The sequence below is a fragment of the Stieleria tagensis genome (assembly GCF_024129865.1).
Taxonomy (GTDB): Bacteria; Planctomycetota; Planctomycetia; order Pirellulales; family Pirellulaceae; genus Stieleria; species Stieleria tagensis.
In genome coordinates, this window is the sequence record NZ_JAMYFE010000124.1 from 1 (window position 1) to 42,224 (window position 42,224).

General features: G+C 56.4%; 24 protein-coding genes and 1 tRNA gene. 10 read left to right on the forward strand and 15 right to left on the reverse strand.

What is annotated here, in order from left to right; all coding sequences use genetic code 11:
• The 10 genes from NHH03_RS25175 to NHH03_RS25220 form a co-directional block, all read right to left on the reverse strand.
• The coding region (locus NHH03_RS25175) for a phage major capsid protein (protein ID WP_253160986.1) at positions 1-717 on the reverse strand (717 nt) is incomplete at its 3' end.
• 36 nt (positions 718-753) lie between these two features.
• Positions 754-1,209: a hypothetical protein gene (locus NHH03_RS25180; protein ID WP_253160988.1), complete on the reverse strand. Its 456-nt coding sequence runs from the start codon at positions 1,207-1,209 to the stop codon at positions 754-756.
• Positions 1,210-1,225: 16 nt separating this feature from the next.
• Positions 1,226-1,444, reverse strand: a complete 219-nt coding sequence (locus NHH03_RS25185; protein WP_253160990.1) for a helix-turn-helix transcriptional regulator — start codon at positions 1,442-1,444, stop codon at positions 1,226-1,228.
• The gene (locus NHH03_RS25190) at positions 1,441-1,803 is read right to left on the reverse strand and encodes a hypothetical protein (RefSeq protein ID WP_253160992.1); all 363 of its coding nucleotides are present in this window, start codon (positions 1,801-1,803) and stop codon (positions 1,441-1,443) included. The genes NHH03_RS25185 and NHH03_RS25190 overlap by 4 nt, the downstream gene beginning before the upstream one ends.
• A 243-nt stretch (positions 1,804-2,046) precedes the next feature.
• Positions 2,047-2,274, reverse strand: coding sequence for a hypothetical protein (locus tag NHH03_RS25195; protein ID WP_253160994.1), 228 nt, complete (start codon positions 2,272-2,274; stop codon positions 2,047-2,049).
• 52 nt (positions 2,275-2,326) lie between these two features.
• Positions 2,327-5,176, reverse strand: coding sequence for a hypothetical protein (locus NHH03_RS25200; RefSeq protein WP_253160996.1), 2,850 nt, complete (start codon positions 5,174-5,176; stop codon positions 2,327-2,329).
• Between the two features lie 70 nt (positions 5,177-5,246).
• Complete coding sequence (locus NHH03_RS25205; protein ID WP_253160998.1) at positions 5,247-5,501, reverse strand: DUF1580 domain-containing protein; 255 nt, start codon at positions 5,499-5,501, stop codon at positions 5,247-5,249.
• Positions 5,502-5,636: 135 nt separating this feature from the next.
• Positions 5,637-6,284, reverse strand: a complete 648-nt coding sequence (locus tag NHH03_RS25210) for a hypothetical protein (RefSeq protein ID WP_253161000.1) — start codon at positions 6,282-6,284, stop codon at positions 5,637-5,639.
• A gap of 126 nt (positions 6,285-6,410) precedes the next feature.
• The gene (locus NHH03_RS25215) at positions 6,411-7,655 is read right to left on the reverse strand and encodes a tyrosine-type recombinase/integrase (RefSeq protein WP_253161001.1); all 1,245 of its coding nucleotides are present in this window, start codon (positions 7,653-7,655) and stop codon (positions 6,411-6,413) included.
• Between the two features lie 144 nt (positions 7,656-7,799).
• Positions 7,800-7,873, reverse strand: a tRNA-Arg gene (locus NHH03_RS25220).
• Positions 7,874-8,385: 512 nt separating this feature from the next.
• Between NHH03_RS25220 and NHH03_RS25225 the strand changes: the two genes are divergently transcribed.
• From NHH03_RS25225 to NHH03_RS25235, 3 genes are all read left to right on the forward strand, one after another.
• Positions 8,386-10,266: a sensor histidine kinase gene (locus NHH03_RS25225; RefSeq protein ID WP_253161003.1), complete on the forward strand. Its 1,881-nt coding sequence runs from the start codon at positions 8,386-8,388 to the stop codon at positions 10,264-10,266.
• Positions 10,267-10,276: 10 nt separating this feature from the next.
• Positions 10,277-11,620 carry a sigma-54-dependent transcriptional regulator gene (locus tag NHH03_RS25230; RefSeq protein WP_253161028.1) on the forward strand — a complete coding sequence of 448 codons (1,344 nt, stop codon included), beginning with the start codon at positions 10,277-10,279 and terminating at the stop codon, positions 11,618-11,620.
• Positions 11,621-11,949: 329 nt separating this feature from the next.
• On the forward strand, positions 11,950-12,276 hold the full coding sequence (locus NHH03_RS25235; protein ID WP_253161005.1) for a hypothetical protein: 327 nt from the start codon (positions 11,950-11,952) through the stop codon (positions 12,274-12,276).
• 410 nt (positions 12,277-12,686) lie between these two features.
• Here NHH03_RS25235 and NHH03_RS25240 read toward each other — a convergent pair whose 3' ends face one another.
• The gene (locus NHH03_RS25240) at positions 12,687-13,487 is read right to left on the reverse strand and encodes a HEAT repeat domain-containing protein (protein WP_253161007.1); all 801 of its coding nucleotides are present in this window, start codon (positions 13,485-13,487) and stop codon (positions 12,687-12,689) included.
• Between the two features lie 109 nt (positions 13,488-13,596).
• Complete coding sequence (locus tag NHH03_RS25245) at positions 13,597-14,211, reverse strand: hypothetical protein (RefSeq protein ID WP_253161009.1); 615 nt, start codon at positions 14,209-14,211, stop codon at positions 13,597-13,599.
• 253 nt (positions 14,212-14,464) lie between these two features.
• Here NHH03_RS25245 and NHH03_RS25250 point away from each other — a divergent pair, with 253 nt between their 5' ends.
• The 4 genes from NHH03_RS25250 to NHH03_RS25265 all read left to right on the forward strand — a co-directional run bounded on the left by NHH03_RS25250 (position 14,465) and on the right by NHH03_RS25265 (position 30,470).
• Positions 14,465-21,343, forward strand: coding sequence for a beta strand repeat-containing protein (locus tag NHH03_RS25250; RefSeq protein ID WP_253161011.1), 6,879 nt, complete (start codon positions 14,465-14,467; stop codon positions 21,341-21,343).
• The gene (locus tag NHH03_RS25255) at positions 21,340-26,817 is read left to right on the forward strand and encodes a protein kinase domain-containing protein (RefSeq protein ID WP_253161013.1); all 5,478 of its coding nucleotides are present in this window, start codon (positions 21,340-21,342) and stop codon (positions 26,815-26,817) included. The genes NHH03_RS25250 and NHH03_RS25255 overlap by 4 nt, the downstream gene beginning before the upstream one ends.
• A gap of 78 nt (positions 26,818-26,895) precedes the next feature.
• Complete coding sequence (locus tag NHH03_RS25260) at positions 26,896-29,439, forward strand: DUF3516 domain-containing protein (protein ID WP_253161015.1); 2,544 nt, start codon at positions 26,896-26,898, stop codon at positions 29,437-29,439.
• 200 nt (positions 29,440-29,639) lie between these two features.
• Entirely contained in the window at positions 29,640-30,470 is an 831-nt protein-coding gene (locus NHH03_RS25265; protein WP_253161017.1) for a PEP-CTERM sorting domain-containing protein, read from the forward strand.
• A gap of 1,342 nt (positions 30,471-31,812) precedes the next feature.
• Here NHH03_RS25265 and NHH03_RS25270 read toward each other — a convergent pair.
• Complete coding sequence (locus tag NHH03_RS25270) at positions 31,813-32,733, reverse strand: SMP-30/gluconolactonase/LRE family protein (protein ID WP_253161019.1); 921 nt, start codon at positions 32,731-32,733, stop codon at positions 31,813-31,815.
• A 523-nt stretch (positions 32,734-33,256) separates the two neighbouring features.
• On the opposite strand from NHH03_RS25270, the gene NHH03_RS25275 reads away from it, so the two are divergent.
• Positions 33,257-34,291, forward strand: coding sequence for an SPFH domain-containing protein (locus tag NHH03_RS25275; protein ID WP_253161021.1), 1,035 nt, complete (start codon positions 33,257-33,259; stop codon positions 34,289-34,291).
• Entirely contained in the window at positions 34,291-35,208 is a 918-nt protein-coding gene (locus NHH03_RS25280; protein ID WP_390895631.1) for an SPFH domain-containing protein, read from the forward strand. The genes NHH03_RS25275 and NHH03_RS25280 overlap by 1 nt, the downstream gene beginning before the upstream one ends.
• 160 nt (positions 35,209-35,368) lie before the next feature.
• Here NHH03_RS25280 and NHH03_RS25285 read toward each other — a convergent pair whose 3' ends face one another.
• Together NHH03_RS25285 and NHH03_RS25290 are read right to left on the reverse strand one after the other, a co-directional pair.
• A complete protein-coding gene (locus tag NHH03_RS25285) occupies positions 35,369-37,693 on the reverse strand; it encodes a PVC-type heme-binding CxxCH protein (protein ID WP_253161023.1) in 2,325 nt (774 codons plus the stop codon).
• On the reverse strand, positions 37,690-38,895 hold the full coding sequence (locus NHH03_RS25290) for a c-type cytochrome (RefSeq protein ID WP_253161025.1): 1,206 nt from the start codon (positions 38,893-38,895) through the stop codon (positions 37,690-37,692). Before NHH03_RS25290 ends, NHH03_RS25285 begins: the two co-directional genes overlap by 4 nt.
• A gap of 268 nt (positions 38,896-39,163) precedes the next feature.
• Between NHH03_RS25290 and NHH03_RS25295 the strand changes: the two genes are divergently transcribed.
• Positions 39,164-41,881: a tetratricopeptide repeat protein gene (locus tag NHH03_RS25295; RefSeq protein ID WP_253161027.1), complete on the forward strand. Its 2,718-nt coding sequence runs from the start codon at positions 39,164-39,166 to the stop codon at positions 41,879-41,881.
• The last annotated feature ends 343 nt before the right edge of the window (positions 41,882-42,224 follow it).

Sequence of the window (42,224 nt, forward strand, 5' to 3'; positions counted from 1 at the left end):
CCGTTGTCCGAACTTCATTTGACCGAAGGTGCCCAGTGCGTTTTCTGCTTTCAGGTCAACTTCAAGATCCTCTTCAAGCTTGGGAACCTTCAAAGTTTCGCTGGCCATCACTGCGACCGGCATGCCTGCCATCATCAAACCAGCTTTCGCCCGTTCCAAGTCGATGATCTCGCCCGCCATCTGGTCGGGAACCAAGAAACTACCGGTCATGCCGCTGGACTCGCCCAGCGCGTTACGCACCCGCTGCGGCGTTGCCGACGATGGTCCGAACAACTTAGCGCAGATGAAGTGTGCCGCTTCGTTTTCGGCTTCTGGCTTCAGCAGATCGGTTGCCCGGTCGCCTTTATTCAAGATTGCAAACTTGTTGCCGTTCGCGTCAGCCTTCCAGCCAAGTTGACGGGCGACATGCCTGACTTGTCCGCTATCAACCGACGCGCCAGTGTTGCCGCCGGTGCCGTGCCGACTGTTCATGATTCGGGCCTGTGCATTCTCGCGTTTCTGTGCTCGGTCCAGATCCCGGTTCAAGTTCGACAACTCGCCCGGCTTGTGCCCTGGCTGGCCTGGGCTACCGACACCCATGATGGCATCGAATCGCTTTTGCTCTGCGGTGCTCATCTCGCGTTCTTCGGCATCGGCCAAGTCGGCGATCGCCAACGCTTCGGCTTCCAGTTCCGCGATTTGCTCGTTCAAGTCTTTGGTGTTTGTGATTCGGATCATTTATTCATTCCGTCGTTTGTTGGATTGTCAGTTGGTTCAAACACGCAAGGCGGATTTGGCACCCATCTCGGTAGCCGTCAGCGGTGCCACTTCGCCGCGCGACAGAATCGCGGTGCACGAAAAGAATGTGCCGGTGCTGCCATCGCCAGCGGTTGCAACCAAGTCCCAATAGCGCGGCCGTGCTTTCAGGTCCACTTGAAAGACAAAAAGACCGTTGTCGTCATCGTCGGCCGGCAGTGCTGCGGTGCCGCCTTCGATGTCGGTGTCGCCGTCGAAGTCCAGACCGTCATAGTCGGTCAACGCTCCGCTGGTGTTGCCTGCTTGAAGCTTGAGGGCTGCCATCGCGATGTCGGTTGCGCCAACGCTGCAAACCATGGTCAGGTAATCCCAGCCAAGCGTATCAATTTCGGCGGTGGTGATGGCCGCATCATCGACGATGGCCGCCGGCGGTACGATTTGCAAAAACTTGGCGTTGTGAAGTTCATTTGCCATTTGAAAACCTTTCGGGTTAGGCGTCCTGGTGATTCTGTCGAAGCTCTCGAATCTGCTGGATGGCCTGCAAGTCAAAGTAGGCATCCAACACGTTTCGTGACCAAACTCGGCGATTGATTCCAACCCGTAGGGGCTTGGGGAATTTCCCGCTGGCAACCATTCGGCCAAGTTGTTTGTCGGTGACGTTCAACCGCTCGCAAAGTTCGGCGGCGGTGACCCATGGTGATCGGCTCATTCGTCGGCACCTCCGAAGTGTTGCAGGGCTGATACGGCGTCGGCGGTGATGTTCAGCGCCAAGTTGTCGATGAACTCATGGGCGGCGTCGGTCATCGGGACGCGGCTGAAAACAAAACTAGCCATCAGGACGCTACCGAGTTGGTCCAGCGTCCACACTGGCGGCTCGATCATTTCCGGTTCCGCACCTGGCGTCTGCCGGCGGTTGTATTCGCTGGCCAACAGTTTGATGACCCAACTGGTGAATAGTGGGTGGGCGTCTGCTTTGCGTTGCATCAACTTCGTCAGAGCGATCAGGTCGCCTTCGGAAAGCTTCGGTAGCTTGATGTCCAGTCGGGGCGGTGTAAGTGTGTCATTCATTCGGTGGCTCCTAATTCGTGGCGGTCGATGTGGTGATTGTCACGCCGCAACATGGGCACGCAAGCTTTCCGTTATCCGTTCGGATAACAACGTCACGACCTCGGTCATCAACAACTGTGATGGACTTTCCGCTCGCGCCGCATGAATCACATTTCAGATACCGGATGCGATGGTTGCCGGAGGTGCGAGTTGATACCCGTCGCATGATGCCGGCTGGGCATTCGGTGCAGTCGTCGCCGGTTCTCATTCGGCCGGCTCAATGCCGATGCGGTCATGGCAAGCCAAGTCATCCAGCTCGCCGCGCAAACCCAGCGCCGCATCGATCCGTTTGAGCACTGGTCGCGACAGTCGCTTCGGATAGTTGTCCGCCACGTCGGCCGCGAGCGACAGTAGCACCGCCTCGACGCGACGAAGTTCCTCGGCAATCTCGCGGTGGCGTTCGGCGGTCAGTCCCTTTTTCTGTTTTGCCATTTGTGTGATCCTGTTTTGAAATGTGGAAATGTGTTTTTGGCCAACCGGTCGGTCATGCCTGCTGTGCCGTCTTGATCTTCACGACCACCACGCCATCGCAGCCCGGCATCTGACAGTCGTAGTTGAGATAGCCGTTGATTGGCCCAGCGGGTGACGGTTCAGTCGGACCACCGCACCGACGGCATGGAATCTTGTGATCGGCTTGGGGGTGATGGGGTGATGGAGGCGATGGTGGGCATGGTGGGCATGATTCCGGCCCATCCCTATACGTAACGTGTTGTGTGTCGTGTGTGTGTCCGTGCGACACACAACACGTCTCATGTATAGGTGGGGGAGAACTATGTCCACCATGACCCCCATCGCCACCACTAGAAACCGGCTTAGCCGACCACCGATTTCGCTTTGCGTGGCCAGTGTCCTGGTCGATGCGATGGCCCTTGCAGACTCGCCCTCGATACTTCCGCATGGTGTAGCCCAGTCGCGACACGTCCGGCCGTCCACTTTTGGTCGCAATTTCCGCGACTACCTCTCGCATCGTCGGGAATGGGTCGGGTTTATTGTCGAGTATGGGATAATTCAGTCGGTCGATAATCTCTCGGCAAGTCAGCCCTTCGCTCGCAGTGTCAATTTCCAGCAATCCGTCAATCAATCCCGCGACAATCGCAGCAGAATCATCGTCAGCCCGGGCGGTTTCGATGGTCGCCATTGGGTCAGGACGACCGGCCCAGACCACTGCACCGCGGATCACGTCCGACCATGATTCAAAGGAACCAAACTGACCACCGTCTTGCTTCGGGCATCCAGCGACGAAGTAGCCCCGCAAGATCACCAGCGCGGCCGTTACCAGTTCGCCCCGGTGCTTGTGCGTCCAGCCAAGCAAGTCGGCGTGTCGGAAGTCGGTACGCTCCTCCGGTCGCTCCTCGGGTGAATCCAGTCGAATCGGAAGCACTCGCCGCGCGATGTCACTACGGAATCGCAAGTTGTTCCCCGTCGCCGTCCAGATCGCTCTGGCTGGTAGGTCGATTGTCCGCGACGATCCTAGCTCCCGGTCTTTCCATCGCTCCGCAGTCAACACCGCATCAAGTGACGCGCCGCCGATTGGTCGGTCGATGTTGTCGAGCAATACCGCCGGTGATGCCTCCATCACGATAGACGTGATGCGTTTTCGCATTTCGTCATCATCGGCCGCGTATGCCGTTCTTGCGGCTGCGTGACCGTAGGCAATGATCGATGCCGCATCGACCAACAGACTCTTGCCAGCGCCCCGTATGTTGGCTGTGACGGCGAACATCGGGACGTGACCGGTGACGCATGGTCGGCCAATCATCGATAGCGTCATCGCCAGCCATGCCGATCGGTCCGCCCCTTCGGTGAACGGAAAGTCGGCGACCACTTCGAAAAGCTTTTCGGCGGCGGTTGCCGCGTCGGCTTGCGTCGGCTGCTCGGGAATCGGCTGATACTTCATCGACGGCCGAAACAGTAGACCGGACGCATCCCAACCGGGCGTCTGCAGAATTGAGCCATCTGGTCGGATTGTGGGCGCGGTGACGATGGCAGATAGATGTCTCACCGATTCGCCATAGTCGCCGGCGGTGTGGATGCCCTCAATCAGCCACCTGGGCGGCGGCACCGCTTGTTTCTCAACTTCCCCCTCTTTCTCTTTCTCGATCACCAACTGACACGCATCGGCAATCCGCAGTGCGAGTTGTTGTTGTGGCAGTGTGCGTATCCTCGGTGTGCCCGCTGCGATTTGAACACGTCCACCCTTGGCGGTTGCGTCGGCCTTCGATTCGGTCACAACATCAACCAACACGCCACCGCGCTGATAGAGTTTTCTCGCTTCGTGCTTGGCCTCGGGAATCCAAGGCGTTCGCCAGCCCAGTCGGCCGATGTGATCGACAACGCGGTCAACATGCCAAGCGTAACGCAGTGTCAGAATTTCCTCGGGGCGGTCGTCCTTACCAACGATTTCGCTATCCCTGGGCTGCCAATCGGTAGCGGCGTCGATGGCATCACGCACTGCCTGGTCACCGCTCTGCCGTATCACGTCGCGAACGTCAGGCCCCTTAGTGGCGACAATCTCACCGAGCAGTCGTGCGGCCTTGACCGATGCCGCAATGCCCGCAAGGTGTCCGCCGGTGCGTTGTGCACCGCTCTGCCCTGGTTTATCCAAGTCGGCGACTGTGATGACGTTCACGCCACGAAACAGGTCGGCATACTTGGGAGCCATGAATGACGACGGCAGGCCGGCAGCATTGAATCCCAGACCAATCAGCGCCGACGCATCTTTGACGCCTTCGACCAGCAACCATGTTTCACCAGCGACGGGAAGCCGGCCGGGGAAGAACATGCCGCTATTGCCAGCGCCGCGTTTGAAGAATCCTTTGCCCTTCGGTGTCAGGTCGAAGTGAGAATGAATCTCGCCCGATTCGTCGTAGACGGGGACTCTGGCAACCGGTTTTTGGTCGCGGCCGCGCTTGGCTTCCACGGCTCCAAACTTTAGCAGCGCATCGGCCGGCATCCGCTTGGCCTTGGCAACTTGCTCGATGATGTCGATGACCGGTGCGGTTCCTGCTGCCTGGGTGATGGATAGCCCTAGGTGATCCGCTATCGCCTTTGCCGCTGAGCCTTGGGAATCGTAGCCGCCGAACGTCTTTACCGTATCGATGATGTCGCCGGTTCCACGGTCAACGCATCGATGGCACCGCACGCACCCGTGCTGATTTACCCCGCCATCGCGTCGGTCTGGATGCAGGCTTCCGTTGCCACATAATGGGCACTCGATGTCATCTCTCGGGCTGTCGATGTCGTCTGTGATCGGCGTCAGTGCGACGATGATGTCAACGCATCGGCCTTCGGCAGCCGATTTCAATTGGTCGTATCGATTAGATGGTGCTACCATGATGTTGTCCCTCCGTGATCTGTGGACATTTGGCCCGCCGGGTAGTAGCAGCTCGGCGGGCCGTTTTTGTTTACTGGCTGCGTGCTTCGATGAACCGGGTCAACGCTTGGCGGCTGGTCACGATGACTTGTCCAACTCGGCAATGCTCCAATCGCACACCGCCGATACCACGCAAGCACCAGCGGTATAGCGTCGTGCGGTCAGGCCGGCGGCCTAAGATGTGCCGCAACTCATTGCGGGCTTGCTTCAACGTCAGCACGTCCTCAGCGAGTACGTTGGTCGTCACTGCGTCGTTGGTCGGTCTGCGATGTGTGGTCGCTGGCATGGATAGCTCCGTGTGAGAGGTGGAGCGACGCAGCGCAAAAGAAACTCCCGCCGCGTCGCATGATGCAACGGACGGGAGTGTCGGTGGGGCTCGTGGTAGTCCAGATTAGGCTACCACAGAAATTCCTGAAAGTTTTTAGATGTAGTCCTTCTTCTTAATTCCGTGCTCCTGCATCAATGCCTTAACTCGGTCCTTTTTGACCGGCAGTTTTGCTGCAACGTGTTCAAATAGCTCACGCTGATTGCACTGATGCCTCTGGTATGCCGCTTTGCACAATGCCAAGAGTTCATCTCGGGTGACTGTCGATTTTCCGGCTGCATTTGCTTTAGCTTGTCTTAAACCTCGCTCCGATTGTTCAAGTCCTTCTACGGCATGTGCTTCCATTGACGCACGTGCGGCGGATTTTCCGATCAGGTAGCCGGCTCGAATCGCGTTGTTAGCCAGGAACGTTGCATCGACATTTGACACGTCAACGGGATTGCCGTTCTTGTCGTGCAGATACCTTTGCTGGATCAAGTCTAGAAACGCCATCGCTTCGGCCAATTCCGCCGTTCGGTCCTTGAATTGACGCATGTCGCTCTCATCTTCGACGAACTCCAATTCAGACTGAACGATTGCCGAGATACAATCCCGCCACTTGTTTAGATTCGGCTTTTGTGCCGAAACCACGATTTCCTCTTTCACCTGCGATTCAGTTCGCAGCGGCAACACCTTTCCCGTGTGCCTGTGCGGGTGCTTGCGTTTTTTCCTTCCCATAGAAATTCTCTTTTCGTTGGTCGGCACCGCCGCCGCTGATGGAGAAAAGAGAATCCACCAGCGGCGTGCGATGCCATCACGCCGGCCGTCACCAGCATGACTTGGTAAACCACCCTGGCCGTCGCCCGGGTGGTTGAATGGAATTGTTACCGATTACAGCTTTGGAGCAACCTTGGCGGCTCGGGTTGCCGCTTCCATGCTCTCCTGGGCGTAGTGTGCCGTCATCAAGGCGGTGCTGTGACCGAGCAACGCTTTTGCATCCTCGATGCCCAGCGCGGCGCGTACGGCTGTCGCGGTCAGGTGTCGGCATTGATACGGGTGCCACTTCTCAACCTTGGCTTTCTTGGCTGCCCGCTGAATCGCTTGCCGATAGGATGCCGCGTCGTATCGCTCACGGGGCAGCCGCTGGGGATCGGCTTTCCGATTGGTTCCTGGGCGGTTTCCCTGGTTCTTGGGTGTCTTGCGGTTCGCAGCTCCCACAGCGCGACGCCATGCCATCGCTTCGGCTGGGCTGAAACAGTAGCTATCGGGCGCTCGCTGCAAAAAGTCGGTGATCGCGTCACGGGCATCGCCGACCAGCGGAATCGCTTTGTCTTTGCCGATCCACTGCGTTTTGTGCTCGCTGGGGCGGTAAATCCAGACGTTGCCGCTGCGGTCGATGTCGCATGGTCGCATCATGCAGATTTCTTTTGGCCGCATCCCGGTGGCAATCTGAATCCGCAACATTGACTTGATGATCGGCGAAAGGTGCTCGGCCGTCTTGCGTACCACTTCGATCGGCACGGGTTTGACGGGTGCTTTCTCTGGTGCTGTCGTCTGGCCTTTGCGGAGCGTTTCCAGCGATTTCAACCGCTCAACCGTCAGAGCATCGACCAGTTCCCCGGCGACTGCATGCTTGAAAATTGCGATGACACAGTTGGTCAGGCGGTTTACGTATTTGCGGGCCAAGCCTTCATCGACCAAAACCTGTCGGAAATCCTTCAAACGAACCGGCCCGAAATTGGCAGCCGTGATGTCTGCGTAGCGCTCGTCAAGTTGGTCACACAGTTTTTCGTGACGGTGTTTTTCCTGGGGAGTGTTCTTGTATTTCACCGCGATGTGTTCACGGAACAATGCCGTGACGTGTCGCACTAGAACCGGGGCGTCGGCTTGCTGTGTCGGCTGAGCCGGTGCACCGCCTAGCAGCATGGCAACCTGGGGATCAAGCGACGCAAGCTCAAAGTCGCTGGGCAGATCGCAGCCGGCGGATTGGTAGACGTTCACCAGCGCGGCATAGCGGGCGATCGATTCGGGTGAATCGTGCCGGCCAAGGTAGAAGTCGCGGCCGGCGATGCGGACCACGGATTGGCCGCTGATGTGATAACGGCGTGCGGGTGCCTTTGCTTTTGGGCGTGGCATGGTGGGAACTCCCATTCAGGGAAGCCGTACCAGTCCGCTAGGACAGTTTTTCAGTACAACTTCGACATTGAAACGGGGTCGCACACCAAAAAGGTGGTATCGCTCGCGGCGATCCGACCGGCAAATTACGTGTTTTCTAACCAGCACGCCCAGGAGGATTCGAACCTCCGACCGTCGGATTAGAAGTCCGATGCTCTATCCAGCTGAGCTATGGGCGCATGGATAGTTTGCAATTGGTGCAAACCATGCAGCGGCATTCTATCGAGACGGTGCTGTGGCGTAAATGTCTCGCTGGGGCGGCGGTGGATGCCACGCCGTCAATTGGTTGGGTGAGCCGTCGGGGTATGAAAAAACCCGTCCGCCGAGACCAAGGTAAAATCTCGACGAACGGGCATGTTATCTCGTGATCAAAAGATGATCTCGAGTGGGGAAGCTGACCCATATGCGTCAGCCCGCCGACTTGGTCTACGGGTTGCTTCCCCGTTGGCTAGTACAGCAATAATCCACTTGATCACCTCCTTTTCAAAAACTTTTGTGAGACGCCGTCGGACTCAGGCGCCAACCAGAACGAGTCCTACGAACGTTCGGAAGTAGTCCGTCGCACCGCGTCAGTGCGACCCGACGTCAGAATTATCTTGCGGTGGCAAGTAAAAAGCAAGATAAATCTGACTGCCTTTTTAGACGCCCCCGCCGCGGACAGGTTCACCGCAATGCCCACTTTTTTCAGCAGATGCAATCTGATCTGGGAAAATGGTTGATCTTGCCGCCCACCGCCGCCGGCTCTATTGTCGAGTTTCACGGTGGAATTTTTAATCTGATTCGTGCTAGGGAAGGCACCATTGCAATGCGCAAATGGAAAATCCGCACCAAAATGATCGCGGGGCTGTCGGGTTTGGCACTCGTGATCGGGCTGTTGGTTTACAGCAGCTGGTCGCAACTGGCACGCGACCGCTACCTGGCCATCGAGATCAGTCAATTGGCCGAGGAAATCGACTACGCGCATGAATTGAATCGATTGGCCGAGCGATTGCGTCAGGCCCACACGCAGTATCGTCGCAGCAGCGAAGCCAATCACCAGATGATCGAATCGGATCGGATGATGGACATGCAGCGGTTTGAACAGTCCAACGTGGCGTTCGAGGCCGCGATCATCGAGTCCAGCCTACTGAAGTTGCGGTTCAAGCTGGGGGCCTACACAGGCGTGTTGAATCGGCAAAGCCAAATGGGGCCGTCCACGTTGTTGATCGATCGCGGACGCCAAGTCGATAGCTTGGCGAAAATCGACAAATGTCTTAGCAAAGCTCAGTCGGACTGGAGCAATGCCCACCAACTGGATGATCCGGTGCTTTCGGTCGGGGGCCGACTGAGTGGTTTGGGCACCCAATTTGACGATTTGGTCTTGCTCACCCACGAACACTTTGACGCCTTTCAAAGCGGAATGAAGAAGTTTCGCGACAATGTCTACTCGGAACAACACGCCAATCGCAGCCGTTTCTGGACCTACACCGGATTGTCCGCGTTCCTGATCGGTTTTTTGGCCTGGTTGTTCTGGACACTGATTGCAGTTCCCTTTCGAACGCTGTTCCGCGGATCGCAATTGATCGCCGCGGGGCACCACCAACACAAAATCTTGTTGGGCACGGACGATGAAATCGGTTCGATGGCGGACACGGTGAATGACATCACCGACCGTTTCAACTGCGCCGTTGCCGAAGTCACACGTGCCAAATTAGATGCCGAGCAGCAGGTGCGGGATCGCACCCGCGAGGTGATCCAAAACGAACAACTGGCCAGCGTCGGTTTCTTGGCCGCTGGCGTGGCACACGAAATCAACAACCCGCTCGGTGCGATCGCATGGGGTGCCGAGGCCCTGGAAGAAACGTTGGATGAATTGTCCGACGAGCAACGGCAGCACATCGACGAAGCCTTTTTGAGCGAGTTGCGGACCAATCTGGGATTGATCCAATCCGAAGCCTTTCGCTGCAAAGGGATCACCAAGCGGTTGTTGCATTTCAGCCGGCTGAGTGATTCGAGTCGTGATCAAGAAGACATCGGCGAACTCGTTCAGCGGGTCGTTTCGATGGTCAGCAAAGTCGGCGAGTACCGCTGCAAGACATTGCGAACCCACATCAGCCCCGATGCGGTGGCATATTGCAATTCGCAGGAAATCCAGCAAGTCGTTTTGAACCTGATCTCCAATGCATTGGAATCTGTTGACACCGACGGAGAGGTCGACGTTTATGTTCGGTCGGAACCGGATCCGCACAGTGGCATCAAACAAGCCGTCGTGTCGGTCGAAGACAACGGGTGTGGGATGGACCAAGAAGTCATGGACCATCTGTTCGAACCCTTTTTCACGCGCCGTCGTGACAACACCGGCACCGGTTTAGGGCTGAGTATCAGCTACCGCATCGTGTCCTTGCATCACGGTTCACTGACACCCTCTAGCGATGGAGAAGGATGCGGGTCCAAGATGACCCTGCGATTGCCAACGGAATCTGCCAGCCGACCGGCGGCCGAGCAAATGTCCTATGCCATGGATCCGGCATTGTCCCAAAAACACCCCACTGATTCTCTGACGGAATGGAATGATGTCGAAAAAGTCGCCTGAGTGCGAATCGATGCACGTGCTGTACGCCGATGACGAACCCTCGCTACAGACGTTGATGAAAGCACAACTGGAAAAGCTGGGCCACAGTGTGGTCGTCTGTCCCGATGGTGAAACGGCGGTCGCCGCACTGGAGCGAGAACCGTTTGATTGCTTGATCGTCGATTTGGATATGCCGGGAATCAAGGGTGCCGAAGTCATTGGGCGTGCTCGCAAGATCCGCCCACAGATCGAAGCGGTGGTGATCACCGGGAAACCCGATCTGCAAAGCGCGCTGACGGCGATCGAAAATCACGTCTTCGCGTTCCTCAGTAAACCCTGCAGCTTTAAACAGATCAAACAACTACTGAGCGAAGTCTATCAACGACTGTCGCATTCCCGCCGTTTAGCGGCGCTGGAACATCGTGTCCGCCAAGCCGAAGGTGATTCGGAATTGGTCGGCACCGGTGCGGCGATGGGCTTGGTCCACACGGTGATCGGTAAAGTCGGGCCGACCGATAGCACGGTCCTGATCCGCGGTGAAACCGGATGCGGCAAAGAGTTGGTCGCGCGTGCGGTTCACCAGGCCAGTTTGCGTGCCGCCGAGCCGATGGTGTCGATCAATTGTGGCGCACTGCCGGAGAACCTGATCGAGAGTGAATTGTTTGGCCACGTCAAAGGCGCCTTCACCGGCGCTGACAACGCTCGTTTGGGGTTGTTCGAAGTGGCTGATGGCGGCACCATCTTTTTGGACGAGATCGGTGAGTTGCCGACGACGATGCAAGCCAAATTGTTACGGGTGTTGGAGACCGGGGACATTCGACGGTTGGGCAGCAACCAATCCAAACGCGTCGACGTGCGGGTGATCTGCGCGACCCACCGCGATCTGGAGAAAATGGTTGAGGAAGAACATTTTCGCGAAGATTTGATGTTCCGTATCAACACCTTTGAAGTCCACGTGCCGCCGCTGCGAGAGCGTGCCGACGACATCATGCCACTCGCGGCACACCTATTGCGCCGGCATCGCAATGACGGAGGCGACGGACCGTTGTTCACGCCTGCGGCCGAAGCCGAGTTGTTGGCGCATAAGTGGCCAGGGAACGTACGCGAGTTGGCAAACGTGGTCGAGCATGCGGCGATCCTGTGTGACGTGTTGCCGATCGACGAAGAACATTTGCCTCGCCACTTCAGTCGCCGTCAATTGCGTGGCGAGATCCGTGAGAGCGAACCGATGTCGATGAAGCAGATCGAAATGCTGGCGATCGAACGCGCACTCGAACGGAACAGTGGTGACAAAAAGGCGGCCGCCGAAGAGCTCGGTGTCAGCGTGAAAACGCTGTACAACAAACTGAACGCCGCCGACGAAAAAGCCGCTTGATCGAGTCGCGGTGAGGGTTGAGGCATCATGCAAGCCAGCGTCCGACCGGGACGCGCGGATTTTGAAGCCAGCGCTTTGATGGTCACCCGAATCGTCAGCGAGGGATTTAGAGTGTTTACGGGATCCCTCGCTGACGCTTCGGGCTACCAAACACCAATGGCTGACGCGAAAATGCGACTTCAAAACGTGCGGTTTGCGCGGTGAAAAATGATCTTTCGGTGTTTGCCGGGACCTCTCTAGAATGCCGACGTCTGCCTATCCAGCACAGGGATGATGTAGAAGCAGGACCAGAGGCAGTGGTGTGGTTGGCAATTCCAAAGGAGTTTGTGATGTTTCGGACGATTTTGATCCTAGCAGTGATGGGTGGCGGCGCGTTCATGGCGGGTTGGTTCACGATCGACCGCAATGCCGATGAAACGACGATTCGTTTTAATCGCGAGGAGATCCGTGCCGACACGAACAAGGCGATTGCCAAAGGCCGAGAGTTGCTGAACGAAGTCGAGTCGAAAGATTCCACGGACGCCGAATCGCACCAGATGTTTCCCAATCTGCACCTGCCCGAATCGGGTGACGCAGCGCAGCAGGCACATCTTTCGCTGCCCCACTGGGAAAACCCAATCAATCAAACCCCCGCAGCGCCGTCGCAGCAGTACTAGCGCGGATGGTTCATCGCATTGGCAGCCGTCGATGCGAGTTCGTCGTTAGCAAGGTTTTGCAGAAACCATTCAGCGATGTTCGGCGCTAATCAGCCGGCACGCGCTAGCGTCCGGTTCCTCGGACTTGGCAATGTGAGGCAGACGGAACCGTGAGCTAGCGCTCATCGGCTGATAAATCATCAGATCCCACGGATGCCGAATCGGGGGACGCAGCAGTGCTCACGCGGATGATTCATCGCAGTGGCAGCGGTCGATGCGAATTCGTCGTTAGCAAGGTTTTGCAAGAACCATTCCGACGATGTTCGGTGCTAATCAGCCGGCACGCGTTAGCGTCCGGTTTCTTTGCACCCTGGGATTTCAGACCCCCGCAACCGTAAGCTAGCGCTCAATGGCTGATGAATCATCTGCGTCTAGCGGATGGTTCGTCCGTCGCCTTCTGCAAAACGAAGCGTTCCAGAATCTTCGGTCGGATCCGTTGGCGGTTTCGGGAGCGAATCGTCTGACGGGATACTTTGCTGGTCGATTGCGGCAATCCATTTTTGCGGATCGTTGCCATAATCTTTACCCATCACGCCGCGCAAACTGTTCATCGCCAAATCGATCGTCGCCGGATCTTGTTCGTCCAACACCAAACGCAGCGAGTCGACCGGGATTGTCCCTTTATGTTTTCCCAGCGCTGAAATCGCAGCATTCTTGACGTCCAGTTCGGTCGTGGTACCCAATGTCGACGCCAACATTTGTGCGGCTTCGGGTTCGCGACGTTTCCCCAACGCTCGACACGCTTCCATCTGGACCTTTAGATTCTCATCGTCCAGCCCTTGTTCGACCAACTCCATCGAACCCGGGGCCTTGCACTTTCCGGCCGCTACCACGGCCAGTCGCCTCATTTCAGCACTGGGATCATTGTCCATGATCCGCTGCAGATGGTTGGTCCAGAACAATTGCTGTTTCGCCGGCATCGAACCAATTTGGTCCGCCAATGACATCAATTCCTCACGCCGCTGATGGTCAGTGACTCCCAGCGCACGGTCATTCTTCCATTCCTTCATCACGAAGTACGGATTGACCTTTTTCATTGCATACAAAGGTCCATCGTGACAACCGCCGGCTGAAACGAACAGCGACAGAGCGACGATTCCCTTGGCAAACGCCGGGATTTGGCGGCGGCCAAAATGATTCGGTCGATGGTCGGTGGTGGATTCGTGGAACATTCAGCTTTATCGCGATGGTTTGAACGGAGCGCGCGTCGATTGGACTGCGGGACGTCTTACCAGGGGAGATAACAAAGTGAACGTGCGGCAGCCAAGACCATTTGCCGGTTCATTCAGCGTGCACGCGAACCAATTCCTTGGGTGACTGTCGCAGCATGCGATAGGGCCACAGGGTTGTGTCGACTAGAAATTTGGCCGCTGAACGGCCGTTGGTCCACCAACCGGTCGGCAAACAGCCATCGGATTGACCACACCGCTCCAACGCGGCATCTTCAAAATACAGCCGCTGGCGAGTGTATGTCGTGGATTCGCCAGGCGTGTGGATATCGTAGACGGGCCCGGCGGTGATCAATCGGGTGCCAACGTCGGTGGTCGCACGATCCCGTGCAATTCCGGTATGAATCGACAGGCTCGGCGGCTCGGTCTGTGAATACGCCACATCGGACAATTTGATCTCTGACATCGGTTTTCGCAGCAGCGAGAGCTGCTCCGACGTCGCGTCGCGTCGCGTTTGCTCCCCTGCCGCATCGGATTCCACCAATCCTGATTCCTCGACCGATTGTTGGATTTGCCCATCCAACTGGCTGGCAATCAGAAACGGCGCAATACCAGCACCGTTCGATCCAGCGCCGTTAGCTGGCCTTAACGGAACCCCAGAATCCTGAGCGACCGCCCACGGTGCAACACAGAAGCAGCTCAGCAGTGTTAAATGCAGGTATTTCATCGCCAAAATTGTGATGGGGTGTCGCGGCGCTCGGCTGAGCGAGATCGGCACGGTGTTCTGGGGAGGACAGCTGCCCGCGGCGCCGACCGAGCCAAACCACCCCTATGGCGAGGGCAATCTAGCCCTGGCGTCTGCGGCGATTCGCTGACGTCTCTTCCTATTTTTCGGCTATCAATGGTGGGGATGCCACTAAAATAGGCCTGATCCAAAACCTTTCCGTTTTTTGGCGCCTGATCGCTTCGAAGAATACCTGGTGAAATCGTCTCCCACCCCCACACAGAAATCGACTCAGCGCGATCCAGTCTCGCGTCATGCCGCTGCGCAGTTGCCTATGGCAGCCAGCGCGGCAACCCGCTGCGTCCAGAACTGGGTTTCCCAGCGATTGGGAAAATGGTTGGCGTCACTGCCGGCACAATCGGCACCGGCGCAGCCGCAGTTCTTTCGCCCACGGCTAAAGACACTCGAGCCCCGGATTGTGCTCAATGCCACCGCCGAACTGACAGCCGCCGGCGGCCTGCTGGTACTTGGTGATGCGGCGGACGATTTTGTCCAGTTCGACGTGGTCGACAGTGGAAATTCGATTCAGTTGCGTGATGCCCTAGGGAACATCATCCCGATCGCAGGTTACAGCGGGGGTGCTACCGGCAGTGAAACCGATCCGCTTGCCATCACTGACATCACCAACGGTGCCGTAGAAATCAATTTGGGCGGCGGCGACGATCTGTTGCAGATTGAAATCCCCGACGCGATTCAGTTGAGTGTGGTTGATGGTGCCGGTGATGATCGCACTGAAATCAGTGTCCTGCCCGCCAGCAATCCCTCGCCGGCAACCAGCCTGGACATTGCGTCAGACACCATCGATCTCACCCCTAGCGGACCAACGATCCAATTTGCCGACCGCAACGTTCGACTGGCCGGCGATGTCCTTGTCGGCGATAGCGGATTTGCGACGCGTATGGATGTTGGCATCGGTCAATTCCAAATCGACGGCACCCTGACGCTCGGCGGAACCGTACGTGTGACGGGCACCAGCGGCAGCATCGACTGGACCGCCGCCACGGTCAGTGCTGATGTAGACCAAGCCGATTTGATTCTCGATTTCGATGGCAGCCCTGGTTCATCGATCCAACTGGGAACCGTGGACGATTCCGCTGGCCACTTGCTAAATCAATTGCGAGTTTCCGCAGCGGCCGACGTGTCCCTGCTAGGGGATGTCGACTTGAATTCCCAATTGACAATCGATGCGCAACAATCGCTGTTGCTCTCGGGCGATCTTTCCGCTGGCTCCGCCCAATTGTCCGCCGACCAGATCGATCTGACTGGAACGCTGCAAACCACTTCCGGATCTGCGGTCCTGGTCGCCACCAGCCAACTTTCAATCGAAGCCGATATCGACACCACACTTGCCGGCACCACGGGCAACATTTCACTCGGTGGCGGATCGATTCAATTTGCCGATGTGTCGCTACATACCGACGATGGGAACGTCTTCATCAATGGCCCTTCGCAGATCGATGGCAACCTGCAAATCACCGCGTCAGATGTCACCTTTCAAGGCAACGTGGTGTCCGCTTCATCGGCGTCTGGCCAGTTGACGATTGATGCGACCGGCGGATCGGGTGGTGGCAGTGTGTTGCTAAATGGTGCTGTTGGCGGGTCGGCCGTGGGCGATGCCAACGATTTGCAATCGCTGCAGATCGCTGCGGATCAAATCACGGTCAACGACATTGGCACCAGCGGGGTCGTCGCCTTGACCGCGCCCGATACCCAACTGCTCGGTTCAACTGTTCGCGCCGGATCGATTGATCTAATGGGCGACCTGACATTCCATCGTTCAATCACATCGGTCATCGCAGCCGACGACTTGGTCATCAGTGGTTCGGTGCAAACGACAGCCACCACCAACGATCTGTCATTGGTCGCCGGCAACGCGATCGGATTGGATGGCGACCTATTCAATGGCAACAAACTTTCGATCACCGCAGGATCGACGTTGAGCGCCGCCGGAAATCTGGTGGGTTGGAATCAGATTGCATTGGACGCCAACGACGGCATTGCATTTGACGGTGCCCAGATCTCGGCCACTAACCGCATCGACATCGCCGCAGCGATTCAGTTTGTTTCGAGCACCGCGGTGGCTGCTGCAGAATTGCGACTCGATTCGTCACTCGAGGTGGCCACTGGCCAGACCGTTAGGGTCAGCGCGGCACTGGTTGACTCGATTGGCCAATCAACGATCACGAAACAAGGCAGCGGCGAACTGGCGTTGCTCGGCGATAGCGCTCTCTCGACGGATCTAATGGTTGCCGACGGCACCCTGCGTGTCGACGCACGACTAGGCGCTGCTGCGGATGTCACCGTTGAACAGTCGGCGATTTTAACGGGCGCCGGAGAAATCGCCGGCGCGGTCACACTGCGTGGCGGAATCCTTGCACCGCGTGACGATGCCGCATCCAGCGATACCGCGCAGCTGACGGTCGGCTCGTTGCAATTCGATTCCAACTCCATCTTCTCAGTCGATGTCGATGGATCCATCGTCGGCCAGAACCTGGACTCGGTCGCCGTGGCTGCCGCACCGATCGATCTGGGATCGGCATTATTACAACTGGACATTGCCACCCCGCTGGCTGCCGACACGGAATTATTGATCGTTCAAAACGATTCCGCCAACAGCATCACAGGGCGGTTCACCATCGATGTCGATGCCAACGGACAAGCGCTGGCCACACCGCGCGTGTTGGAAGAAGGCGCTTTGGTGCTCGCGCGGTTTGGTCCTGGTGGTGCCGCCGTCCCGGCCTACATCACCTACTTCGGCGGCGACGGCAACGACGTCACCATCGTGACCGCAGGCGATCATGTGCAATCGGTAGGCAACGTCACGATTCTGACACGAGTGGGTCAAAACCTGCATCTCCAGGACGGTGCCAGCTACGCTGCTGCTCAAGCCGATGTCCCCACCATCCGACCGATCGCCGGCTTGAACGGCAATCAAGTTCAACTCAGCGCGATCGCTCCGCAGGCTCAGTTGTATGTCGACATCAACGGATTTGTCGATCTTTCAACAACGCCCTTGCACTTTGATTCCGACATCGTGTTCGACACGGCCAGCGCCGGTGGTGATGCGTCGATCACCTTGCTGGATTCGGACCTGTCCAGCCACGATGCCCCTGATGCATTCCAACTGGACTATCAAGACGCCCAAACCCTGCAACTACGTTTCGATCATGCCACATCGGGCGCACCGGCCTACGATGTGATCGGCAACGGCATCAGCCGTCTCGACCTGGACCTGCCCTCGGAATCGCTAACCGCAAACCTTTCGCCACTTGATGACCAACTGATCGCAACCGCGGACTCCAGCGTCTCGCATTCAAACTGGCAATTGACCACCGGGTCCCTTTCGAGCCAGTTGCGATTCCAACACCCGACGGACACGCTGTGGATCAACGCCCAATCCGGCGACGACCAACTCACGTTTGATTCGCTCGGAACAGATTTCCAAGCGGTCCCCACGATCCATGGTGGTGACGGCACGGATTCCATCACGTGGAATGCGAACGTCGCGGTCGGACAATCGACCGTATCACGTGATCTGACGTTTGACGCCGAACAGATTTTGATCACCGGCGATATCCGGCTGATCGGTGCGGGGGATCTCGTGATCAACGCGGTCGATCAACTGCGAATCGAATCGACCTTAGACGCGACCAGTGGGCGGATCAACATTGATTCCAATGCACCACTCAGTGATCTGTCGTTGGGTGATCTTCGCAGCGATGCAGTGAGTCAATCGATCACGCTGCGCGGCGGTGATTTCTTGCTGGGCAACATTCTGGCCGCCGACGGTGAATTGAGACTCGCGGCGGCAAACCCCGCAGATTTCATCGGTTCGGTTAGCCAGGCTGCGGGCACTGCGATCATCACCGCTGACGTGATTGCCAATTCCAGTGGATCCCTACAATTGGATTCCACTCTGAACACCATTGATCGTGTGAATTTGACCGCCGATCAATTCGTGACGGTACTGGATTCCAGCGTTGATCTAACAACAACCATCGCCGCCGGCGGATCCATCCGGGTGCAAGTCGCCGGAGACCTATTGTTGCAAACCATCCAGTCAACCAACGGTGATGTGACCCTGACCTCGTCTGAAAACCAAGTGGCCCTGGCATCAACAACCTTGCCACATGTTTCGGGCAACACACTGGATTTCATCGCCGGCGTCGCCTTTCCCGGCCAATCGATCTCGGCCGGCCAGATCGCTCAAATTGGATCCGCGGCGGCACCGATCCTGGTAGCGGTACAACAGCAATTGTCCGCAACCACCAGTGGCACCAGCGGGTCTATCTACATCGACTCGGCGGGTCGTCTACCGATCGGACAAATCGATGCGGGGCGGAGCAAGATTAAACTCCAAGCCGAATCGATCGTCGATTCCGCAATTTCGACCGACGTCGATTTGATTGCGGAGCAAATCCAGTTGGACGCCCAATCAGGAATCGGTAGCAGCAATCCGTTGACATTGACGGGCGTCAGCAACATCGTCGCGCGAACAGACATCGGCGCGATCGATTTAAACATTTTGGCCGACCGCGCCGTGTCACTTGCCGAAGTCACTAGCGGTGGCGGCGACGCGATCCGAATCCAACATTCCGGAAATGATCGACTTGCGATCGGACAGATTGCCAACCAAGACGGCGATGTTTCCGTCATCACCCAGTCCGCTTCGATTGACGTCAATGCGAATACCGGCGACACGATCTTTGTCGGTGGCGATGGCGACCTGGTGTTGCAGACCGATTCGGGCAACGCGGACATCATCGTCCGTGGCACAGTGACCAGCCGCGGCGGCGACGTCGATGTACTCGCCCAACGAAACATCGTGTTCGCTTCCACCGGGCAGCTAAACTCCGACCAGGGCGACGTCACACTGGGCGCCGGTCGACAAACCGCATTGACCAGTAGCGTCATCGACCTACAGGACGGGTCCGCAATCGACGTGGGCGCCGGCACAGCCAACCTACAAACCCAGGGCGACGTCTTTGTTTCCAACATCGAATCAACCCATACCGGTGATGCAATCACAATCCAGTCGTCTTTCGGCGGACTGATTGATTCCGGTGACAATGCGATCGATTTGGTAGCCGACTTCGGCACCGTCATTCTTCAAACCGCCACTGGCATCGGCGACGGCAACGCGATCGAAACCCAACTGGACCGGTTGGTGGCAGGTGTGAGAGAGTCCGGGGCGATCGAGTTGATCGAATCCACTGCCATTGAATTGGTCGATGTGTCGACCGCCGATGGCCGGATCAGTCTGCTGTCGACCGGCACCATCACCGCAGCAAACGTGCGTAGCGAAAATGCCAGCTCTGGCGACGGTGTCGACCACCGCGACATCCGACTGGAAACCACCGCTTCCAATGCGGATATCTTGGTCGACCAGATTCATGCCGAAAACGTTACAGACGTCATCCTGGTCGCCGCTGATGACGTGCTGCAAACCGGCAGCGGATCACGTTTAATCGCCGACGACTTGAATCTCTTGGTGTTGAACCAGACCGCTGACCAATCCGATGCGGTGCGTCTGACTACCAATATCAACGATTTAGAATTGGCGGTGACGGGCGGAAATCGCGGCGACGTCCAAATCAACGAACTCGATTCCATCCGCTTGGCGGCTTCGGATCGCAATGATGATACCGAAGTCGTTTCCAGTTCCAACGGTGAACTACGTATCAATGCGGCGCAGTCCATCAGTGTGGCCGACGCAATGATGGTCGATGACTTGGACTCATTGCGTGGTGATGTGGAATTGATCGCTGGCGGACTCAATGGGCGAATTGCACTGATTGCGGGAGAGTCGATCACATTGGGCGATGCCGTGCAATTGCAGGCGGAACAATCCGAGATTGCTGCGGTTCGCATTGAATCGCCACAGGTCGTCCTGGGGGCCGATTTCCAAATCGAAACCGGCGCCGGCGTCGCAGTTGCCCGCCAATTTGCCATGCGTCCCGATCTGGGACTGACTGACACGGCCTTCTACGATGCCACCACGGTCAGCACCAGCGGGTTGCTTCAGTCCGGATCAAATGGGGCGTCGGGTGTGTTGACGGTCCAGATTGGCAACGATGGAGAACGTGGGCTGAGCATCAATCTGGACTGGGGCGCGCAATCCAATCGTTTTCAACAAATCGATGGCTTGAGTGGCGATGCCGATCCCTTACAAGTCCAACACTTGTATACCGAACAGGACATTTTGACGTCACGTTTAAATGGTCGCAGTTCGGCAACCGATCCGCTGGAAGTCCGATTCGCGGTCCGGCATCACGAATCGATTCTGGTTGTCGGCGACACCATCCAGCAAGACAGCAGTCCGACCGAGTCGGTGGCCGGCCGATTGCTCTCGTCGACCGACAATCCGCTGACACAGCAGGGGCCGAGTGTACCGATCCTGGAAAACGGGCAGGCCCGCTTCATTATCCCGGCACTCTCTATCCCCGTCGCCTTCTTCCCCGTCCGTGACGTGATCCCTCAAATCGAGCAGGCTCAGGTGGTCATGGCACCACAACAATCCTTTGTGCTGCTCGGTACCGGTTTCGATTCAATTGAAGCGGTGAGTTCGACAACGACAGGACGGGAAGAATACTACCGCATCCGAATTCTGTCGCCAGATCCTGACGGAGATGATTTGGCAGAACCGATGCAATTGCCTGATGACATTGTGGGTGAAGAGAAACTCACAAAGCTATTTCAAACGTTGCCCGACGGTCGCTATGAAATCCAACATGTCTTGGGTGATGGCAACATCCACTCACTTGTAACGGTCGAGCTACGAGACGGCCAACCACTTTCGGCCGACGACGACTTCGACGGGGGCGCGCTCGAGCTCGAAGAAGTTGACGCCGATGGCAATCCGGTGGAACCCGGTGCAGACCCCATTCCGATGAATCCCGAAGTTAATCAATCGTCTTCGATTAGAATGGATTCCACAGACTCGCCGGTCGCCGAAACAGTCGAACCGGCGCCGCAGCCCCCACCGTTAAGCGTCGCCGGACGATTCCGCGCTCGCCTGTTGCCAGAATCCACCCGTGATCCGATCGCCGGAAGCGAAGGAGCCACAACGCGATGAACCCCGAGCCACCAGACGACCAACCGCAGGAAATCGACGAAACCGTTCACATCGAACCGTCGAACGATGCGACCATCCAAATGCCGACGTCAACCGAACAGACACGTTCGTTTGACGACGATAAACGCGTCGGCGGCCCGACCGCCGACGCGATTGAAAAAACGGTCGACGCCGAGGAATTTGCAAATCAATCGGATTCGGTCGCACCGTTTGGAATCGGCGCCCAACCGGATGACAACAATGACGCGAACGAAAAAACGCTAGCCAATATCGAATCAACCATCGATATGAGCACGATCCAACTGCGCCCGGCAAGTCACCAAACGCAGGCGGATTCGAAAAAGTCAAAGAACCGATCGGTGATGCACAGCGAGGATCTGTCGCAGACGATCAACCCGCGTGAATTGAACAAAGAAGACGCCGAGCTTTGGGACGCATCGGCACTCAACGACAGTAAAGCCAACCGGGGTGAAGTTTCGAAATTGTCGCCGGCGATCGAACGCTCGATCTCGGAATCAAAACTTCAAATCCGTGAACGTGATCTCGCGGCGCCCACACGGCCGCCGGAATCGCCGTCGGACTATCGCATCGTACGGTTGCTCGGCCGCGGCGGGATGGGCAACGTCTATGTCGCCCGCCAAGCCTCGCTCGATCGAATGATCGCGGTCAAAGTCATCCGGCCGCTGTCCAAAGCCAAACGGCAACAACTGAACGAATCCGGTCGACTGAACGAAGTCGAAAATGAACGCCGCCAACAGTTTTTGTCCGAGGCGGTCGTCACCGGTGACTTGGATCACCCCAACATCGTCCCCATCCACGACATCGCCGTCGCAGCGGACAACACGTTGTTCTATGCGATGAAACGCGTCGTCGGTCAACCATGGTTGAAGACGATCGCGGACACGCCGCGGGACCAGAATCTGGAAATCTTGTTAAAGGTGTGTGACGCCATCGCGTTCGCGCACACCCGCGGCGTGGTCCACCGTGACATCAAACCCGAAAACATCATGCTGGGCGACTTCGGTGAAGTCCTGGTGATGGATTGGGGATTGGCGTTGGCCAAGCCCGAGTTTGAAAAGAAGGACTCGATCACATCCACGGTCGGACTCGGTGGCACACCGGCTTTTATGGCGCCCGAGATGGCCACCGGCCCGGTCGACGCCATCGGACCGCATAGCGATATCTACTTGCTCGGTGCCACACTGTTTTACATTGTCACCGGTTACGCCCCGCACAAAGCGGCCAACGTCAGTCAATGCATTCGTGCGGTGACCACCAATACGATCCAATCGGCACCTGAATCCTCGCAGGGGGAATTGTTAGATATCGCAATGCGAGCGATGGCGACCAAGCCGGCCGACCGTTACCCGGATGTCAAATCTTTTCAACAAGCCATCCGCGCCTATCGCTCTCATAGCGAAAGCATCGCCATCGCATCGATCGCCGGCGACAATTACCGTCAAGCGATCAAGTCGGGAAAATATGACTCGTACTCGCGAGCGACGCATGGTTTCGAACAGGCCATCGCGCTATGGAGTGAGAACCAATCTGCGATCGACGCCTTGTCGCGTTGCCGCATCGATTACGCCCAAGCCGCTTACGAAAACAGCGACTTTGATCTCGGTTTGTCGCTGCTGAATCCGGACAACGGCCAACATCTGCCGCTAATCGCGAAACTCAACGAAGGCATGAAGCAGCGCGAACTGCGTGCCAGCCGACTGACTCTGTTTCGCCGTGTCGCCGCAGCCAGTTTGATGTTCATTCTCCTAGGCGGTAGCGCGGCGTTGCTGGTGATTAACTCGAAACGAAATGAAGCTGACGAGCAACGCCAGAAGGCGGTAGAACAAACGTTATTCGCTGAACAACAAAAAGAAATTGCCGATAAACAAACCTTGGTCGCGATTAATGAAAAGGATCAAGCGACAGAAGCAAAACAAATCGCTCAAAATGAACGAGACGAGGCTAAACGCCAAAAAAAGCGTGCGGACGAACAACGAGAACTTGCAGTAAAAGCTCAGAGGGATGCTGAGTTGGCCAGGGACCAAGAAAAAGAAGCGACCAAAGAAGCGGTGGCTGCAACGGCACAAGCAGTCGAGCAACGAAAATTGGCAGAGGCAAGTGAAAAACGCGCCCAACACTCCCAGGCTCTTGCCGAATATGAATCTTATTTGTCTCAAGTCGGGCTGGCTAAGGCGCGGATCGACGGCAATGAATTTGATGATGCCCGCAGGATCCTAGCCACGTTGCGTGACAAAACGCCGGACCAGTCGCCGGCTTGGGAGTGGCGTTGGTTGTGGGAACAGGCCAACCAGTCGCAGTCGACGATTCAATTGGGTGGATCGGTTGCCGATCTGGCGACCGACGCCGACCAATCCTACGTGATCGCAATCGGCACCGAAGGCACCATCCATCGCGCCGATTTAGTCCAAGGTCGATTCATCGATTCGACCGCGGTTTGGAGCCGATCCGATGATGCGACTTGCGTGGCAATACGCGGCAGTGATTCGTTGCTGGCGGTCGGAAACCGACTGGGCGACGTCCTGATAATGGATGTGGCAACCGGTGAGATCGCAGGCAAACTGTCGGGCCATGATTCCGCCGTGACGGACATCGCATTTCTAGACGACGGGCGTTTACTGACCAGTTCAACCGACCGATCTGTGATGTTATGGAACCCTGATCTGGGCAAGGCGTTGGACCGTGCCTGGCACATCGCAGCGGTCGTCAAATTGGCTGCCTCCGATGATTCTGCGGCGGGGACCACTGTGCTGGCGGGCGTCAGCGATGCCAAAAGTGGGCGTGTCGTCGGTTGGCAACTCATCGGCGATCAATTGCAACAACGTGGCGAATTTTCGATGCACGATCACCCTGTCGCATCGGTCGCGATCTCCGCCGACGGACAACTCGCCGCTTCCGGTGACACTCGCGGACAGGTTTACCTGTGGCGACCGGCCGATTTGCAGCAGATCGATTTCGAGAAATCGATCGAACAAGCGATTGCCGGATTGGAAACAGACTCAGACGATCCCAATCGTCAACAGTTAGTCAACGCCACTCCCCGCCCCCAGCCGAATGTGTCTGGATGGCGAGCCCACCGCGATGCGGTGTCATCAATCGTGTTCGATCCGATCAGTGGCACCCTACTGACCGCTTCGGACGATTACACCATCCGTGTCTGGAACACCAGCGACCGATCTTTGAAACAAACCTTGCGTGGTCACGGCGGGTGGGTCAAATCGATCGAGTTGGGATCGGTGCAAACCGCAGACAATCCGCCCTTGGTGATCTCCGCGTCGATCGACGGAACGCTGCGAACCTGGGATCGATCGCGAATGCCAGCCAATGCCAATGCGTCCGATGTTGATGCCCCAGCCGAAGCCTCCCAGCCGTACCGATTGACCGCACGCACAGACGCCGAACTAGACGACGAGACCGAGAATCAATCAACGCCACGAGAAACGCGGGCACACACGGACGAAATTTTGTCCGCTCGGTTCAACCGAAATGGCAAACAAGTGATCTCCGCCAGTCGCGATCACACCGCCCGGATTTTGGGTGTCGATCGCAATTCAATGTCGTTCCGCGAAATCGCACGGATCAAAACCAACGACCAGCAGTCAGGCCAGTTAAACGAAGGGACTGAATTTTTGGCGATGTCGGCTCAGATCGACGCCCAAGGAAAACGATTGTTCGTCGGCAGCGCGGATTCGAACATTCGAATTTGGGATATCGAAACGGGCACGCAACTGGGCATGCTCACTGGTACCGGTCTAAACAGTACGTTCGCGCTCTCGACCGATGGCCGTCGCTTGCTGTCCGGATCAAGCGGCAAGGACGCGAAAGCCATCTTGTGGGACGTCGATCGCCTGGCGGCGCCCCGCGTGTTGTATCGCCTGGCCGAACACGACCAAGCAGTCACCAGTTTTGCGCTCTCGAGCGATGGATCGGTTCTTGCGACGGGCGATCGCAATGGACGCTGCTTGATTTGGGATGGCAATACCGGCAAACCGATCGGCAAACCAATCGATCTGTTCCAAGGTTTTCGAATTAACGAATTGGCATTCTCACCCGATGCCCAATCGTTGTGGGTTGCCAGCGATAGCGGTCAACTATCCGAGTTCAACTTGACGACCCGCAAAGTCGGTCGTCAGCTACCACACGAAGGTTTTGTCATCGGGTTTTCATTATCGCCCCAAGGTGACCAAGCCGTCACGGTGTCTCAGCTGACCGACGCAAAATCGTCGCTCAGCCAGGCGACGCTGTGGGATTTGAACAGTCAAAAGAGCCGCGAGCTCGCGTCGGTCACGGCCCCGTTGACCGAGGGCCGTCAAACACAACAAAACGCAGCGCGAATCAATTCAGCTCGCTTCGGCAGTCGTGGCACGGAAATCGTCGTCTGTCAGCAAAACAAGAGTGGTCGCACCGGACAGGTCGCCATCTTCAATTTGACCACGCAGCTAACCAGAACGTTCAAATTGCCACAGGAGATCGGCGCCCCTGAAACCGGTATGCTGTCGGGATTGAACCAACTGTTTACGCTCAACGGCGCCGCTGCCTTTCGCTGGGATATCCAGCGGAGAATCCATGATAAAAGCTACCGCGCCCACGCAGCCGTCACCGCAGCCAGCTTTTCGCCGGACAGCAAGATCGCGGCCACGGCCAGTCGCAGCGTCCGATTCTGGGATGCCAAGACCGGCGAAGGGATCGACAAATTGGAAAACCCGCACGGCGGTGCGATCAGCGGTTTAGATTTTTCAGACCAAATGGATGATCGCGGGTACCGATTTGTGACCTGCGGCAATGACGCGGCAGCCAAACTGTGGACTTGGAAAGATCGCAAGAGCGGTTTCCAGCTGGAACGGGAGATGTCGATTCCTGCAGCAAAGGTCACTCATGTCCGTTTCAATCCCGCCGGCGACGCGGTGATGTTGTCGGGCGATGACGGAACGTTGCAAATCCAATCGTTGTCCGCCGGCACTAATCATCGCACGCTGCAACTGCCGCCGAAGTTAACAGTGACCTGCGCCGCGTTTTCCCGCGGCGGAAAATACTTGGCGGTCGGTGCCAGCGACAAGTCGGCCTTCCTGTTCGATTTGGAAGCGTCGCCCAACACTCCCCTCTGTCGTTTCCAAGGTCACGCTGACCAGATCGAATCAATCTGTGTGTTGGTCGACTCCACAGATAACCTGCGTGTCTTGACCGCGTCACGCGACAAGTCGGCGCGCGTGTGGGACCCAAGACTGGAGTTACGACAGGCCGAATCAGGCGAAGACGTCGAATCCCAGGACTCGGGTGATGCCCCCCCTGCCGATCGTAGCGAGCCGGTCGTTTCGATCATTGACGGGCGCGAATTGCTGGCCTTGCACCGCCACACGCAAGGCGTGACAGCGATCGACTGCACCGACGATGGAAATTTGGTGATGACCGCCGCACGCGACGGACGCATCCTGTTGTGGCCCGCACCGGCGCAGTAGCGCTCGTCGCGAATCATCGGTTGCGGATGATCGGCCGTCCTGTCCCCGTCGCCACGGCGGCGTGATACAACAGGGACTATGAATACACACGACGCTTCCGCCACGGCTTTCACACCTGTCGACCCTGACCTGGATCGTGACACTCTTGCAACGGAATACTTTTCGCTGTTGCCCTATGAACCCTATCCGGTTCAAGAAGAAGCGATGTTGGCCTATTTCGCCGGCGATCCCGATCGAGGCGATCAAGGCGTTTTGATTTGCGCGCCGACCGGAACCGGCAAAACCATGATCGCCGAAGCCGCGGTCTATGAAGCGCTGCGGACCGGTCGCAAGATGTACTACACCACACCGTTGATCGCATTGACCGACCAGAAATTGGACGAACTGCGCGAGAGCGCCGTGCGTTGGGGATTTCCTGCGGACAGTGTGGGATTGGTCACGGGCAACCGGCGCGTCAACGGTGATGCCCCGGTGTTGGTCGTCGTCGCCGAGATCCTGCTCAATCGGTTGCTGAACCCTGATTCATTTGACTTCAAAAATGTGACCTCTGTCGTGATGGACGAATTCCATTCGTTCAACGATCCCGAGCGGGGAATTGTATGGGAATTGACGCTGGGGTTATTGCCTGCGCACATTCGCACGATGTTGTTGAGCGCCACGGTGGGCAACTCGTTGCAATTTACATCCTGGTTGTCGCGAGCTCACAACCGGCGTTTGCAATTGGTCACCGGTGACGAGCGAAAGGTGCCGCTGCAGTATGAATGGATCGGCGATGAAATCCTAAACGACTTTGCCGAAAAAATTGCCAAGGGCGATGACGAACTTCGTCGCACCCCGTCGCTGGTCTTTTGTTTCAGCCGTTCACAGTGCTGGACGGTTGCCGAAATGCTCAAGGGCAAAAGCCTGATCGACAAAGAACGTCAAGCGGAATTGGCGGATTATTTGAACGCTGCGGACATGCAGGCCGGTGCCGGGCCCAAACTGAAACAGATTCTGATGCGCGGCGTGGGCGTTCACCACGCCGGTGTGATGCCTCGCTATCGGCGAATGGTCGAAGAACTGTTCCAACGTAAACTGTTGGCGATGTGTGTCTGCACCGAAACACTGGCGGCAGGAATCAATCTGCCGGCGCGCAGTGTGATCCTGCCCAGTCTGATGAAGGGCCCCAAAGACAAACGCACCTTGATCGAAACGGCGTCGGCACAACAAATTTTTGGGCGTGCCGGACGTCCACAATTTGACGACCGCGGTTTCGTCTATGCGCTCGCCCACGAAGACGATGTGAAGTTAAACAAATGGCGTGAAAAATACGATTCGATTCCCGAGGACACCAAAGATCCGGGGCTGATGAAGGCCAAGAAGCAGCTGAAAAAGAAAATGCCCAAACGCCGCGCCGGCGAAACCTACTGGACCGAACAACAATTTCTGCAATTGCAAGAAGCCGATGCCGCCGACCTGTCGAGTCGCGGAAACCTGCCATGGAGATTGTTGGCCTACATGCTCGGTAAATCATCCACCGTGCAACCGCTGCGAGACTTGGTCGGCAAACGACTGCTGACGCCAAAAAAGATCGAACAAGCACAGCGAGAACTCAATCGCATGTTGATCACCCTGTGGCAGGCCGGCTACGTCACGTTGGATCCCAAACCGACTGCTGTTAGCAAAGGTGCTGCGGCATTGCCGTCGCCCGCCAAACCAAAACCGGGGAAACCGATGGAGCCAGAAGCGGCATCAACCGGCGGACTGTTCGGTGAAATTTTGGACCAAATGCGGGGTGACAATACTGTCGAACAGTCGGCCGAAGTGGAGACGGAATCCGCCAGTGAGGGCGACGCCCCGCGCGTCCAGAACTATGAACTGGACGAATACCGCCCGCAGACCGCCACGCCGACCGAGCGACTTGATCGACTGGTTCACCTGCGCAGCATCAATCCGTTGTTTGGTGTCTACATGGCCGACTTGTTGGCGACTGCGGATCCAGAAGAACGCATCGCAACTTTCGAAAGTGTGTTGGAGGTTCCCGGCACCGTGGCCCGATTCACTCGCATGCCACGACTGGAGGACATGCCCGCCGGGACGCTGGCAACCACTCGATTGGATCCGCAACTTCTGCAACTCGGGTTGGCAACGCCAGAAGAACTGGGGGCAAAATCCGAGACCGAAGAGGAAGAAGTGCAAGACCGCGGATTTGGTCGCGTGATGTTCGATGAACCGCGTGTCTGGCCGCTAACGATCGGCGAGAAAATCCTTCGTCTGTTCCAAAATGACTACCCGCGTGTCGAGGGTGTTCGCGTTCGTCCGGTTTGGATCGTTGGCGATCTGATTCACTACGACGGCGATTTCAATAAGTATGTGACGACCAAGAAACTGCAGAAGGACGAAGGCATTTTGCTGCGTCATTGTTTGCGGATGATTTTGTTCTTGGATGAAATGGCGAACGTCCCGCCGGCCAATACAACGGTTGAAACCTGGGAAGATCCATTGGACGACTTGGCAGATTTCTTGACCGAAACCTGTCGCAAAGCTGATCCACAGACCACCGAAGAAGTTTTGGCACACGACGACGACCCTGCCGATGACTTGGTCGCCACCGCCGGTCGCCGCAATGCGACGGCGTCTTAAATGGACGTCGGTGTGGAAGCCAGCGCCGACGGTCCGTTGATCCACTCGCTCGCAATACGCGCTGGTATTGTTTCTATCTCGAGAGCTTGTTAACGCAAAACTTGAATCCAAGTTGAACCATTGTTTCGTATGGATGTCGTGCGCCACCGATTGTGTGAGGCACGAGATTGATATCCTGCCTGATCCAATGGAAACTGAAAATGAAGATTCAATTGCGTCGCTCTGCAATCTATGCCGTACTTACTTTGATCTGCTGGGGCCTCTGCACTACTGACCATTCCGTCTCAGCCGGTGTGCTGACGATCACGACACCACCTGGTGACGGAGTGTCCGGCAACGGTCAAAGCGAGCGACCGTTTACCAATGCCGGAGATGCCAACGGCAACCGTTATCAACAAGTCTACAGTTCAGACCTTTTCTCCGGCGTTGGTGCGCTACAATCAATCAGCTCGGTCGCCTTTCGTCCAAAGCAAGGCGCGTTTGGAAACATCATCAATGGTTCAGTGACCTTGCGCGGGTTGACGATCAATCTTTCCACGACACCGCGTGACGCGAACACAGACTTTCCGAACGGCATCAGCAGTGATCTCGCCTTGAACGTCGGCGCGGATTCACAAACGGTTTTTTCCGGCGACATCACGCTGACAACCGATCGTCGATTTGGTGACACTGATGTAGAAGACTTCGATTTCTACATCCCGTTCACCCAGTCATTCTTGTATCAACCGGGACAGGGAAACCTTTTGTTGGAAGTCATTGTCGCCGCGCGAAGTGACGCCGTCAGTTCACGCTTTACACAGTTGGACCAATTCACCGATGGCTTTCCCAGCAGGGATGGCACGGCATCCGCCAACGACAGCAACCTGTTGAACGACAACGATCCCTTTGGAACAGTGGGCAGCAATTCCACCACCGGCGCGGTGACCCAGTTTGAAACACAAGCCGTCCCCGAACCTTCCAGTATGGCGATCTTGTTGGGCATCGCATTGACCGGCGGCCTCGCCAGTCGCCGCCGAACGAACCGTAGCTGATCCCGCCGAGGGTTCAGTCGGTCAGAATGCGAGCAGTCTGAACCGTGGCCGGCCCAGCTACGGTTGGGCGTGGAGTCACCGTAGCTGATCCCGCCAAGGGTTCAGTCAGTCAGAATACGAGCAGTCTGAACCGTGGCCGGTCCAGCTACGGTTGCCGGTGGAGTCACCGTAGCTGATCCCGCCAAGAGTTCAGTCGGTCAGAATGCGAGCAGTCTGAACCGTGGCCGGTCCAGCTACGGCTAGGGTTGCCGTCACCGTAGCTGATCCCGCCAAGGGTTCAGTCGGTCAGAATACGAACAGTCTGAACCGTGGCCGGTCCAGCTACGGTTGGGGTTGGCGTCACCGTAGCTGATCCCGCCAAGGGTTCAGTCGGTCAGAATGCGAGCAGTCTGAACCGTGGCCGGTCCAGCTACGGTTGGGCGTGGAGTCACCGTAGCTGATCCCGCCAAGGGTTCAGTCAGTCAGAATACGAGCAGTCTGAACCGTGGCCGGCCCAGCTACGGTTGCCGGTGGAGTCACCGTAGCTGATCCCGCAAGGGTTCAATCAGTCAGAATACAAGCAGTCTGAACCGTGGCCGGCCCAGCTACGGTTGCCGGTGGAGTCACCGTAGCTGATCCCGCCATGGGTTCAGTCGGTCAGAATGCGAGCAGTCTGAACCGTGGCCGGTCCAGCTACGGCTGGGGTTGGAGTCACCGTAGCTGATCCCGCCAAGGGTTCAGTCGGTCAGAATACGAGCACTCTAAACCGTGGCCGGCCCAGCTACGGTTGCCGGTGGAGTCACCGTAGCTGATCCCGCCAGGGTTCAGTCGGTCAGAATACGAACAGTCTGAACCGTGGCCGGTCCAGCTACGGCTGGGCGTGGCGTCACCGTAGCTGATCCCGCCAAGGGTTCAGTCAGTCAGAATGCGAGCAGTCTGAACCGTGGCCGGCCCAGCTACGGTTGCCGGTGGAGTCACCGTAGCTGATCCCGCCAAGGGTTCAGTCGGTCAGAATACGAGCACTCTAAACCGTGGCCGGCCCAGCTACGGTTGGGCGTGGAGTCACCGTAGCTGATCCCGCCAAGGGTTCAGTCGGTCAGAATACGAGCAGTCTGAACCGTGGCCGGCCCAGCTACGGTTGCCGGTGGAGTCACCGTAGCTGATCCCGCCATGGGTTCAGTCGGTCAGAATGCGAGCAGTCTGAACCGTGGCCGGTCCAGCTACGGCTGGGGTTGGAGTCACCGTAGCTGATCCCGCCAAGGGTTCAGTCAGTCAGAATACAAGCAGTCTGAACCGTGGCCGGCCCAGCTACGGTTGGGGTTGGCGTCACCGTCCGTTTTTTCTTGATTTGAGCCGTGCCCCGTTACAGCCCTTGCACGGACATTTTGATGGTGTAAACAGAATCACCCGCGGTGATAAAAAGTTGATCACGCTGCGGCCCGGCAAAGGTCACATTGGCTGTCCATCTCGCTGGCACTTGAATCGTCTCGATCAATTTGCCTTGAGGGTCGAACACGGTGACGCCTTGGCCGCCCGTCAGATAAACGTTGCGCTGCGAATCGATCGTCATTCCATCGCTACCGGAGGAACAAAACAAAGTTCGATTCTCCAGAGAGCCGTCTTCGGCGATTGAATAGCGATAGGTCTTCTTGGCTCCCATATCGGCGACATATAAAACGCGATTGGCGACATCACCGATGATCCCATTGGGCTGTATCAGGTCATCGGCGACTTTGGTCAGCGTTCCCTCGGACGACAATCGATACAGGCCTCGTGGGCTATCCGCTGGAATCTCCTGCGTCCAATAGGCTCGTTTGTAAAGTGGATCGGTGAAATAGATCGCGCCGTCTTGATCCACCCAACAGTCATTGGGTCCGTTCATTCGTTGCTGCGGTGTCGGCGTGACCAGCACACGGTGCGACTTGTCCGCCAGATCAATTCTCCAGAGTTCATTGTTTGCATCGGCACAGGCGATGATCTGGTTCGGCGGCGCAAAAAACAAACCGTTACTGCGACCACAGGGTTTCATCCAGTCACTCAATGTCTGGTCGGCAAAGGAATACTTCACAATTCGATCATTGGGTTGATCCGTAAAATAAACGTCGCCCGATGCATCAGCCGTCGGCCCCTCGGTGAAGGAAAACCCATCTCCAATCTTGATCAACGACTCACCGCTCGCAACCACCGGCGACGAACTTGAAACGGGAGATTGGGCAAACGCCGGCGAATGACCAGTGGCGACAAACAGGTAGATGACAATCAAACCAAACAGGCGTTGATTCATGGGGGAAACTTTCAAAGCGGGGAAAGGGGGCAACCGATGTCAGACAATTTTAGCGACACCGGGATCGCTGCGGTGAGGCCGTTGCCCAGGCACAACTCAACATCAGATTTGAAACAGTTCAAAAGGCGCGCCCTGCGGTCGAAGACTTCCTGCCTAACTCTGTGGAGCGAATCACTTGCGGACCTAGGCATGCATGTCATGAAGTTGCGCGATGATCGCAACCCGACGCGTCAGCGAGGGATTTAGCCGGTTGACGGGACTCTTAGCTGACGCGTCGGGTTACCAAAATCCAATGCCTGACGTGAAAGCGCAACTTCAAAACCCACGCCGCAAAGCAATGAATCTGACGTAACTCCTTCCCTCCGCTGCGTTTCCTGGTTGCAACAACGTCCAAAGAACGCTGCGGTGACAAGAACCAGCCGAAGATCCCCCAACGGGATCTAACGGTGAGGTATTCTTCAAGTCTGGCAGAGTCCGTGCCAATCTATTCCGTCCAATTCCCCCATCCCAACGAAACACCACCATGTTTTTGATCGGATTGATGATGGGCATCATCACCTACAGCTTTTTTCGCTGTGTCGTCGGCGGTTTCTATACCGTCAGCCCCAACGAGCGAGCGGTCGTCACCAGTTTTGGCAAAGCCGAACGACTGGAGAACGTCCCAGTCGACTCCGCTGATAGCCCTTCGACGCCCATGAGCGACGAAGAAATGCATCGCTACGAATACCCTCAGGTCCGAGTGGTTCGGCCCGGCGGCCCCTATTTCAAGATGCCCTGGCAGCAGGTGCACAAGGTCAGTGTTGCAACTCAAGCCGTCGACCTTTCCTGGGACCCGTCCAAGAGCCAAGACACGATCGAGGCGGTCACCAAAGACAATTTGACGACCGGCATCAACGGCCAACTGCGGTATCGAATCAGTGAAAACAATTTGTTCCCCTACTTGTTTGGTGTGGCCAGCCCGCTGGAACATGTGATGGGCTACTTTGTTTCGGTGCTCCGTGAACGAGTCGCAAACTTTGTCGACCCCAAAGGCCAGGGGCTGCTGGTCGATGCCCCCCTCGATAACGCCGACCCCGAACAATCGACATCGGCGGTTGATCTATCCGAAGGAGTTTCGATCAATGACCTGCGGAAAAACCTGCCGTTGTTGAATCAGTACATGGAAGAACAATGCCGATCAACGACCGGTCGTTATGGAATCGAACTGGACGCCGCGTTGATCACCGAAATTGATCCGCCCGCCGAAGTCGATCGCGCCCTCTCAGCAATCAACAGCACCCGCAATCAAGTTGCCGCTGATATCAGCACGGCACGTGCCGACAGCGAACAACAGATCACAATGAGCGCGCGAGCCGTGGAGATCGCGACCAACAATGCCCAAGCCGAAGTGGCACCGCTACGCGAATTGGCACAAACGCTTTCGGACATCAAAAAAGAAGGCGGATCATCGTGCTTGAATGCCTATCTGCGGAACGCCCGAATCCCACTGTATTCGGTCGCCAAACGTGTCGTCCAGACGACCAATTCACCCGCCAGCACTGACGGGAGTGCACTGTAATGAATATTTCCTTTTTACTACTTGGTGCTTCGATGGGATGGCTCGGCGGCGGTTTTGTATTTGGATTGTTGGTGATTCCTATCCTGCTTGGATTCGCTCGATTCTTTGGACTGTATGCCTGTGTGGGCGAGTGCAAATCAAATGTCTTTACGCTGTTCGGCAAAGTCATCGGCACATTGGACGAACCAGGATTACAGATCCCGGTCCTGAAGTTTGGTGGAAAAGCCCTGCTGGTACCATTCTTTGGAAAGTCATACGTTGTTGACACCTCGCTGCGTCAGCACTACCTGCGCAGCCAGATGGTCAACTCCGAAGAAGGCACTCCGATGGGCGTTGGAATTTGGTACGAAATGCGTGTGACCAATCCGGTCTCGTACCTGTTCATCAATGCCAACCCCGAGGGCTCGTTGCAGGCCAACGTCACCAGTTCGACCATTTCCACGTTGAGCAATCTGGAGATGGAGAAAATGCTGGAGGACCGTCACTCACTTAGCCGTACCGTGCGAGAAACCGTTTCGCCGTTGTCGGAAAAGTGGGGCTACACGCTTGGTTCCGTCTACATTCGTAAAGTCGCGTTCACCGACCGGATGATGGTCGACAACATCACAGAGAAAGTGGTGAAACGACTGGTGCAAGTCACCAGCGCGATGAAACAAGATGGCGAAAACCGAGTCGGATTGATCAAAAGTGAAACAGCCTACCGTGTCTCGCAAAAGATGGCCGAAGCATCCGCGTCACGTCCGATGATCGTCGGCAAGGCGTTGAACGAAATCTCGGCGAGTGATCCCGAGATTTTGGAAACCGTGCTGACGGTGATGGAAGTCGACACCCTGCTCGCGTCGAACGCCTCGCTGGACCTGTTGCCCGAATCGAGCAACATTCTGTACCAAGTCGGCGATGGCGGACGCACGATGTAGATGGCCGCCGTGAGGCCGGGCGCCCGGCCAGGCCGGATGTGCCCGGTTTTCATGTAGGCATCGCCGTTGTGCCACCGCACAACGCGTCTTGAAACTTCATCGCTACCTCTATCCAAACTGCCGGTTCACAGAGCCCACCGACAGCGATTGCCGATACGGTTTAATGGCTAATCAATTTCACTTCGTTCCAGTAAGCCCATTCGTTTTGCCAGCCGTTGGCGCGATTTTCGATTGTCAAACGAATTTGCTGGCCGGCGTAGTCCGATAGATCGACCTTGATCGGCAACCATTCGTCTGCCGACACGGTTTTGGAACTGACGATTTGGTCGGCCAACAGGCGCTTGCCCACTAAAACTCGTAGCTGCCAATCGCCGTGAGGGTGATGGCTGACACGCAGTGTGAGGTGGGTTTTCTTTCCGGCGGGAACGTCGATGTCACGAATCAATCGACAGGGTCTACTTTGATCCAAGGGATGTGTTTGCATGGCGGAATGGTTGCGAAACGTTTCCAGACCCACCACACCGCCTTCGCCTACATCGCGCAAATCAAACCCGGACGCAAAACGCGAAACGATCTTTTGCCAGTCAGGTTCGCCACCGGCGGTCGCAATGCCGGTCGCCAATCGCCGGGCGACAAACTGTTGCAACATTGAAAGCTTCCCGTCGACCGCCAACCGCAGTGCTCGCTCAGGGAACTCGGGCACCATCGGTTCAAGAGCGAACCAGTACATGCGTGCCAAATTATTATCATCGGCGTCTTCTGCATGACTGATCAAGCCTTGCAGAATCGACCAACGATCTTCAAAGGGCATTCGTTGCACAGCCGACGCCAAATACAATCGAACAATCGGTGACGGATCACTTTTGGCCATCGTGGCAAAACGAGCTAAAACGTCAACGCCGCCTGATTGTTTTCCCAACGTCGGGCCTGTTGCCGCCGTCAGGTCAGCCAAAAAAAACGCATCCACATCAGTCTCTTCGCACAACAATTGAATGGCCCACGCCCTCAGATAGGGATCCTGATCGTCCAACAACCCGACGAGCAAATCGGAGTCGGCCAAACCACAAACGTGCAACGCCCACAGGGCTCGCAGTCGTTTTGCCGATTGATCTCCGGTCGACAGCATCTCGATCAACCGAGACTCAACGGCCGGGCGATCCAGCCGACTCCTTGCCGCGCGCCACTGCAACAGAACACGTGCCTGTCGGACGTACCAATCATTGCGATGCCACTGCAATTCGACCAACTGTTGGTCTGAGAGTGATGATAGATGGGGGCGTGGTCCGGGCACAAAATCCTGGGGCATGATCCGATAAATCCGTCCGGTTTGTGGAAAGTTGATCGCGTTTCCACAAACGTCAGTATCGTGCCAGTCCAGAATATAGACGCCGCCGTCCGGTCCGATCTCCACACTAAAACCGACCCACGCCATATCGTTGGCCGGCATAAAGTCGTCACCATGTTGGCCGATGAAACTCGATCCTTTGGGGACCATCACATCGGTCAGTACGGCATGTTCATGGATGTTGCACATAAACAAACGCCCGCGGTAGGCCGGTGGAAAGGTGTCAGCCAGATAGAACCGGGCGCCGCCGTGAGCCGACAGGTGTGAATGATCGCGAATCGTTTTGATGTCGTCATAGATAAACGGATTCAGATGCGGTCGACTTTGTTTGTGGTACACACCGCCTTGGACAACATGAAACAAATGGGGAATCACGCAACAGGTCGCAAATCCTTGTCCGTGATCATCGAAATCAAACCCCCAGGGGTTGGAGAGTCCGCGAGCGAACACCTCGTATTTTTTGCTGATCGGGTGGAACCGCCAAATACCGCCATCGATAAATTGTCGGCGCGAATCATCATCACCTGGCCGACCGACCTGTGATTGAGTGAATACGCCATGGCAACCGTACAACCAACCATCAGGGCCCCAGTTGAAACTGTTTAACGTTTCGTGGCGGTCATTGATTCCCCAACCGTCCAACAGAACCTGTGGCGGGCCATCCGGTTTGTCATCACCATCGGAGTCGGGGATAAAACTAAAGTTCGGGGGTGAACCGACATAGACGCCGCCAAACCCCAACGCGATCCCAGACGTGAACGTCAGGTTGTCGGCAAACACGGTCTTGTCATCGAAGACACCGTCGCCGTCTCGATCATCCAGAATCACGATTCGGCTGACTTGATCGTCGGTGTGCTCGCGGCGGGTGCGATAGTTTAGATTTTCCACCACCCACATCCGACCACGATCGTCAAAACAAAAGGCAATCGGTTCCGCCAAGTCGGGTTCGGCCGCAAAGATCGAAACGTTAAACCCCGCCGGCACCGCCATCTTGTCGACCGCCTCGGTCGGCGTCAAAAAGGGCGCGTCGCTGGTCCGATGCTGCTTTTTCGGCAACAGTTGCTGGGCAGCCGACGGCGATGCGATTGAAATGATCCCAACCGCGACCAATATCATCAGCAATGGTGTTTGAATTTTCATTTCGCCGCCTCCACTTGCGTCTTCGTTTGCATGTATTTCACTAGGTTGGCCAAGTCCTCTCGACTCAGTTGATCCAACTGCCCCTCCGGCATCATTGACTTGTCCGATACCTTTCGAGCTTCGATATCAGATTGAGCAATCACCAATCGCGGTTGATCGACAGTCTTCAAGATCACTCGTTGCGAATCCTCGGCTGCCAAGACGCCTGTTAAAACACGGCCATCCACCGTTTGAATCAACAACGTCCGATAGCCTTCTGGCACATCGGCACTCGGATCAACACTGTTGAGCAACAGATAGTCCAAATTGGCACGGTTCGAGCCTGTTAAATCAGGCCCGATCTGGCCACCCGCACCGTACATCAGATGACAGGCGCCACAGGTTTTTGTGAACACCGTACGCCCGCGACCGGGGTCGGCTTTGGCAAGCATTTCAGGCGACAAGATGCGTTTGTATTTGGCGATCATCTCGCTCGTATTTTGCTGCAACTCGGGAATGTCGCCGTAGACCTTTGTGAACGTTTCACCCAACAGGTCTCGCAACGAGCGGGCAATGTACGAGGGAATTTGGTCGCGACCAACGACGCCTGATTGAATGCCGGCGACCAGGGCAACCGCATAGGCCTTGCGTGTCGCCAAGGTTTCGACCACCACACGTTGACCCTGATCCGACAGCCTGGGAAAAAGCTGCAGCAAGCGTCTTGCCGCGTCGTCGCTCGCGATCACCGAATAAGCACGGATGGCTTCGTTCTGTAATTCGGGTATTTCCAGTAGGCCGGGTAGTTGCTGGGCCAACAGATCATCTTGTTGATTGACCAATGATCTCAGTGCAGATAAGCGGTCCTCTGTCGACGCCCCTTCATTGGCCAATACATTTCGGGCGCGGCGATTGGCTTCCGGGTCCCCAAAGATTTGCGACAGGCGATTGGCCGCATCCGCCAGTTCACTTTCTGTTAATTCCCGGTGCAACGCAGCCCACCCAACCGGCGGACCGACATTTCGCCGCCCCTCCAGTCCACGCAACATTCCATCGATCAATGCCGACCGGATTTTTGTGTCATCGGTCTCCGCGATCGTTTGCACCAATAGTGCCAATGTGTGCGGTTCGTCCATCCCGCTGGAATCGGGAGCCCATCCGGCAGCCGCCAGCAGAACCGCCAGCAAAAACCGGAAAGGGAGGTATGGATAGCAACGAACAATCATCGGCAGGGCCTAATCAAATCGGGAAGGCGTGGAAGGGGATCCGCATGATTCAAACGCGGAGCCAACAATCTTAACCTGAAACATCAGCCACCGTTGACCCACAATCCAAACGTCCTTCCCAATCCATACCCCGTACGCCAAAGCGTAATGCTCAACGTCAAAATTGACCTGACGGGTGAAAGCATCAACTGCAGCGTTGGATTCTTGTATGATTGAAGCTAGCCACGGTTTTGGATCGTCCCTTCTGCACTCGACTGTTTCAGATTCAATGACTTTTTTCTTTCAACGTTTTGCGGGCTTGGCATTGTTTGTCGCGTGCTTCTTCGTTGCGGCGGCACACGCCCAGCCGACCAGCGAAGCTGCAGCCAACGACACGGAATCCAAAGAGAAACAGATTCACGCTTTCTTTCAGCGCGTTCAGGATGCGACGCACGCCGACACCGCCGAGCGGCTGATGAAGGCCTACGATTTTGAACTGCTGGTGCATGCGGTGGTGGAAGAATCCGGGGTCGACATTCCCGATGCGGTGCAGGACGGGTTGATCACGCAAATGTCCGCCATGACTCGCCGCCAATTTGAAGCGTTGGGCGAAAAATGGACTCGGCACAAAGTGATGCAGATCCTGTGGTCGGCGGATCAAAGTGTTGCGGAAGTATTCGTCCGCAACTGGTCCGAAAGTCTGGGGACGACGCGGGCTATCTACGTTTTACGCGAAACCAAAGACGGCTGGAAAATTGTCGACTGGACCGATCTTTCCCTGGGCTTTTCCACCGTCTCGTTGACCGCCGCAATCCTGCGTGACGGATTGCAAACCAATATTCCAGGCGAAATTGTGCCTGGGTTACAGCGGTTGTTCAAAGCGATGCTAGCGGCAATGCAAGGCGACTTGGATGACGGTTCCAATTGGTTGCAAAAATCCGTTGGCATGCCGATCCCCCCGATGCTCGAAGCACTTCGTTGGAACATGTCGGCGGCCATCTACTGCGAACTCGATCCCGTTTACGCTTTGGAATGTCTGGACAAGGTCGAAGCGTTTGATCAGCGCGCCATCGTTGCCTCGTTCCTGCGGGTCAATGCCAATTTGCAACTGGAAAACTACGAACAAGTCGCCCGCTATGCCCAAGACTATTTGAATCGTTTTGGTGCCGATGCCGACACGTACTATGCATTGGGGATTGCGCTGGGCCAACTGGATCGAGGCGATGAAGCGATCGCAGCTTACAAGGCAGGACTTGATGACACGCCCGAAGCCGTTGGCATCGTGCAAGAACTCGCACTGGAATTGCCCGACGAGCGCAAATCAGAATTCAGCGACTACTTCAAAGCCCTCCCCGATCCGATCAGCCATTTTGAATCATTGGCCGACATCTTCGAAAGCTATGAAGACAGTGCGGCATTGGGAACCTTGCTTCAAGTTGCTGGCACGCTATCCGACGAACTGCCGCACCTAGATTACTATCGCGCGGTGCTGTTGATTTCTGAAAAAAAGTTTGACCAAGCTTACACCAGCTTGGCGCAGACGCTCGGCCAGATCGATGCCGACAACGAGTACCGCGAATATTACGAATACCTGTTTTGCGAAACGGCTGTCGAACTTGGCAAGATAACGGATGCCTACGAACGGTGCGAAGACAAATCGCTTGCGTTTGAAAGCATGCTTTTTCAACTCGCCCAACGTGAACCGAACGATCAAACCGCAGCCCAACTGCAATCTCTAATCGAAACGCACACCGCCAACTTTCCCGATGATGCCGAAGTCTGGATGACGATCGGTGAGAGTCAATTGCTGGCGGAGAACTACGAAGCGGCGCTGGTCGATTTTCGCAAAGCGTTGGAACTGACTGATGACACTGAATTGAAGCAACAGATTCTAGACTCCTGCGTGACCTGTTACATCGAACTGAAGAAGCCCGTCGACGCATTTCGTGAACTCGACGACAAACCCTATGTCTATCGCTGCCTGAGCTACCAACTGGATTATGACCAGCCCGAATACCAGACGATCGAAAAACTGTTCCGTGAACAATTTCCCGACGATGTCGAATTCGTCTCCCCCCGCGTCAAAGAACTCTACGAGGCTCAGAAGTATTCTGAAGCATTGGAGATTGCTGAGGCAACCTTGAACGGGGTGGCCCAGGACGACCCCACCCGCTGGCGACTTTATGAATTGGAGACGCTGCGTGTACTCTCACTGGCCCACGTGAAACGATTTGACGATGCGTTGATCGCATCACGGGCCGAAGAAGCTCCGCGACGTGATTTCCTGAGAGCGCTTATCTATGCGATCAAAGGCCAACGAGAAAATTTTGTGGCTGCCTACCAACAATGCCAATCCGGCGAATTCGAATACAGCAACGAGGAGTTTTTGGATTACGTTGCCATCCCAGCCGACTGGTTCCCCGAAGTCACGTCGCAACCGCAAAGCGATTATGAACCGTATGCCGAAGTCCGGCGCGTCGTGTTTTTGCTGAAATCCCCTGTCACGGTCAACGCTTACACCGTCAGCCGTGCCACCGAGTCACTGGGAAATCGCTTGTTCGAATTGGATCAACAGGATTTGACGACCAATGACGAACAATACGTCAGCCAATTGCATCATCAATCGGTCACCCTTTGCGAAGATCGATGCAAGTTCTTTCTGTCGACACAGAACGAACCCTACTTGGGAAACCACGAGAGCATTCGCTACGGCATCGAAGACGATTCGTTGAACGAATTGATCGATAACCATCAACAGTGGTTTGCCATCGATGTCTACTCATGGCCGCAACGCCTCGATGCCGAAGATCCGGTTTCGATCCCAGTCTCTGCCGTGCATCAAATGGCCAACCTGTCACGTCGAATGCTGTCCGACCAAGCGACCGTCGCGATCCATCCCGATAGCGGACGAATCGTCGCCTGTTCCGACAGCTTCTTTGAACGGTTGCTAAGCGACCATCCGATCAGCGCCTTTGAACCCCCAGAATCCGATCCACCCCAAGACTAAACAGTCAGACTCCTTCGTCTTTAGGGACACTCAAAACGTAGCTGATCCCGCCAGGGTTCAGACGGGGACGGAAGTCTGAACCGTGGCCGGTCCAGCTACCAGAGGCAGCGGAGCTCACGGCTCAGCCTGCCCAGTCACTCCGCACGCGCTGGTGTGGAGGATTCATCCGACCGGTCAATACTTCCCCAACTCCGGTCGGATAAATCCTCCACACCAACCAGAGCCCCCGTTCGCAGCGAGAGCAGCAACGTAGCTGATCCCGCCAGGGTTCAGTCAGCCTGCGGAAGGCGGGGGATCTGAACCGTGGCCGGTCCAGCTACCAGGGAGAATGAGCAGGGAGCGC

What these genes read in the sequence shown, in the direction of transcription:
- NHH03_RS25180 (WP_253160988.1), bottom strand. Translation starts at nt 1,209, where the DNA reads ATGGCAAATGAACTTCACAACGCCAAGTTTTTGCAAATCGTACCGCCG.
- NHH03_RS25185 (WP_253160990.1), bottom strand. Translation starts at nt 1,444, where the DNA reads ATGAGCCGATCACCATGGGTCACCGCCGCCGAACTTTGCGAGCGGTTG.
- NHH03_RS25190 (WP_253160992.1), bottom strand. Translation starts at nt 1,803, where the DNA reads ATGAATGACACACTTACACCGCCCCGACTGGACATCAAGCTACCGAAG.
- NHH03_RS25195 (WP_253160994.1), bottom strand. Translation starts at nt 2,274, where the DNA reads ATGGCAAAACAGAAAAAGGGACTGACCGCCGAACGCCACCGCGAGATT.
- NHH03_RS25200 (WP_253160996.1), bottom strand. Translation starts at nt 5,176, where the DNA reads ATGGTAGCACCATCTAATCGATACGACCAATTGAAATCGGCTGCCGAA.
- NHH03_RS25205 (WP_253160998.1), bottom strand. Translation starts at nt 5,501, where the DNA reads ATGCCAGCGACCACACATCGCAGACCGACCAACGACGCAGTGACGACC.
- NHH03_RS25215 (WP_253161001.1), bottom strand. Translation starts at nt 7,655, where the DNA reads ATGCCACGCCCAAAAGCAAAGGCACCCGCACGCCGTTATCACATCAGC.
- NHH03_RS25225 (WP_253161003.1), top strand. Translation starts at nt 8,386, where the DNA reads ATGCAATCTGATCTGGGAAAATGGTTGATCTTGCCGCCCACCGCCGCC.
- NHH03_RS25230 (WP_253161028.1), top strand. Translation starts at nt 10,277, where the DNA reads ATGCACGTGCTGTACGCCGATGACGAACCCTCGCTACAGACGTTGATG.
- NHH03_RS25235 (WP_253161005.1), top strand. Translation starts at nt 11,950, where the DNA reads ATGTTTCGGACGATTTTGATCCTAGCAGTGATGGGTGGCGGCGCGTTC.
- NHH03_RS25240 (WP_253161007.1), bottom strand. Translation starts at nt 13,487, where the DNA reads ATGTTCCACGAATCCACCACCGACCATCGACCGAATCATTTTGGCCGC.
- NHH03_RS25245 (WP_253161009.1), bottom strand. Translation starts at nt 14,211, where the DNA reads ATGAAATACCTGCATTTAACACTGCTGAGCTGCTTCTGTGTTGCACCG.
- NHH03_RS25255 (WP_253161013.1), top strand. Translation starts at nt 21,340, where the DNA reads ATGAACCCCGAGCCACCAGACGACCAACCGCAGGAAATCGACGAAACC.
- NHH03_RS25260 (WP_253161015.1), top strand. Translation starts at nt 26,896, where the DNA reads ATGAATACACACGACGCTTCCGCCACGGCTTTCACACCTGTCGACCCT.
- NHH03_RS25265 (WP_253161017.1), top strand. Translation starts at nt 29,640, where the DNA reads ATGAAGATTCAATTGCGTCGCTCTGCAATCTATGCCGTACTTACTTTG.
- NHH03_RS25270 (WP_253161019.1), bottom strand. Translation starts at nt 32,733, where the DNA reads ATGAATCAACGCCTGTTTGGTTTGATTGTCATCTACCTGTTTGTCGCC.
- NHH03_RS25275 (WP_253161021.1), top strand. Translation starts at nt 33,257, where the DNA reads ATGTTTTTGATCGGATTGATGATGGGCATCATCACCTACAGCTTTTTT.
- NHH03_RS25280 (WP_390895631.1), top strand. Translation starts at nt 34,291, where the DNA reads ATGAATATTTCCTTTTTACTACTTGGTGCTTCGATGGGATGGCTCGGC.
- NHH03_RS25285 (WP_253161023.1), bottom strand. Translation starts at nt 37,693, where the DNA reads ATGAAAATTCAAACACCATTGCTGATGATATTGGTCGCGGTTGGGATC.
- NHH03_RS25290 (WP_253161025.1), bottom strand. Translation starts at nt 38,895, where the DNA reads ATGATTGTTCGTTGCTATCCATACCTCCCTTTCCGGTTTTTGCTGGCG.
- NHH03_RS25295 (WP_253161027.1), top strand. Translation starts at nt 39,164, where the DNA reads ATGACTTTTTTCTTTCAACGTTTTGCGGGCTTGGCATTGTTTGTCGCG.